The organism is Salinivibrio sp. IB868 (genome assembly GCF_001995655.1).
GTDB classification, from domain to species: domain Bacteria; phylum Pseudomonadota; class Gammaproteobacteria; order Enterobacterales; family Vibrionaceae; genus Salinivibrio; species Salinivibrio siamensis.
The window spans coordinates 1-57671 of sequence record NZ_MUEW01000009.1; the positions used below are offsets into that span (position 1 = coordinate 1).

The 57671-nt window shown below is 50.3% G+C and carries 52 protein-coding genes and 10 tRNA genes (1 of these 62 running past the window's edge); 44 read left to right on the plus strand and 18 right to left on the minus strand.

Annotated elements, in window-relative coordinates:
* Positions 1-194, plus strand: a 194-nt coding sequence (locus BZG20_RS16115; protein ID WP_206744457.1) for a hypothetical protein, incomplete at its 5' end; no start/stop codon positions are given.
* A 484-nt stretch (positions 195-678) separates the two neighbouring features.
* Here the strand turns inward: BZG20_RS16115 and BZG20_RS10530 are convergent.
* Entirely contained in the window at positions 679-4086 is a 3408-nt protein-coding gene (locus tag BZG20_RS10530) for a response regulator (RefSeq protein ID WP_077579075.1), read from the minus strand.
* Positions 4087-4375: 289 nt separating this feature from the next.
* A complete protein-coding gene (gene rne, locus BZG20_RS10535; RefSeq protein WP_077579076.1) occupies positions 4376-7327 on the minus strand; it encodes a ribonuclease E in 2952 nt (983 codons plus the stop codon).
* Between the two features lie 693 nt (positions 7328-8020).
* Between rne and rluC the strand changes: the two genes are divergently transcribed.
* Positions 8021-8983 carry a 23S rRNA pseudouridine(955/2504/2580) synthase RluC gene (rluC, locus tag BZG20_RS10540; RefSeq protein ID WP_077578964.1) on the plus strand — a complete coding sequence of 321 codons (963 nt, stop codon included), beginning with the start codon at positions 8021-8023 and terminating at the stop codon, positions 8981-8983.
* 4 nt (positions 8984-8987) lie between these two features.
* Positions 8988-9704, plus strand: coding sequence for an HAD-IA family hydrolase (locus BZG20_RS10545; RefSeq protein ID WP_077578965.1), 717 nt, complete (start codon positions 8988-8990; stop codon positions 9702-9704).
* 75 nt (positions 9705-9779) lie between these two features.
* On the opposite strand, the gene BZG20_RS10550 is transcribed toward BZG20_RS10545, so the two are convergent.
* Positions 9780-10373, minus strand: a complete 594-nt coding sequence (locus tag BZG20_RS10550) for a nucleoside triphosphate pyrophosphatase (RefSeq protein WP_077578966.1) — start codon at positions 10371-10373, stop codon at positions 9780-9782.
* A gap of 322 nt (positions 10374-10695) precedes the next feature.
* Between BZG20_RS10550 and yceD the strand changes: the two genes are divergently transcribed.
* The 14 genes from yceD (at position 10696) to ptsG (ending at position 23301) form a co-directional block, all read left to right on the plus strand.
* Positions 10696-11226 carry a 23S rRNA accumulation protein YceD gene (yceD, locus tag BZG20_RS10560; RefSeq protein ID WP_077578967.1) on the plus strand — a complete coding sequence of 177 codons (531 nt, stop codon included), beginning with the start codon at positions 10696-10698 and terminating at the stop codon, positions 11224-11226.
* 5 nt (positions 11227-11231) lie between these two features.
* Positions 11232-11402, plus strand: a complete 171-nt coding sequence (gene rpmF / locus BZG20_RS10565; protein ID WP_046075434.1) for a 50S ribosomal protein L32 — start codon at positions 11232-11234, stop codon at positions 11400-11402.
* 9 nt (positions 11403-11411) lie between these two features.
* Positions 11412-12434, plus strand: a complete 1023-nt coding sequence (gene plsX / locus BZG20_RS10570; protein ID WP_046075435.1) for a phosphate acyltransferase PlsX — start codon at positions 11412-11414, stop codon at positions 12432-12434.
* Positions 12435-12442: 8 nt separating this feature from the next.
* A complete protein-coding gene (locus BZG20_RS10575) occupies positions 12443-13402 on the plus strand; it encodes a beta-ketoacyl-ACP synthase III (protein WP_046075436.1) in 960 nt (319 codons plus the stop codon).
* Positions 13403-13421: 19 nt separating this feature from the next.
* Positions 13422-14378 carry an ACP S-malonyltransferase gene (fabD, locus tag BZG20_RS10580; protein ID WP_077578968.1) on the plus strand — a complete coding sequence of 319 codons (957 nt, stop codon included), beginning with the start codon at positions 13422-13424 and terminating at the stop codon, positions 14376-14378.
* A gap of 67 nt (positions 14379-14445) precedes the next feature.
* A complete protein-coding gene (fabG, locus tag BZG20_RS10585; RefSeq protein ID WP_046075438.1) occupies positions 14446-15180 on the plus strand; it encodes a 3-oxoacyl-ACP reductase FabG in 735 nt (244 codons plus the stop codon).
* Positions 15181-15337: 157 nt separating this feature from the next.
* Positions 15338-15574 (plus strand): acyl carrier protein, encoded by a 237-nt coding sequence (acpP, locus tag BZG20_RS10590; protein ID WP_046075439.1) that lies wholly within the window; start codon positions 15338-15340, stop codon positions 15572-15574.
* Positions 15575-15666: 92 nt separating this feature from the next.
* Positions 15667-16905, plus strand: a complete 1239-nt coding sequence (gene fabF / locus BZG20_RS10595) for a beta-ketoacyl-ACP synthase II (protein WP_046075440.1) — start codon at positions 15667-15669, stop codon at positions 16903-16905.
* A gap of 126 nt (positions 16906-17031) precedes the next feature.
* On the plus strand, positions 17032-17841 hold the full coding sequence (pabC, locus tag BZG20_RS10600; RefSeq protein ID WP_077578969.1) for an aminodeoxychorismate lyase: 810 nt from the start codon (positions 17032-17034) through the stop codon (positions 17839-17841).
* Complete coding sequence (mltG, locus tag BZG20_RS10605) at positions 17835-18851, plus strand: endolytic transglycosylase MltG (protein WP_077578970.1); 1017 nt, start codon at positions 17835-17837, stop codon at positions 18849-18851. The genes pabC and mltG overlap by 7 nt, the downstream gene beginning before the upstream one ends.
* The gene (tmk, locus tag BZG20_RS10610; protein WP_046075443.1) at positions 18848-19486 is read left to right on the plus strand and encodes a dTMP kinase; all 639 of its coding nucleotides are present in this window, start codon (positions 18848-18850) and stop codon (positions 19484-19486) included. The genes mltG and tmk overlap by 4 nt, the downstream gene beginning before the upstream one ends.
* Entirely contained in the window at positions 19483-20475 is a 993-nt protein-coding gene (gene holB, locus BZG20_RS10615; protein ID WP_077578971.1) for a DNA polymerase III subunit delta', read from the plus strand. Before tmk ends, holB begins: the two co-directional genes overlap by 4 nt.
* Position 20476: 1 nt before the next feature.
* Positions 20477-21256 (plus strand): YchF/TatD family DNA exonuclease, encoded by a 780-nt coding sequence (locus tag BZG20_RS10620; protein ID WP_077578972.1) that lies wholly within the window; start codon positions 20477-20479, stop codon positions 21254-21256.
* 614 nt (positions 21257-21870) lie between these two features.
* Positions 21871-23301, plus strand: a complete 1431-nt coding sequence (ptsG, locus tag BZG20_RS10625; RefSeq protein ID WP_046075446.1) for a PTS glucose transporter subunit IIBC — start codon at positions 21871-21873, stop codon at positions 23299-23301.
* 63 nt (positions 23302-23364) lie between these two features.
* Here the strand turns inward: ptsG and BZG20_RS10630 are convergent, their stop codons facing one another.
* The 3 genes from BZG20_RS10630 to BZG20_RS10640 all read right to left on the minus strand — a co-directional run bounded on the left by BZG20_RS10630 (position 23365) and on the right by BZG20_RS10640 (position 26024).
* Complete coding sequence (locus BZG20_RS10630; RefSeq protein ID WP_046075447.1) at positions 23365-24273, minus strand: lysine exporter LysO family protein; 909 nt, start codon at positions 24271-24273, stop codon at positions 23365-23367.
* 110 nt (positions 24274-24383) lie between these two features.
* On the minus strand, positions 24384-25307 hold the full coding sequence (locus BZG20_RS10635) for an HDOD domain-containing protein (protein ID WP_046075448.1): 924 nt from the start codon (positions 25305-25307) through the stop codon (positions 24384-24386).
* Between the two features lie 129 nt (positions 25308-25436).
* Positions 25437-26024, minus strand: coding sequence for an LON peptidase substrate-binding domain-containing protein (locus BZG20_RS10640; protein ID WP_077578973.1), 588 nt, complete (start codon positions 26022-26024; stop codon positions 25437-25439).
* Positions 26025-26325: 301 nt separating this feature from the next.
* On the opposite strand from BZG20_RS10640, the gene BZG20_RS10645 reads away from it, so the two are divergent.
* From BZG20_RS10645 to BZG20_RS16070, 6 genes are all read left to right on the plus strand, one after another.
* Positions 26326-26913, plus strand: a complete 588-nt coding sequence (locus BZG20_RS10645; RefSeq protein ID WP_046075449.1) for a TfoX/Sxy family DNA transformation protein — start codon at positions 26326-26328, stop codon at positions 26911-26913.
* Positions 26914-27153: 240 nt separating this feature from the next.
* A tRNA-Cys gene (locus tag BZG20_RS10650) sits at positions 27154-27227 on the plus strand.
* Between the two features lie 25 nt (positions 27228-27252).
* Positions 27253-27329, plus strand: a tRNA-Met gene (locus tag BZG20_RS10655).
* A gap of 2 nt (positions 27330-27331) precedes the next feature.
* A tRNA-Gly gene (locus BZG20_RS10660) sits at positions 27332-27407 on the plus strand.
* 39 nt (positions 27408-27446) lie between these two features.
* Positions 27447-27533, plus strand: a tRNA-Leu gene (locus BZG20_RS10665).
* Between the two features lie 178 nt (positions 27534-27711).
* The gene (locus BZG20_RS16070) at positions 27712-27864 is read left to right on the plus strand and encodes a hypothetical protein (RefSeq protein WP_172969963.1); all 153 of its coding nucleotides are present in this window, start codon (positions 27712-27714) and stop codon (positions 27862-27864) included.
* Here BZG20_RS16070 and BZG20_RS10670 read toward each other — a convergent pair.
* The 7 genes from BZG20_RS10670 to BZG20_RS10700 all read right to left on the minus strand — a co-directional run bounded on the left by BZG20_RS10670 (position 27847) and on the right by BZG20_RS10700 (position 36381).
* On the minus strand, positions 27847-28491 hold the full coding sequence (locus BZG20_RS10670) for a Fic family protein (protein WP_077578974.1): 645 nt from the start codon (positions 28489-28491) through the stop codon (positions 27847-27849). The two genes, BZG20_RS16070 and BZG20_RS10670, sit on opposite strands and share 18 nt — an antisense overlap.
* Positions 28492-28660: 169 nt before the next feature.
* Complete coding sequence (locus BZG20_RS10675) at positions 28661-28882, minus strand: FeoC-like transcriptional regulator (RefSeq protein ID WP_077578975.1); 222 nt, start codon at positions 28880-28882, stop codon at positions 28661-28663.
* Positions 28833-31160: a ferrous iron transport protein B gene (gene feoB, locus BZG20_RS10680; protein ID WP_077578976.1), complete on the minus strand. Its 2328-nt coding sequence runs from the start codon at positions 31158-31160 to the stop codon at positions 28833-28835. Before feoB ends, BZG20_RS10675 begins: the two co-directional genes overlap by 50 nt.
* On the minus strand, positions 31160-31387 hold the full coding sequence (locus tag BZG20_RS10685) for a FeoA family protein (protein ID WP_077578977.1): 228 nt from the start codon (positions 31385-31387) through the stop codon (positions 31160-31162). The genes feoB and BZG20_RS10685 overlap by 1 nt, the downstream gene beginning before the upstream one ends.
* Before the next feature lie 223 nt (positions 31388-31610).
* Positions 31611-33983, minus strand: coding sequence for an ATP-binding protein (locus BZG20_RS10690; protein WP_077578978.1), 2373 nt, complete (start codon positions 33981-33983; stop codon positions 31611-31613).
* 174 nt (positions 33984-34157) lie between these two features.
* Positions 34158-35168 carry a low-specificity L-threonine aldolase gene (gene ltaE / locus BZG20_RS10695; RefSeq protein WP_046075455.1) on the minus strand — a complete coding sequence of 337 codons (1011 nt, stop codon included), beginning with the start codon at positions 35166-35168 and terminating at the stop codon, positions 34158-34160.
* Positions 35169-35337: 169 nt separating this feature from the next.
* Positions 35338-36381, minus strand: coding sequence for a spermidine/putrescine ABC transporter substrate-binding protein (locus tag BZG20_RS10700; RefSeq protein ID WP_046075456.1), 1044 nt, complete (start codon positions 36379-36381; stop codon positions 35338-35340).
* Between the two features lie 298 nt (positions 36382-36679).
* Here BZG20_RS10700 and BZG20_RS10710 point away from each other — a divergent pair, with 298 nt between their 5' ends.
* The 3 genes from BZG20_RS10710 (at position 36680) to BZG20_RS10720 (ending at position 39388) form a co-directional block, all read left to right on the plus strand.
* Entirely contained in the window at positions 36680-37975 is a 1296-nt protein-coding gene (locus BZG20_RS10710; protein ID WP_077578979.1) for an FAD-binding oxidoreductase, read from the plus strand.
* Between the two features lie 121 nt (positions 37976-38096).
* Positions 38097-38705: a 2OG-Fe(II) oxygenase gene (locus BZG20_RS10715; RefSeq protein WP_077578980.1), complete on the plus strand. Its 609-nt coding sequence runs from the start codon at positions 38097-38099 to the stop codon at positions 38703-38705.
* Positions 38706-38821: 116 nt separating this feature from the next.
* Positions 38822-39388: an alpha-ketoglutarate-dependent dioxygenase AlkB gene (locus BZG20_RS10720; protein WP_046075486.1), complete on the plus strand. Its 567-nt coding sequence runs from the start codon at positions 38822-38824 to the stop codon at positions 39386-39388.
* 97 nt (positions 39389-39485) lie between these two features.
* Here the strand turns inward: BZG20_RS10720 and BZG20_RS10725 are convergent, their stop codons facing one another.
* Positions 39486-40982: a M28 family metallopeptidase gene (locus tag BZG20_RS10725; protein WP_241829530.1), complete on the minus strand. Its 1497-nt coding sequence runs from the start codon at positions 40980-40982 to the stop codon at positions 39486-39488.
* Positions 40983-41318: 336 nt separating this feature from the next.
* Here BZG20_RS10725 and BZG20_RS10730 point away from each other — a divergent pair.
* The 5 genes from BZG20_RS10730 to BZG20_RS10750 all read left to right on the plus strand — a co-directional run bounded on the left by BZG20_RS10730 (position 41319) and on the right by BZG20_RS10750 (position 41949).
* A tRNA-Cys gene (locus BZG20_RS10730) sits at positions 41319-41392 on the plus strand.
* 28 nt (positions 41393-41420) lie between these two features.
* A tRNA-Met gene (locus BZG20_RS10735) sits at positions 41421-41497 on the plus strand.
* A gap of 150 nt (positions 41498-41647) precedes the next feature.
* Positions 41648-41723 (plus strand) — tRNA-Gly (locus BZG20_RS10740).
* A gap of 37 nt (positions 41724-41760) precedes the next feature.
* A tRNA-Met gene (locus tag BZG20_RS10745) sits at positions 41761-41837 on the plus strand.
* 36 nt (positions 41838-41873) lie between these two features.
* Positions 41874-41949: transfer RNA gene (locus tag BZG20_RS10750), tRNA-Gly, on the plus strand.
* A gap of 25 nt (positions 41950-41974) precedes the next feature.
* Here BZG20_RS10750 and BZG20_RS10755 read toward each other — a convergent pair.
* Positions 41975-42946: a sensor domain-containing diguanylate cyclase gene (locus BZG20_RS10755; RefSeq protein WP_046075236.1), complete on the minus strand. Its 972-nt coding sequence runs from the start codon at positions 42944-42946 to the stop codon at positions 41975-41977.
* Positions 42947-43277: 331 nt separating this feature from the next.
* Between BZG20_RS10755 and BZG20_RS10760 the strand changes: the two genes are divergently transcribed.
* Entirely contained in the window at positions 43278-44264 is a 987-nt protein-coding gene (locus tag BZG20_RS10760) for an arginine deiminase-related protein (RefSeq protein ID WP_046075235.1), read from the plus strand.
* A 73-nt stretch (positions 44265-44337) separates the two neighbouring features.
* On the opposite strand, the gene BZG20_RS10765 is transcribed toward BZG20_RS10760, so the two are convergent.
* Positions 44338-44697 carry a HopJ type III effector protein gene (locus BZG20_RS10765; protein ID WP_046075234.1) on the minus strand — a complete coding sequence of 120 codons (360 nt, stop codon included), beginning with the start codon at positions 44695-44697 and terminating at the stop codon, positions 44338-44340.
* A 182-nt stretch (positions 44698-44879) separates the two neighbouring features.
* Between BZG20_RS10765 and BZG20_RS10770 the strand changes: the two genes are divergently transcribed.
* The 5 genes from BZG20_RS10770 to BZG20_RS10790 all read left to right on the plus strand — a co-directional run bounded on the left by BZG20_RS10770 (position 44880) and on the right by BZG20_RS10790 (position 47822).
* Positions 44880-44970 (plus strand) — tRNA-Ser (locus tag BZG20_RS10770).
* Between the two features lie 173 nt (positions 44971-45143).
* The gene (locus BZG20_RS10775; RefSeq protein WP_131825350.1) at positions 45144-45605 is read left to right on the plus strand and encodes a GNAT family N-acetyltransferase; all 462 of its coding nucleotides are present in this window, start codon (positions 45144-45146) and stop codon (positions 45603-45605) included.
* 121 nt (positions 45606-45726) lie between these two features.
* The gene (locus BZG20_RS10780) at positions 45727-46008 is read left to right on the plus strand and encodes a hypothetical protein (protein ID WP_077578983.1); all 282 of its coding nucleotides are present in this window, start codon (positions 45727-45729) and stop codon (positions 46006-46008) included.
* Positions 46009-46100: 92 nt separating this feature from the next.
* Positions 46101-46763, plus strand: a complete 663-nt coding sequence (locus tag BZG20_RS10785) for an epoxyqueuosine reductase QueH (RefSeq protein WP_077578984.1) — start codon at positions 46101-46103, stop codon at positions 46761-46763.
* A 174-nt stretch (positions 46764-46937) separates the two neighbouring features.
* Positions 46938-47822 carry a sterol desaturase family protein gene (locus BZG20_RS10790; protein ID WP_241829528.1) on the plus strand — a complete coding sequence of 295 codons (885 nt, stop codon included), beginning with the start codon at positions 46938-46940 and terminating at the stop codon, positions 47820-47822.
* 146 nt (positions 47823-47968) lie between these two features.
* On the opposite strand, the gene BZG20_RS10795 is transcribed toward BZG20_RS10790, so the two are convergent.
* Together BZG20_RS10795 and BZG20_RS10800 are read right to left on the minus strand one after the other, a co-directional pair.
* Entirely contained in the window at positions 47969-49138 is a 1170-nt protein-coding gene (locus tag BZG20_RS10795) for an MFS transporter (protein WP_077578986.1), read from the minus strand.
* 360 nt (positions 49139-49498) lie between these two features.
* Positions 49499-50086, minus strand: a complete 588-nt coding sequence (locus tag BZG20_RS10800; RefSeq protein ID WP_077578987.1) for an outer membrane beta-barrel protein — start codon at positions 50084-50086, stop codon at positions 49499-49501.
* Positions 50087-50335: 249 nt separating this feature from the next.
* Here BZG20_RS10800 and BZG20_RS10810 point away from each other — a divergent pair, with 249 nt between their 5' ends.
* The 7 genes from BZG20_RS10810 to glpC all read left to right on the plus strand — a co-directional run.
* Entirely contained in the window at positions 50336-51043 is a 708-nt protein-coding gene (locus BZG20_RS10810) for a response regulator (RefSeq protein WP_077578988.1), read from the plus strand.
* Positions 51044-51076: 33 nt separating this feature from the next.
* Positions 51077-52363 carry a HAMP domain-containing histidine kinase gene (locus BZG20_RS10815; RefSeq protein ID WP_077578989.1) on the plus strand — a complete coding sequence of 429 codons (1287 nt, stop codon included), beginning with the start codon at positions 51077-51079 and terminating at the stop codon, positions 52361-52363.
* 100 nt (positions 52364-52463) lie between these two features.
* The gene (locus BZG20_RS10820; protein WP_108743420.1) at positions 52464-53231 is read left to right on the plus strand and encodes a glucosaminidase domain-containing protein; all 768 of its coding nucleotides are present in this window, start codon (positions 52464-52466) and stop codon (positions 53229-53231) included.
* 8 nt (positions 53232-53239) lie between these two features.
* Complete coding sequence (locus tag BZG20_RS10825) at positions 53240-53923, plus strand: YoaK family protein (protein ID WP_077578990.1); 684 nt, start codon at positions 53240-53242, stop codon at positions 53921-53923.
* A gap of 291 nt (positions 53924-54214) precedes the next feature.
* On the plus strand, positions 54215-55927 hold the full coding sequence (gene glpA, locus BZG20_RS10835) for an anaerobic glycerol-3-phosphate dehydrogenase subunit A (RefSeq protein ID WP_077578992.1): 1713 nt from the start codon (positions 54215-54217) through the stop codon (positions 55925-55927).
* A complete protein-coding gene (gene glpB, locus BZG20_RS10840; RefSeq protein WP_077578993.1) occupies positions 55924-57237 on the plus strand; it encodes a glycerol-3-phosphate dehydrogenase subunit GlpB in 1314 nt (437 codons plus the stop codon). The genes glpA and glpB overlap by 4 nt, the downstream gene beginning before the upstream one ends.
* Positions 57227-57671, plus strand: the 5' portion of a protein-coding gene (gene glpC / locus BZG20_RS10845; RefSeq protein WP_077578994.1) for an anaerobic glycerol-3-phosphate dehydrogenase subunit GlpC. The gene runs 812 nt beyond the window's last position; only the first 445 of its 1257 coding nucleotides appear in the window; the start codon lies at positions 57227-57229; the stop codon falls past the right edge of the window. The genes glpB and glpC overlap by 11 nt, the downstream gene beginning before the upstream one ends.

Genomic DNA, 57671 nt, shown 5'->3' on the forward strand with positions numbered 1-57671 from the left:
ATCATAAGGTTATGTTTAATTATCTTTTGGGCGATGCATGTCACACACCAAAACACGCTTATTTTTTAAAGAGAAAAATCAGTATCTATTTTGTTGTGACAAGTCGCGCATTTCTGAGTTATATCCGACATAAAAGGGGATTTTTGCTAAGAAGCATTGCGATTGAAATGAGGTTGGTTCGCAAAGATTATTAATGAGCGATTTTAGCTCGTCAGTCAGAGGACAGGCACGTTAAGAGAACCCAAGAAATACGACTGTCCTCATAAGAGACAGTGTCTGTTCCCGCGAACTATTCATAGGACAGTCACCGAGGTTTGCTCACTTACTTCGATGCGCCTGTCCTGATAGGGCGCTAAAAGGGAGTGCTATCAGTGTCTGTCCCTATAAGAGCTGATAGTGTGTCGGACAGAGCGAGGGGCCTGCGGATAACATGTAGGTGCCTGTCCTTACAAGAAATGAGAGCGCAAGAAGTACGACTGTCCTCATAAGAGACACGACTGTCCTCATAAGAGACAGTGCCTGTCCCCGTAAGAGGGTGCCTTAAGAGGGTGCTTGTCAGGGTAAAAGTGCCTGTCCTCAGAAGAAGGGATGCTTAAGAGGGTGGAGAAACGATAGCGGGAACGCAGCAGTGCCTGTCCCGATAGGAGAGGCACTGGGAGAAGGAGCGATTTGGCTGTGTTAGTCTTCTAGCAGTAGCTGGCGAAGTTGTTGGTAATAGGACTCCAGCTGAGTACGGGTCGTACTACGTTTGTCACAATGATCGAGGATAAAGCGAATGGAGCTCAGCACTGTGCGCCATCGCGGGGTTTTTGGCAGGGTTTCGATGAGCAGGTACTTATCCAATGTGCGGGTTTGTAAGCTACTACGGTCAAGGTAGACGCGCCAAAGACCACTTTGCTCGGCAAAATCGAATTTGCTTTTGCCTGTGGCTTCTTCCCAGTAATGCAAGCTGGCTACCATGGCATCAACAATTAGCTGTCTGCGTGCGTTGGCTTTATCTTGTTGTTGGTGTTGCGCTTTTTCAGCGATAGCTTCAAATTCGCCCCCCATGGCTTTTAGCGTTTCAAGTTGGCGCGAGTCTCCGCCTAATGCGTAGCCAGATAAGGCTTCGATGGCGCTTTCTAGGCTCTGTATACGAGACTGAGACACGGGAGCGTCTGTGTTGATGACATACAGGCTGTCAATGTCAGACTCTGCGGGAAAACGCAGCACCATACCGTCGACGTCTCGGGGACGTCCTTCAATATAAATGGTCAGTGGGCCTTGATAGCGCTCCATCTGATTGGCTTGCTCGGGCGCTTTCACTAAGGCTTGGCCATGCATCCGTTTTACCTCGTCTTGCTCACGCTCAAACAAGGAGGCTGCCGCTTGGTTAACAAAGCGAACCTGGCCATCTTTTCGCATACCTAACATAGCTTCAGGAGCGAGAGAGAGCTGTGAAATCAACCAAGACTGGGTTTCGAGTAGACTGGCCTGTTGCCGAGCACTTTGTTCAAGCGCCTGCTCGAGGCGCTGATTTTCTTGGCGGCGCTGTTCCGCTTGGCTAGCGGCAAGATGTGTTGCTATCCGTGCGGCGAGCTCTCTTTTATCAAAGGGCTTACAGAGATAATCATTCGCGCCGACCTCAAAGCCATAGATGCGATCATCAGGCTGATTTAAGGCGGTTAGCATGATAATCGGAAGTGCAGCATGGTCATAGCGTGCACGCAGCTGCTCACAGACCTCGAATCCACTCATTCCGGGCATTAGCACATCGAGTAAGATGAGATCTGGCTTTGTGGTGGCGATATGATCAATCGCTGTACGTCCATCACTGGCTGTACTGACCTGATAGCCTTCAATATTAAGAAAACTGGTCAGTACTTGTTGGTTGGTTGGCTCATCATCGACCACTAAAATATGTAAGCCATTGTGATTATGCTGGCTTTGCGAAACAACGTCCGAAGAGGAGTGAGCGAGGGTCTCTCGCGTGTCATCTTGATGAATGTGTTGGGTAGAGACGGCGGAAAGCTCGGTGGTCAACACCGGAGGCTCATCGACGCTCGGAAGGGTGAAGCTAAAGGTGGTCCCCACTTGCGGCTGACTACTGACGTACAGCTGGCCGCCCATCAGCTCAACAAGTTGACGACTGATGGATAGACCGAGACCTGCGCCGTGTTGATAATGATAGTGGCTACTCACTGCTTGTGCGAGCGGTTCAAAAACGGTGCTTAGCTGTTCCGCGGGGATCCCTTTACCCGTATCAACCACTTGGATGCGAACGCGATCGTCCAAGGTGTCGGCGCTAATAACAATCTTACCCGCATCGGTGAACTTAATCGCATTTCCCAGTAAATTGTACATAACTTGCTCAAGCCGTTGGGGATCCGCGTGTACCCAGATTGGCGTGTCGCTGAGCTGATTAATGATGTCTAGCGGCTTCTCTTTTTTAAGGTGCTTGGCGAGTGACAGCACAAGCTGTGTGATGGCGTTGAGATTGACAGGACCTTGCTCCAAATCCAATTGCCCATAGCGCATTTTATGGTAGTCCAAGAGATCATCAACCAACTTGGCCAAGCGCTGGCCGCTGTTGACGATAATCGACAGTTGATACTGATGATCGCGACTAATCGGACCGTTCGCACCGTCAATCAGTGCTTCGGCAATCCCTATCATGCCGTGTAAGGGGGTACGAAGTTCGTGAGAGGTGGTGGCCAGGAATTCATCTTTCAGCTTGTTGGCGACATGCAGCTCTTCATTCTGAGCACGTATGGTGGTGATGTTAGCTTCTAAGGCCTGGTTTTGTTGGCGTATTAAGGCCAGTTTTTCGCGAATGGCATGGCGCATGCGGGCAAAGCTCACCGCCAAACGCCCGATTTCATCACGACGACGCGTGTGGTGGATTTGGGTATCAAGGTCACCTGCACTGACTTTTTCTGCCGCCCATGTAAGCTGAAGCAGCGGGCGAGTAATAAAGTTGGACATATAGTGCGAGGCAATGACCACCGCGAGAATCGCAAGTAACATGGCAACGATAAAAAGCTGTTGCAGCTGGTGGATTCGAGCGTAGGCCACTTGCGTAGGGACTTCAGCCACTAGCCCCCATTTGAGACCGTGGGCGTGAATGGGGGTGTAGGCAGCGAGCACGGTTTGGCCTGATTGGGTTTGATAGCGGGTGACGCCCGTTTCTCCGGCTAATGCTTTTTCTATGGCAGGCGTGTTATTGACAAGCTGACTGTTGCTGGTTGAATGCGCTCGAGTCTTGCCGTCATCGCCGACGAGGTGTGTTTCAATCGCATTGGTTTCTCTGGGGGCCATTAGCCTGGTAAGGGCATGATTAGGAAGCCGGAAGATCGCGTAGCTATGCAGGTACCCTTGCTGAATAATGGGGGCGCCAAGCCATGCAACGGGTGCGTCGGTATCTTCAGCAGAAAAGTCCGAGATAATCACCTTAGGCGTCGGATCTAACTTCCCTTTTGTTTGTTGCGTTTGCTGTTTTAGGGCCGCGAAAGTGTGTCCCAGTCGTGCATTGCGATGCGGGCCTGAGAGTAGGTTAGTGCCAAAATTGTCCAGCTTTTTCACCGAATAGGTGACGTTGCCTTGCTTGTCGACCAAGAGGAGGTCGTCAAAATCTGCGCGAGCGAGCAAAGCTTGATAAGCGCGGTGGTAGCGTTTGTGTAGCAGCCGATAACGCTCGGTGGCGGAATAATTGGGATCGTCCTTGTGCACAGGCGTTTTGACCCTTTCACCGGACCCAAGGTAATAGCGGCGTTGTGCGTAATCACGAGCGGCGTCGATGTTTGGTCGTAGTCGCTGAAAGGCATTGACCAAACCATAAAAATGCCCACCACTGGCGTAGGCGAGCTCTGAAGCAACAAATCCAAGGACTTCCGCCTCTTTCGCCTCAAAGTAATCGTTGATTTGCTGCTGCTTACCGTCGCGAACCGATAAAAGGTGTGCCGTGCTTTGTTCTTGTAGATCTTGGCTATGGGCGTTAAGAAAAAACAAGGCGACCAAAATCAGAGGGAGGAGGCTCAATAGCAGGAAGGCCAGCATCAAGGTGTGATGGAGGCGTTTAAATGGGTAAGCAGTAAACAAGGTTTTCATAAGCAACAGCATCTTCCCTACAGCAACGTTCCAATGTCGTGGCCAGCGTCTAAGCCTCTGATGAGCCTGTTTCTCGCGCGACGACACGACAATCATTGTCTGCCTTGACGTTACTGAGTTTTTTCGCTTTGACAAGGAAGTCGCGATGGAAGCGTGTGGATCGACGCACTTTTCCGTGTATCGCTGCAAGATTGCGTATGTTTTGCCCACGTTATTTCATGGAACAACGGTCAAATAAAAAAGGCCTCGACAGATGCCGAGGCCTTTAGCATTCCGAAAGCAAACGGAATTAGTACTGAGGTTTGGTCGCCGGTGCGTAGGCAGACGCTCGTGCCTCGGCGCTACCTGCTGCTTTCGCTTCTGGGTTAGGCGCTTTAAAGGCAGCGATTGCCACAGGGCTGTGATCAACCGTTTCGTTCGGTGCCGGAGCCTTCATCATTGGTGACGTAGCGCGGCGGTATTGAATCGTTGCCGTCGGGGCGTTGATTTCCGCTTCGCGCTCAATCACTTTCTCGGTCACCAAATCGACCTCTGAGTCTTGCTCAGGGGTTGTCGCTGGCGCGTCTGGCGTCGCGACCTTAGGCGCAGCGTCGATCACAGGTGTTGCTTGGCTTTGTGCTGGTTGCGGTGCAGGCTCAGGGGTGTTTATCGAAGCCATCGGTTGGGTCGACACTGCGTCCGTCTCCTCCGATTTAGCTTGCATGATAATGACTTTACCCATGGCCATTTCTGGACGGGCAACACCACTGACAATGGCCTTATTGTTTTGGCGCTTGTCCTGGCGGCGGCGATCTTGCTTCACTTTCACCGGTTGCTCTGCCGACCACACCTTGCCCATCGCCATTTCGGGTGATGCCATACCGGTGGTGAGTGGCATTGGGCTTTTCACCATTGGGCGACGGCGACGACGCTGTCCACTGGCGCGAAGGTGGCGCGGTGAGCGACGGTTACGGCGCTTGTCCTGCTGACCTTCTTTCTTCGCGTTATCAGGCTGCTGCTTGGCTTGTTGTGCCACTTCCGCCCCGACCTGTTGCAAGTCTTTGCTTTGATCAGATGTAGCGTCTGTGGTGGCCCGTGTCTCCGCATTGTCTTTGTTGATACGTACGCTGCGGTTCAGCTTACGACGCTGGCGACGTTGTTTAACCTGTTCGGTTTTCTCCGCCTTTTGGTCTTGCTGCTTGTTGCCTTTATCCGCATTGTCAGACTGTGGCTTGGTTACCTTGGCCTCATCTTGTTGCGTCGTAGGCTTTTTCGCTTTGTCGTTGCGGTTATCGTTACGGGTTTTCTTCCCTTTACGATTGTTATCGCGACGCTCTTCTTGCGGCTTATTCTGGCGGCGTTGTTTGTTGTTCCGTCCACGTTCGCCGTTGTTGCTATCACTTTGCTCATCGCGGTTTTGTGGCTTATGGCCACGCGACTTATTGCGTTGGTTGTGTGAGTCGTGTGATGGCTTCTGGTTTTGCTTCGTCTGAGCTGGCTCAGGTGCAGCGGCAGGCTGTGACGACGCGGTTGCGGTATCCTCCGCTGGCGCGGCAAACAGGCGAGAGAAAAACTTACCGACTGTCGCGAACAGGCCTGGCTTGGCTGTCTCGGCTTCAGTGGCAGACGTGGTGGTTTTGGTTGCGCTTGGTGCCGGCGAGCTTGGCGCTGCAAACCCTTGTAATACAGGTTCTTCACGTTTTTTCGCTGGACGCGCTTGTTGTGGCTCTTCGCGTGCTTCTACTTCTCTGAGCGCATCAATCTGGCTTGGCAGCTGATAAGACAGGTTCGCCATTTCTTCACCGCCGCGGACGCGAACCACATCAAAGTGTGGCGTCTGCATGTCGGCATTGGGTACCACGACCACTTTGACATTGTGGTATTTCTCAATGTGCTGGACCGAGCGACGTTTTTCGTTAAGTAGGTAAGAGGCGACGGGGACAGGGACGATACCCAGTACTTGCGCCGTGTTCTCTTTCATTGCCTCTTCTTCCATCAAACGAAGAATGGACAATGCTAGCGATTCGTTATCACGAATTACACCAGTGCCTTTACAGCGCGGGCAGATATGATGACTGGCTTCTGCCAGAGACGGGCTGAGGCGCTGACGTGACATTTCCAGCAAACCAAAGCGTGAAATGCGGCCAATTTGTACCCGTGCACGGTCCATGCGGACAGAGTCACGCAATTTGTTTTCCACCTCGCGCTGGTGGCGGACAGGGGTCATATCAATGAAGTCGATCACGACCAAGCCACCCAAGTCACGCAGACGCAATTGGCGTGCAATCTCTTCTGCCGCTTCGATGTTGGTTTGGCGTGCCGTCTCTTCAATATCACTGCCTTTGGTGGCTCGGGCAGAGTTAATATCGATTGAGGTTAGGGCTTCGGTAGGATCAATGACAATCGAACCACCTGAGGGTAAGCGCACTTCGCGTTGGAAGGCAGATTCGATCTGACTTTCAATCTGATAGTGGCTAAATAGCGGCACTTCGCCTTCATAAAACTTGATGCGGCTGACAAAGTCAGGACGAACCAGTTTGATGTGCTCTTGGGCGCGCTGGAAGACCTTCTCACTGTCGATCAAGATTTCACCGATATCACGGCGCAAATAGTCACGGATTGCACGGGCAATCACGTTACTTTCTTGATGGATCAGGAAAGGCGCAGGGTTGGCGCCAGCCGCTTCTTTCACCGCTTGCCAATGATTGAGCAGGACTTTCAAGTCCCATTCAAGCTCTTCGGCCGATTTACCCACACCTGCAGTGCGTACAATCAAGCCCATCCCTTGTGGCAGTTCGAGGCCAGACATGGCTTCTTTTAGCTGACTGCGTTCTTCCCCCTCGATGCGACGAGAAATCCCGCCAGCACGTGGGTTGTTTGGCATTAATACCAAATAGCTGCCCGCAAGCGAGACAAATGTAGTCAGTGCAGCCCCTTTGTTGCCGCGTTCTTCTTTGTCCACTTGGACAATCACTTCCTGGCCTTCTTTCACCACATCTTTGATGTTTGGACGGCCTTGATAGGTGTAACCGGAAGGGAAGTATTCGCGAGCAATTTCTTTTAGAGGGAGAAAACCGTGTCGTTCGGCGCCATAGTCAACAAATGCCGCTTCCAGGCTAGGTTCGATACGGGTAATGCGTCCTTTATAGATATTAGCTTTTTTCGATTCATGGCCAGGACTCTCGATATCGAGATCGTATAGCCGTTGACCGTCAACCAATGCGACGCGCAACTCTTCCTTCTGAGTTGCGTTAATCAACATTCTTTTCATCTGATTTTTCTCATTTATTTATCGTTGTTATTAGCGGTTGATGACGAGAGCAGTCGTCAATGCTGCCTGACCCCAAGTCTGATATGGTGCAGCCTCCCGGCTGGAGAAAATCAGGGGTGCGCTCGGGCAAGTTTTAATCGGCCAGCTGCAACGGTTTTTATGGCTCACCGGATTACGCAGTTGGCGTCCGCCGTTTTTACCGATGGCGGAGAGCTCTGACACTGACTAACAGTCTCGTGTCAACACACTAAACGGGTGCTTTTGGTTTACGTCTTACGCCAATTGCCGCGTAACGCCTTAAAAGCATTCGGAATTATGGTTCTTTTACGGATATAACCGTATACAGCTATCACTTGATTGACTCATCACAGACCAGGCCTTTTGTCGAAAAGTGCATGTTCTACTGATGAAATCGCTGTCACAGGCGATAAGCTGTGTTTCAGATAAGCGTTTGCTTTTCTGATTAACGCCGCAACTATAGCAGGGAGACTAAAGTCCAGCAATCGGCTTTATTCGCTTATGTTGTGTTGGTAGTAAAACCGCGCAGACGTGGTGTTTTTTTGCACGATAATGCCTTGTGCCGCTCGCGGTTACAGGGGGGAACACAACCCGCTGCTGTGCTAAGTGAGGGGTGACTTGCCGTAGCAGGTGCATGTCGCTGTGCTTAGCGGTAGAATGAAGGTTATGACAGAACAAAAAACTCAAGTGCGATTCATCGACATCGATGACGATATCGCCGGCCAACGAATTGACAATTTTCTGCGAAATCAGCTGAAAAACGTCCCAAAAAGTATGATTTATCGCGTACTTCGTAAAGGAGAAGTGCGAGTTAATAAAAAACGCATAAAACCAGAGTATAAGCTGCAAGCCGGAGATGTGGTGAGGGTGCCTCCCATCCGCCTTCCAGAGCGCGATGAGAAAGCCGCGCCCAGTACTAAATTAGACAAAGTGGCCGCGCTTGAGCATTGCATTCTTTATGAAGATGACCATCTGTTGGTGCTCAATAAACCTTCGGGGACAGCGGTGCACGGAGGAAGTGGGTTACAATTTGGGGCAATAGAAGCGATGCGCGCGCTTCGCCCTAAGGCACGTTTTTTGGAGCTCGTACACAGGATCGATCGAGATACGTCTGGGATTTTGCTGATTGCGAAGAAACGTTCCGCGTTGCGTCATTTGCAAGCGCAATTTCGCGAAAAAACAGTACGTAAAGACTATTACGCCTTGGTGATGGGCAAATGGCCCGCTAAACAGCGCAAAGTAACGGCACCTTTATTGAAAAATGAGGTGAACAGTATTGTCCGCGTTAACCCTAAAGGTAAGCCGTCAGAAACCCGTTTTAAAGTGCTTGAAAGCTTCGCTGAAGCAACCTTAGTGCAAGCAAGCCCTGTGACTGGGAGAACGCATCAAATTCGTGTGCACGCTCAGTATATGGGTCATCCGTTGGCGTGGGACGATCGTTATGGCGATCCACGTTTTGATGCGTATACCAAGTCGTTTGGGCTGGATCGTTTATTTTTACATGCGGCCACCATCCGCTTCCTACACCCAGGCAAGGATGAAAGCATGACGCTTAATGCGCCGATGGAGCCTAAGCTTGAGCGGGCGCTTGAGGGACTAAGGGCGAAAACAGCATCACTCAGAGGTTAAAGCAATGACAGTTGAATCACCGTTTACTTCCCCTTGGCAACCTGGCGTAAGCGAGATCAAGCGACCGTCGCATTCCGTGATTGCGCCATATTCACTGTTAATTTTTGACTGGGATGGCACTGTGATGGATTCGATTGGGCGCATTGTCTCAAGCCTGGACGCGGCGGCTCGGCTGACTGAGCAGTTGCCTATATTGCCACCAGAACGCTTGCAAACCATGATTGGCTTGAGCTTAGAAAAGGGCTATCAGCGGCTTTACCCTGACGCTGATCCGGCGTGGTATGCCGATTGGATTCAGCACTACCGTCAACAATTTGTCTACGATAATCCGACGCCTTGTCAGCTCTATCCTGGCGTAAAAAACACCCTTATCTCTTTGAGAGCGCAGGGTTTTACGCTCGCGGTGGCAACTGGGAAATCACGCGCTGGACTCGATCGGGCCATGGCGGAAACGGGAACTCACGATTTGTTTTCGGTGACCCGATGCGCCGATGAAACGGCCTCTAAGCCGGATCCTCAAATGTTGGATGAAGTGTTAGCGCAAACAGGTATTCCACGTGATAAAGCACTGATGATTGGTGATACCGGCCATGATATGCAATTGGCCATCAATGCGGATATGGCAAGGCTTGCCGTCACTTGGGGCGTAGAAGGCGCCGCCAGCCTCTCGACCTATGAGCCAGTTGCCGTACTAAACAGCCTAAACGAGCTGGTGAGCTAATTGGCCGCTTTGATTATCCTTAAGTGCGTGTTGATACGGTTGCAAATACGAGTGCGCTGACGATGAGTTAGCGCATTAAATAACTGAGATACCTTCCTTTTCTAACATTTCACGCAAGCGTATCAGTGGGAGGCCTACAAGGGTATTCGGATCACGCCCGTGCATAGCATTGAAAAGGGCAATACCCAAGCCTTCACATTTGAAGCTGCCGGCACAATCTAGCGGCAGTTCTTTGTCGATATAACGAACGATTTCTTGTTCGCTTAGCTCACGAAAATCGACATGAAAGGGCTCAACGTCCGATTGATGTTCTCCCGTATCACTATTAATCAACGCGATTCCTGTATAAAAGGTGACTTGCTTTCCGCTTGCCCGTTTTAGCTGCTCGATCGCTACCTCTCGCGCATGCGGCTTACCAAGTATCTCCTCGTCAATCACACAAACTTGGTCTGAACCGATAATGAGAGCATTATCGAATAGCGGCATCCCCGCCATGGCTTTTTCGAGTGCCAAGCGTTCAACCATGTCGGTGGCACGCTCGTTTTCATGCCGGCTTTCATCGATCGCCGGCGCGAATGCAGTAAACGGAAGCGCAAACTTTTTAAAGATGGCTTGACGATACGGTGAGCTTGAAGCCAGCACAATTTTGGGAGGTTGCGTCGTGTGCATGATCGTTCCTTATATTGCGCGCAGTTGAAGGTGACTAAACAATCTGCGTGGTCGATGATTGTTTATTTTCAACTCTCAGTCTAACCTGAAAAAATAGCGGGCGCGACTTTGAGTCGGGCAAAGCGGGAGAGGTATGCCTGGCTGGCTTGTTGACCGCGGTGAAAGGGTTGGTTTTCATCGTTGCCGGTCTGAGTAAACGAGGCGCCAGAGGCATCCCGATCACCAATGGCTTGTGCGCTTTTGTCTCTATCATCCTTTCGCGCCTGACACAGGTAACATTTTCTTTGACTCCAGCGCATTTGGAGGCTAATATTCGCGCCCTATGCAGAAGGTAAAGCTACCGCTGACGGTTGATCCGTTCCGTTGTGCACAAAAGCAACTTGACTATGATGGTATTGTAGACAAGCAGCGTTTAGTGCGTCTCGGTGAGGCAACCCAAAGCATCGATAGTGATGCGGAAGTGATGCTTTCGTTCGACATTGACGCCCAAGGGCTCAAAACTGTCACCGGTCGTGCGACCGTAACAGTGAGTCTTGAGTGTCAACGTTGTTGGGAACCATTTCCATATCGCTGTGAAACTGAATTCGTTTATAGCCCGGTTTTCAATGATGACCAGGTTGGCAATTTACCGGATGCTTATGAGCCGGCATTAGTCGACGAAAACGGTGAGATTGATCTGATTCAATTAGTCGAAGACGAGTTGATTGTGGCCTTGCCACAAGTCGCCATGCACGAAGACACCGACTGTAAGGTCAGTGCAGACAACATGGTGTATGGGGAAATCCCACTTGCTGATGAGCGTCCAAATCCGTTTGCCGTACTAAAAAACTTAAAGCAAAGTAACGAGGAGTAGGGTCAATGGCCGTACAAAAGAACCGTAAAACCCGTTCTAAGCGTGGTATGCGTCGTTCACACGATGCACTGGGTACTCAAGCTGTATCTGTAGACAAAACTAGCGGTGAAACTCACCTGCGTCATAACATGACGGCAGATGGTTTCTATCGCGGCCGCAAGGTTATCAACAAGTAAGGTTGACCCTTGACTAGGTTAACCATTGCACTCGATGCGATGGGCGGGGATTTCGGTCCCCAAGTCACAGTGCCTGCCTCCGTGCAGGCATTGTCGCGTTTTGCGGACCTAAATGTGATCCTGGTGGGCGATCAATCTCGCATCCAGGCGTCACTGAATCAACGCCATGCCCAGCATCATTCCCGACTATCTATCGTCCATGCCCCGGACGTTATTCCTAATGACATGCGACCGTCGACGGCGCTGCGTCGCAGCCATGGCACGTCTATGCGTGTCGCACTGGAAAAGGTGGCCAGTGGTGAAGCAGATGCGTGTGTGAGTGCGGGCAATACCGGCGCGCTTATGGCGCTATCCAAATACTTGCTCAAGCTCTTACCCGGCATCGACCGTCCCGCTCTAGTGACAGCCTTACCAGGTGCTAATTATCAACGTAAATGGTTGCTGGATTTAGGCGCCAATGTGGCCTGTGATGCCGATACCTTATTCCAATTTGCAGTGATGGGCGCGGTGTTGGCGGAGGCTGAATTGGGGTATACACCTCGAATCGGGCTGCTAAACATTGGTGAAGAAGCGATCAAAGGGAATGACTTGGTGCGCCGCTGTGCCGATCTCTTGCAGCAAAGTGAGGCAGTGCGGTATACCGGCTACGTTGAGGGCGATCAAATCTATACAGGCGAGACCGATGTGATTGTCTGTGATGGCTTTGTCGGCAACGTGGCGTTAAAAACCAGCGAAGGTGTCGCACGCTTGATCATCGACAAGGTGAAAGCCCATCTCCACCCGCATCCTATTAAGCGTTGGATCGCGAAATGGCTATTTTCTGATCTTTTAAATCAACTCCAACAGCTGAAACCCGACCAGTACAACGGCGCAAGTTTGCTAGGATTGCGCGGCATCGTTGTAAAAAGTCACGGACGCGCTGATATCGCCGCTTACGAAAACGCTATTTTTGAAGCGGTGCACGAGGTCGAACGGCAAATCCCAACTAAGATAAGTGACCGTTTAGAGGCAGTTCTTCTCGAGAGGCATTAGTAGTCTTCATGTATAGTAAGATTTTGGGCACAGGCAGCTATTTGCCTGAACAGGTTCGCACCAATGCTGACCTTGAACAGATGGTAGACACCAGTGATGAATGGATTGTGACCCGTACGGGGATCAAAGAGCGTCGCATTGCTGCACCCACAGATACCGTTGCCTCGATGGCTTATCAGGCCGCCGTGCAGGCGATAGAGATGTCTGCCATTGATAAACATGACATTGACCTGATTATTGTGGCGACCACCAGTGGTGAGCGTGCCTTTCCCGCTGCCGCTTGTGATGTGCAAGCGATGTTGGGGATTAAAGGCTGTCCCGCTTTTGATATTGCGGCGGCATGCTCTGGGTTTGTGTATGCGTTAAGTGTCGCGGATCAATATGTTAAAAACGGGTTAGCCAAAAATGCACTGGTTGTGGGCGCTGATCGCCTTTCACATACCTGTGATCCCGATGATCGCTCCACCATCATTTTGTTTGGTGATGGTGCAGGCGCCGTCGTGCTTTCCGCCGATGAAAATGATGGTATTTTGTCCACCCACTTAAAAGCCGACGGTAAATTTGGTGAGCTCTTGAAACTTAAGTATCCAGAGCGTGGTCAATCGTTAGAGGCCGATGAAGCTTGGCTTTATATGGCGGGGAATGAAGTCTTTAAAGTGGCGGTGACACAACTGGCCAATATTGTGACAGAAACGCTTCAGGCCAACCAAATTGAAAAGACAGACATTGACTGGTTGGTGCCGCATCAGGCCAATTACCGCATTATTAAAGCGACAGCGAAAAAACTGTCGATGTCGATGGATCAAGTGGTATTGACGCTTGACCGTCATGGCAATACGTCGGCAGCGTCAGTACCGACCGCACTGGATGAGGCGGTACGTGATGGGCGTATTCAACGCGGACACACCGTGTTACTCGAAGCCTTTGGTGGTGGTTTTGCGTGGGGATCCGCGCTCGTAAGATTCTAAAATTAATAGGAAAACAGCTATGTCTTCAACAGCTAGTTCTTCAACAGCGACGTCTTCAACTGCGATTGTTTTTCCCGGTCAAGGCTCCCAAACCGTGGGTATGCTCGGGGAGATCGCCGAACAATATGGTGTTGTCCAGCAGACGTTTGCAGAAGCCTCAGAAGTGCTTGGCTATGACCTTTGGGCATTGGTCCAGCAAGGGCCAGAAGCGGATTTAAATGAAACGCACCGCACACAGCCAGCTTTGTTGACGGCGTCTGTGGCTATTTGGCGCGTCTGGCAATCACAAGGTGGTGCCGCGCCCGCGATGCTTGCTGGCCATAGTTTGGGTGAATATTCTGCTTTGGTTTGTGCGGGTGTATTGGATTTTAAAGAAGCCGTTAAGCTTGTCGAGCTGCGCGGTCAATTGATGCAAGAGGCGGTCCCAGCCGGTGTGGGAGCGATGTCGGCAATTATTGGCTTGGATAACGATGCGATTGCGGCAGCCTGTGAGCAAGCGGCGCAAGGCCAGGTGGTCTCACCGGTTAACTTCAACTCGCCAGGCCAAGTGGTCATTGCGGGTAATAAAGAAGCGGTGGAGCGCGCCAATGCGTTGTGTAAAGACGCGGGTGCAAAACGTGCATTACCGCTGCCAGTGTCGGTGCCTTCTCACTGTGCGCTGATGAAACCGGCAGCAGAAAAACTGGCGCAAGCACTGGAATCTGTCACGTTTAATGCGCCACATATTCCTGTGGTCAACAACGCTGATGTGGAAACGCCGATAGAGCCGGCTGCAATTAAAGAAGCCTTAGTGCGTCAATTACATAGCCCGGTGCGCTGGACCGAAACGGTTGAGCATATGGCGGCTGAAGGGGTGGAACAGCTGTTGGAATTTGGCCCAGGTAAAGTACTGACTGGCTTGACCAAACGCATCAACAAGGCGTTGAGCAGCGCGGCCGTCAATGATAGCGCCAGCCTCGCCACTGCGAAGGCATAAACCGTATTACGAAGACACTTTGTGACTGCCGGTGCATGCCGGCAGAATCAACTAAAAGGGTAACCGAATGAAACTAGACGGAAAAGTAGCGCTGGTGACAGGCGCAAGCCGTGGGATCGGCCGAGCAACGGCAGAGCTTTTAGCGGAGCGTGGTGCCACCGTGATTGGTACGGCGACCAGCGAAAAAGGCGCCGCTGCAATTAGCGATTATCTCGGTGAAAACGGTAGAGGCCTGGCACTCAATGTGACCTCGCCAGAGTCGGTCGCAGAGGTGCTTGATACGATCAAAAAAGAATTTGGCGACGTTGATATTCTGGTTAACAACGCGGGTATCACTCGTGATAACCTATTGATGCGGATGAAAGACGATGAGTGGCAGGACATTATGGACACCAACTTAACGTCAATCTTCCGTTTATCAAAGGCAGTATTGCGTGCGATGATGAAAAAACGCTGTGGCCGAATCATTAATATTGGTTCTGTGGTCGGTGTGATGGGTAATGCGGGACAGGCAAATTATGCGGCAGCAAAAGCCGGCGTGATTGGCTTTACCAAATCCATGGCACGTGAGGTGGCTGCGCGTGGCATCACAGTGAATACAGTCGCGCCTGGTTTTATCGAAACCGATATGACCAAGGCGCTAAATGATGAACAGCGCGCTGCGACGCTGGCACAAGTGCCAGCAGGGCGTTTGGGTGATCCAAAAGAGATTGCTGCAACGGTGGCGTTTTTAGCCTCTGATGATGCTGCTTATATGACGGGCGAGACCTTGCACGTCAATGGCGGTATGTACATGATTTGATCGAGACCGTTGCAATCTCGAATGACACACGTCAAACTCCGATTGATTTGTCCCCAAATCGTGGTTTGACCAGCCGTGGAGGTCTTGCAACTTCCACATTAATGAATAAACTACAGCACATATCGCATCTGCGAATCTTGTAAGGACTAGTATTAATATGAGCAACATCGAAGAACGCGTAAAGAAAATCATCGTTGAGCAACTAGGTGTCGACGAAGCAGAAGTGAAAAACGAAGCTTCATTCGTAGACGACTTGGGCGCGGACTCTCTGGATACCGTTGAGCTGGTAATGGCTCTTGAAGAGGAATTCGATACAGAGATTCCAGATGAAGAAGCAGAGAAGATTACTACTGTACAGGCAGCTATCGACTACGTTGTCGGCGCTTCAGCGTAATCTCAGAATCCTACCAGGCGGTCTCCTCGACCGCCTGTGTTCTTTTTAAGCTATTCTAATTTCCAAACTTATATTCTCCGGAGAATATCATCGTGTCTAAGCGTCGTGTTGTTGTGACTGGCATGGGTATGTTGTCACCCGTGGGTAACTCAGTTGAGTCTTCATGGAAAGCTCTGCTAGCCGGGCAAAGCGGTATCTCAGCGATTGAGCATTTTGATGCCACTAACTTTGCTACTCAATTTGCGGGCATGGTTAAGGACTTCAATTGTGAAGACTACATGTCGAAAAAAGATGCACGAAAAATGGACTTGTTCATTCAATATGGCATTGCTGCCAGTGTGCAAGCCATTAAAGACTCCGGACTGCAAGTTGATGACAACAATGCACACCGTATTGGTGTCGCGATAGGTTCAGGCATTGGTGGTCTTGGTTTGATAGAACAAAACCATCGTGCGTATATGGAGAAGGGTCCACGTAAAATCAGCCCCTTCTTTGTCCCATCAACCATCGTTAATATGATTGCAGGGCACGTGTCGATTAATTACGGCATGCGTGGCCCAAACATCTCGATTTCCACCGCATGCACCACAGGCCTGCATAATATTGGTCATGCCGCCCGTATGATTGCATACGGTGATGCAGACGCTATGGTGGCCGGCGGCGCAGAGAAAGCCTCTACCGAGCTTGGTATTGGCGGTTTTGCCGCCGCCAAAGCATTATCAACACGTAACGATGATCCACAGTCGGCCTCTCGCCCATGGGACAAAGATCGTGATGGTTTTGTGCTGGGTGATGGTGCTGGCGTCATGGTGCTTGAAGAATATGAACACGCGAAAGCACGTGGCGCGACCATTTACTGTGAATTAGCCGGTTTTGGCATGAGCGGGGATGCTTACCATATGACGTCACCCAGTGAAGATGGCTCAGGGGCGGCACTGGCGATGGAAGCAGCGATTCGTGATGCGGGGATTAACCCAGCACAAATCGGTTACGTTAACGCGCACGGTACCTCGACACCGGCAGGCGATGTGGCGGAAAGTAAAGCGATCCGTCGTGCAATGGGCGAGGCGGCGGACAGTGTATTGGTCTCTTCAACCAAGTCGATGACCGGTCATTTGCTCGGTGCGGCAGGCTCTGCTGAGTCAATTATCACTGCCATGTCGCTGATTGATCAAGCCGTACCACCAACGATCAACCTTGATAATGTCGATGAGGGTTGCGATTTAGATTACGTACCGCACGAAGCGCGTGACGTAAAAATGGAGTACGCCTTGTGTAACTCCTTTGGTTTTGGTGGCACCAACGGCTCTTTGATCTTCAAAAAGCTGTAATACGCATAGGCGTTTATACAGCCTAAAAAGAGTCTGCTATAGTAACGGCCCGACGATTCGGGCCGTTTTTTATTGTCGGTAAGGTTTTTATTGTCGGTAAGAATAGTTGACTGTCGAGGTTGATAGATGATCTGGGTAAACGGACATCCTTGTCGCGAATTAGCGGTCGCTGACCGAGGGCTCCAATTTGGTGATGGTTGCTTTACCACTGGCCATGTGTATCAGGGGCTATTACTTGATCGCGATGCACATATACTGCGTTTACAAAGCACTTGTGAGCGATTAGCCATTCGCGAGGTTGATTGGTCGGCACTCGCGATAACGCTCGATCAAGCGTGTCAGTATTCGCAGGATGAACAGGTGTTGAAGGTGATTATCACCCGAGGCCAGGGGGGACGCGGTTACAGTCCCAAAGGCTGCTCGTCGCCAACCGTCATTGTTAGCCTACATCCGTTTCCTCGCCATTATCATCATTGGCAACAGCATGGGGTGGCGTTGGCGACGACGCAGATGCAACTTGGCGCGTCACCATTTGCGGGGCTTAAACATCTCAATCGGTTAGAGCAGGTGCGTCTAAAGCTGGCACTGGAAGACGTGGAGGCCGATGATTTCGTGGTCGCGGACATGTTTGGCAACCTGGTTGAGACCACGGCGTCCAATCTTTTCTGGTGCCAAGACCATGTCATTTATACACCTGATTTGGCATATGCCGGTGTGGCGGGACTGATGCGAGAAAAAGTGATGGCCGTGATTGAAGGTTTCACGGACTACCAATGTAAAACGGTCGCGGTCGATGAGACGGCGCTGTGGTGTGCCGATGAAGTGTTTATTTGCAATACCTTGATGAAGGTGGTGCCAGTGACATCCATCAATGAAACAAGTTATAAAACGCATACGCTGACAAGGCGATTACAACAGAGGTTAAACGCGTGCTAAAAAAGCGATTTTTGGGGCTGGTGAGCGTATTGATGGCGATAGTCTTGGCCTCAGTCGCTGGGGTGCTGTGGCAAACGAAGGCGTTTATTTCCACGCCGTTATCCTTGCAGACGCCTCAGCTATTCACTGTCCCTAGCGGTGCACATTACCATAAGGTCATTGCAAAATTTGAAAACAACGGTTGGATGGCATCAAGCATCTGGTCGAAGTTTGCGCCACGGATTTATCCAGAGCTGACTCGGGTGCAAGCGGGCACCTTTCAGATCCAACCTGGACAAACACTAGCCGAGGCGTTCGCGACTCTGCGTTCAGGGCAGCAATATCAAGATGAAATCACCTTTGTCGAAGGGAGTACGTTTGCCCAGTGGCGCAAGCAGCTTGCCTCCGCGCCGCATCTTGACAAAACATTGGATGGCATGAGTGAACAGGCAATTGCTGATGCGCTTGGGCTCAAACACGATAAATTAGAAGGATTACTGCTTCCTGAAACCTACGCTTATGATGTGGGGGATACCGATATTGCATTGCTAAAACGCGCCGCGCGTGCAATGGAAGTGGCCTTGGAGCAGGCTTGGCAGCAACGTATCGAGGACTTACCGATAGAAACCCCTTATCAGCTATTAATCCTGGCTTCCATCATTGAAAAAGAGACCGCGGTGGCGAGTGAGCGAGAAAAGGTGGCGTCGGTATTTGTTAATCGGTTGCGACGCGGTATGCGTTTACAAACCGATCCCACCGTGATTTATGGTATGGGCGATCAGTATGAGGGGAATATTCGTAAACGTGACTTACGTACACCGACGCCCTATAACACTTATGTGATTAATGGCTTGCCCCCGACGCCGATCGCGATGCCAGGTAAAGCGGCCATCTTTGCCGCTGCCCAGCCAGCAAAAACGGATTACTACTATTTTGTCGCCACGGGTAAAGGCGGCCACCAATTTTCTACCACCTTGGCCGAACACAATCGGGCCGTGCGTGATTACTTAAAAGTGTTGAAGAATCAATGAAGAACCATTTCATCGTTGTAGAAGGCCTTGAAGGCGCGGGCAAAAGTACGGCCATCAATCAGATCAAACAGGTGTTACTCGACGCCGGAATCCAGGATGTGATCACTACGCGAGAGCCCGGCGGTACGCCGCTTGCGGAACAGTTGCGTACGCTTGTCAAACAAGGTCACCCAGATGAACCGCTCACGGATAAAGCCGAGCTTCTCATGCTTTACGCCGCACGGGTACAGCTTGTCGAAAACGTGATCAAACCCGCCCTGGCGAAGGGCCAATGGGTGGTGGGTGATCGCCATGATATGTCATCACAGGCTTACCAAGGTGGGGGACGGGGTATGGACACGTCGCTGATGAAAAGCCTCAAAGAAACGGTCTTGGGGACGTTTGCCCCCTCACTGACCTTGTATATGGACATCGACCCAGAGGTAGGCCTTGCACGTGCGCGGGGTCGAGGTGAGTTGGATAGGATTGAGACCATGCAACTGGATTTTTTTGAGCGCACGCGAGCGCGTTATTTGGCATTGGCAAACGACGATCCCAGTGTGGTGGTGATTGATGCGGGCCAGTCGCTAGACACAGTGACCGCTCAGATTAAAACGGCACTAGAAAATTGGCTTAAGCAGCAACCAGGCGTATGAGTGACAAGATAACATTGGCATACCCAGCGCCTTACGTTTATCCCTGGTTTGAAGGCGTTTGGGCGCATTGGCAGCAACTCTTGACGAGTGCGCGCTTTCCGCATGCGCTCTTGTTGGCCGCTCCCCCGGGCAGCGGCCGTCGCGCGTTGATAAGCCAGCTTGCCAAGGTGCGACTGTGCGGCCATCAAAACGATAGCGCCTGTGGGCATTGTCATCATTGCCAGCTTTTCGCGGCGGGTAACCACCCCGATATTCACTGGCTAGCCCCCGAGAAGCCCGGCAAGCAGATTGGTATTGATGCAGTGCGCAAAGTGCAACGACAAGCGCTGGAAACGTCGCAATTGGGCGGGGCGCGCTTTATTGTCATAGAGTGTGTCGAGCGTTTAGGGGAAGCCGCGGCCAATGCGTTGCTTAAATCGCTAGAAGAGCCACCTTCAGGGTGTTACTTCGTGTTATTGACAGACTCGCTGGATAGTTTACTTGCGACCATTGTCAGTCGCTGCAGTGTGTGGAAGGCACCGCAGGCTGAAGCTGACACAGCCAAGGCGTGGATCGAGCAAGCATTGCAGCGCTCGGTGCCAGACCATGCGGTAAGCTTATATCGGGGCGCCCCCTTGGCTGCTCGTGACTTTGTGGCATCGGGCGGGTTAGATCATCACCATAGTGTGGTGGAAGGCTTTTCTACCTATGTGCGCGAGAGAACGGGCCTGTTTGACACTATCGAGGTGTTGGTCGCACACTATCCCGCTTCATTGAACTGGCTCAGTCATTTTCTGCTTGATGTACTTAAATGGCGTCAAGGTGTGGGGCAGACCATTGTACATCGGCATCATCATCAACGGGTTGCCGAGGTGGCCAATGTGCTGACCACCCAGCAAGTTCATTCACTACTACGTGCGCTGCATCAATTACAGCGTCAGTTACAAATTCATACAGGGCTAAATACCGAATTGGTTGTTAGCCAGTGGTTATTATCGATTGGAGAATAACGTGTTAATAGACTCTCATTGCCATCTCGACAAACTGGATTACGACTCGCTGCACCAGAATGTTGGCGATGTTTTAGATAAAGCGCAGGCAAGGGGCGTCGACTATTTCCTTTCGGTGGGGGTAACGCTAGATAGCTTTCCGGCGATGCTAGACATGATCCGACCTTACTCGCATGTTTTTGCCTCATGTGGTGTGCACCCTTTGGATATCGAAAATGGTTTCGATTACGACCGATTGAAAGCCTTAGCGGCTGATGAGCGTGTCGTGGCGGTAGGAGAGACAGGGCTTGATTACCACTATCAGCCAGAGCTTGCTGAGCAGCAGCAAGCGATTTTCCGCCAGCACGTCCGTCTCGCGGTTGAGCTTAACAAACCCTTGATTATCCATACTCGCGCGGCACGTGAAGACACGCTTGCGATTTTACGTGAGGAGGGCGCTGAGCGCGTCGGGGGTGTGCTACACTGTTTTACAGAAAGCTATGAGATGGCAGAGGCGGCGATTGAACTCGGTTTCTACATTTCAATTTCTGGGATAGTGACGTTCAACAAGGCCACAGAGCTGAAAGATGTGGTGCGTCGTATACCGCTTGAGCGCCTGCTGGTTGAAACAGACTCGCCTTACTTGGCACCTGTTCCCCATCGTGGCAAGCAAAACCAGCCAGCTTATGTGAAAGAAGTTGCTGAGTACGTCGCGATGTTAAAGGGTGAATCGGTGGAAACGGTCTGTGACATCACCAGCCGTAACTTTTTTACGCTTTTTTCTGGTGCAAACCCGCAATAATTCAAGTCGCCCGATAACCTTGTCGGGCGTTTTTCTTGCTTAGCACGTCACGCTCCTTTCGCCGCAAGAAAACACCGCTTTTTGATTATCTCGGCGTTGATAAGGCACCATCCCACTTGGTCAATTCTGCGTCATTTTTCGGTTATGTTTGCAACAAAATAACCGATTTATATCGCTAGCCTATCAAAGTTGATCTCGCGCAATTTCACATCTACCTTTTTGAAATGATTAGGAATTATCAATCTACGTCCTAGGCATTACGCGCTGTATTAATTCGTTACGTAAAATAACGTTAGGGGTGAAGGGGTTGCTATTTTTTTGTTCGTATCCTTTCCCCTGGTCAATAGATTTTTTGTCATTTTAAATCATGATCTTATGTTGTTTTTTGCTGTTTTTGTCGCCAATTCTAATTGTGATCTATATTTACTTTTTAATCAGTAAAATCGTCACTGATAGGCAAGGTGATGATTCGCCCCTTATAGTTTGGGTGAGTTCAATAATCACAAATCGTTTGTGCTCTCGGCGCCTGTGGTATCGGTTGGCCTCTTGCGGGGGAATCGGAAGGTTAGTCCGACGAGACACATTGTTAAACGTCCTTGTCAGGAGCAAGAACTATGTCAAAAAACCTCTTTGCTAACCTGCAAAAAGTCGGTAAAGCGCTGATGCTTCCAGTATCTGTGCTTCCGGTCGCAGGTATACTTTTGGGTGTTGGTGCTGCCAACTTTAGCTGGATGCCAGATATTGTCTCACACATGATGGAACAAGCTGGTGGGTCTGTATTTGGTCAAATGGCCTTGCTGTTTGCTGTGGGTGTTGCCCTTGGCTTCACCAACAATGATGGTGTCTCGGGTCTGTCTGCGATTGTCGGTTACGGCATCATGGTGGCGACACTGGACGTGATGGCACCGGTTATGGGCGCTGACGTTATCAAGACAGGGGTACTTGGCGGTATTCTTGCCGGTGGTGTCGCGGCGTGGACCTTTAATCGCTTCTACACGATTCAACTGCCTGACTACCTTGGTTTCTTTGCCGGTAAACGGTCAGTGCCAATCATTACCGGTTTCATCTCTATCGCGCTTGGTGTGATCCTCTCTGTTATCTGGCCACCAATCGGCAGTGCTATCGCATCCTTCTCTCACTGGGCGGCGACACAAGATCCTGTTACTGCATTTGGTATTTACGGTGTGGTAGAGCGTGCGCTTATCCCATTCGGTCTGCATCACATTTGGAACGTACCTTTCTTCTATGAAGCGGGTAGCTGTGTGAACAACGCAGGCGAGCAAGTAAACGGCATCATGACCTGTTTCTTGACCGCAAACGATGTCACTCGTGAAGCAGGTAACGGCTTTGGTCAGTTAGCTGGCGGCTACTTGTTCAAAATGTTCGGTCTACCTGCGGCGGCATTTGCTATCGCACATTCTGCCAAGCCAGAAAACCGTGCCAAAATCATGGGTATCATGGCATCAGGTGCACTGACGTCATTCTTGACCGGCATCACTGAACCTATCGAGTTCTCGTTCCTATTCATCGCGCCAGTGCTGTATGGTATCCACGCTATCATGGCAGGTGCGGCGTATGTTCTGACTAACGCGTTGGGCGTTGTTCACGGCCATACTTTCTCGAACGGTTTTATCGACTTCATCGTGCAAATGCCACGTGCTGAGAACGTGACCACACTGGTGCTGCTGGGCCTTGGTTATGCGGTACTCTACTACATCGTGTTCCGTGTAGTGATTCGTGCCCTTGACCTGAAAACCCCTGGTCGTGAAGACGAAGCGGTCGCTGACGTGTCAACCGCGACAGGCTCTGAGCTTGCGGGCGACTTGGTGGCTGCATTCGGTGGTAAAGACAACATCACAGGTCTTGATGCTTGTATCACTCGTCTACGTGTCTCAGTGGCTGACACTGAAATTGTTGACCAAGACAAGCTCAAGCAGCTAGGTGCAGCGGGTGTAGTTGTGGTATCGGGTGGCGTACAAGCTATCTTTGGTACCAAGTCAGACAACCTGCGTACTGAAATGGATAACTGGATGCGCAGCCAATAATTGCATGCGCTAAACCAGGAAATGTAAAAAGAGGGGGTAGCATCTTGCTACCCCTTTTTTTGTTCAACGGGCACCGAGTGAGAGAAAAAACAACATCAAAACGGGCACCAACAAGCTGAGTATGAACCCACTGACAATCGCAATCGGTACACAGCGAATCCCGCCTGTGCTTTGAATGATCGGCAAGGTGAAATCCATCGCGGTGGCACCACCATATCCAATTGCGGTGAGCGGATAGCGCCGGATTAACACTGGAATAATCATAATCGCCACAAGCTCGCGCGCGAGCTCGAGAATAAATGATGCACCGCCGTAGACAGGCCCCAGTCCGTCGCCCATTAAGATCCCTGCCAACGAGTACCAACCGAAGCCGGATGCCATCGCTAACCCGTGATGATAAGGAATATCTAACCACCATGCCGCCAGCAAGCCACCGGGCAAGGAGGTCGCGACAACGAGAGCCGCAATCATCAGCCCACTTTTATTGAGAATGATTTGCTTCAGCGTCATGCCACTGTTGCGGAGCTGAATGCCAATCAATAAGAGCAAAAGTAATAAAATCCCCTCGCTGGCCGTATCGACCCAAGAAAGATCTTGATTGAGTAATAGCCCTACGACTAAGCCAACGGCCACAGCCGCAATCAGCTTACCGGACTCTGACATCATGGCGCTGAGGGTCAGTTTATGTTGGTGGCCATGGGTCTCGGTTGGGAAGAGCTTATCGAGAACAGGCAGGGCAAGCAGATTGGCCGCGCCGATACAAATAAAGAAAGTGGCAGCGAAATACAAAATGGTGGAAATATGTTGCCCGAGGTTATCTAAGCCTGCGAGGCTTAAGCCCATCAACACTAAAATGACCATCACTAGCCGCATCGTCAGGGTATTGACGGCGTTGAGGTAGCGCGCCTGCTTAATGGGGATTAGATAGCCGATAATAAGCGGCGAGAAGATGAGTAGCATCCCTGAAAACATCTGATTTTGCTCGGTGTTAAGAAAGTAGAGCTTGAGGTTATCAACCGGTTAATAGGTTGGTCAATAAAATCAGACAAGGGTGGTCAAAGGAAAGACCACCCTGGCTTGGGTCAGATACTGCTTGCGTCCATGACTTGGTTTAGCTGACGAGAGAACTCTTTTTCATCGAGGTTGGATAGCTCATATAAAGCTTCTGCGCCAGGCGCAGTGATTTCCACTTCATGATCCTCTATTGCGTCATCTTGATTGCGAAACAATAACAAGTGATTTGCCATTCTCGCGATATCTAAATAGGTGATATCGGGGCGCGGCTTAGTGTAGAGCTTATTGTTAATGGCGACTTCGATAAAGTCACGGTCAAACTGCCACTGCTTGAGCACAAGACGGCTGCAGTCGCCCGCCAGTGAGAAGAAGACGCGCTCTGCAATGTCAAATTTTAGATAGTGTCCCTGATTCACAAAGCGCTGAAACTCGCCAATCACGCTGTATAAGCCAATATCAGCAAGCAACCCCACAATCAGTGCTTTTTCGGGCTCCACTGAAAGCGGTTCATCACAATAGTTTCTGACTTTTTGCGTCACCAGTGCCATCGCAGCGGCGAGTTCACGAGATTTTTGCGCACTTTTTTTCAATAGTGCGTTGCAGGCCTTGGAAAACGTGGCATCACTCTTGAGCTGATAGACGGCGGCGGCTGTGATGATCCCTAAAACGCGATCAACGCCAAGCCGAGAGACGGCGGTTTGAACATCTTTGCATTGACCTGTGGCGCGGGGAGCAAATAAAGCGGAGTTTGCAGCTTTAAGCACGGCCCCACATAAGCTTGGATCGTCCAACAAGAGGTTGGCAATATCCCGCATGGTAGTATCCGACCGCTTGCTAGCGCGTTGTATTGACAGAACAGCATCCGGTAAAGGAGGTAGGGACAGGCGATTGACACGGATGGTTTCGACGGCACGCTTGTAAAACTCGGTTTCTAGGGAGCGTAAGTACTTATCACGATCCGGTGAGACCCAAAAAAATGAAAGATGATCCATAAGTCCTGATAGTAATTGTCAGCAGACTGCATAGTAATGCGGTGAAGAATAAAAGAGAACCGCCTTTCTCTGAATCAGTGAGCCTGCTGGCGTCTTTGATGATAATTTACACAGTCACTCATCTGTCGCTTAGTCGTCGTCAATAAGTGGATACCGCAATAGTTTATCAATAAACTCGGCCACCAATAAGGCCGTAGGCTGGGAGAGTAGAAGCTGTTTTTGTTTCACTTCGATGGGGAGTAACTCCAACCAGCGCAGGCAAACCCAGCCAATTTCATCGTACTGTGTTAACTGGAAGTGTTCGTGGCGTGTCGGATTCGATCGATAATACTGCTGCAGCTTCTCACTCAGATAGAGGTAGTGCTTGGGAACAGCATGGCGTTGCCATTTTGGCAACGGTGTATAACGCGCCATATTGACGTCACCTTCACCCGCGTCAATCGCATTCACTTTGACACTTTCAATCCCTTGTAACGTCAACGCGATTTCATGCGCACCATGACGATTGAAGTCTGCAATCTCGCAAAGCGTAACGATAGGAGAAATGGCGTGCGGGCGCTGCTGATCTTCATCCTCATTTTTCATCGCGACCAAAAGGCGAGGTGGTTCGCCTGCCTGTTGGAGCATTTGTAAGTAACACGACTCAGACAGCACATAGCTGTGCAATCCCCCAGGCAATAAATGACTTACTTCTATTAACAGCGGGTGTCTCGACATGTCGGCTCCCTGACTATTAGCTTACCACTATTAATTTAGCGCACTCATCGCCCTGCGTTAAGCATAGATGCATCGAAGACTTTATTTAACGACGAAAAAATGTTTGTAATAAATGTGACAAAAACCGCACTAAATGGAGGGGGTATTTGGCGATAAGTGATCAGATGCATAGTATTCGGTTGCCATTTGATGCAACCTCTTTTCGTTAAAATAATCATGCACGCTGACTAACTTATCAGTCACTTTTGTGAGCCAGTTTACGGCTCGATATGAACATCTATTCGCTGAAGGAGAGTTTTCGATGGCGAAGCAATTTGAAGCCCAATTAATGCGTTTTCTGGATAGTTATGGAGAGATGGAGCAACGCTCTATGTTTGGTGGTATTGGTTTTTTCTCTCAAGAGGCGATGTTTGCATTGCTTACCGGAAAGCATGTTTATCTACGAGGAGGAGGCCTGCTCACCGACAAGTTAATCGCCAAAGGCTGCAATAAATTTGTTCATGTAAAGAAAAGTACCTCCGCGGTGGTTAACTATTATGATGTGACCGCGCTCTACTTAGGCCATGATCCCGACTTGCCTACCATGATTGAACAGTCTTTACAGCGTGCGCTCAAAGATAAAGCGCAGAAAACATCGACATCCAGTCTTCGGCTGCGAGATTTACCCAACTTACGATTAACGATTGAAAGAATGCTGAAAAAGTCGGGTGTGAAAGACGTGTCGACGTTCTATAGCATGGCGCCGCAGGAAATGTTCCGTCGAGTGCAAATGACACACGGTAAAGATATCGATATCAATCTACTGTGGAAGCTCGCTGGAGCACAGCAGGGGCGTCATTGGGAATTGATTGAAAAAGATGAACGTGAACGGCTGCTCGCTGACGTCTAGGTGAATGGATAGAGTGTTGGTCGGTGCCAGCCTGGATTAATCGGGCTGGCATTTTTGTAAATGCTGCATGAGTCGCCACGCTAATCGGCCTTTTTAGGGCTCGCTTAGCGCCGAGAGAGTAGTGAAATGTCACGTTTGGGTAAATAATCGTCGGTTAGACGCTAAAATGATAATTTTTGCGTGACAGGCGSAAAAACTTATGTAGAATTCAAACCACTTAGCCGAGAGGTGAAGCGCGAGGGCGCGTTGGCAGAGTGGCTATGCAGCGGATTGCAAATCCGTGGACCTCGGTTCGACTCCGGGACGCGCCTCCATGAACTCTGGCTAAAATAATACGGACGCGGGATGGAGCAGTTTGGTAGCTCGTCGGGCTCATAACCCGAAGGTCGGTGGTTCAAATCCGCCTCCCGCAACCAAAGCGACATTAGCTCAGCTGGTAGAGCGCGACCTTGCCAAGGTCGAGGTCACGAGTTCGAACCTCGTATGTCGCTCCAAACATAAAACAGTGGCGTAAGCGGCTGAAAAGATTGTGTGCCCTGGTGGTGGAATTGGTAGACACAAGGGATTTAAAATCCCTCGGCGTTCGCGCTGTGCCGGTTCAAGTCCGGCCCGGGGCACCATTAATAAGCAAGACGGCGACCTTAAGGGTCGCCGTTTTTGTATGTCTTTTCCTTGTTCAGTGCGTACGTTGTGCTTCACAATTTTGAAGAAAACAGACAGGTATCTGCGTTGAATTAACGCTATTTTTTGACTAAAATTTAATCAGTGATGACAAGAGTGACTGTGAAAAGGCGATTAATGCAGAAAAAAACAAAAAAGGTGACGACGGCGATGATAACGCGTGCGGTAGCAAGCTCGACCGCGATTGAGACGCAAGCATCAACCGAAGAAGTGGAGGCAAGGCTTAAAGCGAGCAGGCAGAAATATCAAAACTTAGCGCTCGCTGATTGAGAAAGATGAAAATGTGAGGGGTAAAATGTCGTTAATCAGCCGCTCCATGTGCTGGTAGTCATGCCCGACACCAGCTTGAATTGCCGCAATGTAAAAGTCTTTGTTTTCTTCCCAAAGTCGATAGTCCAACAATCCTAAGCCCGCCTGTTGGCACAGCACATCAATGAGTAAACGCGATATTCGTCCATTTCCTTCTCGAAATGGGTGAATAAGAATGAACTCAACGTGACTTTGTGCAAGGTAACGAATGAGCGTCGCGCGCGGCATTACCGATACCCCCGCGTACTGGTTGAGAAAGACGCTTTCAAAATGCTGCAAACAGGCCCCTATCTGCTTGGGGGAAGTAAAACGAAACCCACCTTTACTCAGCTCAACATTCCTCACCTGACCGGCCCATGGGTAAACATTGCCCAGCCATTGTCGATGCCAGCTGGCGAGGGTGCTAACCCTTAATTGGCGTGGGAAATGGCCGCCGGTGAATACACGTTCGTAAAGCTTCGCAAGTAAGACAGCTTCAATGTCTTCCATTTTGGTGGGATCAGTCACCCCCATGTGGTTTTTGAGGACGCGTTCGTTAGAGCCAGGTTGGTATTGTGCCTCACTGGATTGTGTTTGATAGCGGCTCATGGCTTATCCCTCTACATCGACTCCTTTGATTTTAGTTCAGAGACGTGTGTAAGGGCGCAAGACGATAAATGCGATGTGTGATCGTCGAATGGATAAGGTGAGTCACTGAGTCTGTTGATCAACAAGGCAACGCTAAGGCTGCCTTGTGATCATCACGCGGTTAGGAGGGCTAAATCATGCTAAAGCATTGTATTTCATTCTGGTGTGCCAAACGGTAGTGGATATCTTGCGGATCCTTATGCCCCGATTGTCGAATAATCACCCCGCGTTTTACCCAGGTCGCCATCATCGCTTCAATACCGTCTGGGCTTATCCCATACTGGTTGGCGAGGTCTGTGCGACTAATGACACCCGCCTGACTGACACTGGCTTTGAGCTTTTGCAGGATCATAATAGGTCTCCTTAAACCAATGGGGATGTTTGCCGACGTAGCGCATGAGTGCCACCACGACAATCAGTAAGGCACAAAGGCCAGTGATGTAGAGTGTGGCTGGCGTGGTGGTGACATTCAACTGACTGAATTGGTAGCATAACGTGGCACCGCTTATCGCGAGCAGCATTGACCAGCTCGCCACAAACAGGGCAAATCGGCGACCAAACTCGCGTGTGTAGGCGCCCAGAGCGGCAACACATGGGGTGTATAGTAGGATAACAATGAGATAGGCCATCACGCTGGCGGTGCTAGTGAATTGACGATGCAGATTATCAAACGTTGTCATACTGACTTCTTGCGCTTGTGCGGCGGCCTCGGTGTTTTCAATCTCACCGACGTCGATAGCCAATGGGTCGGTATAATCAATGCCAAATAAGTTTTCAGGAATGCTCTGAACCGCTTCGACCAGCGCTTCTCCGAGTGTGGTTTCTTCTTCGGCTTCTTCGCTGGGCGCATAAAGGTTATTTAAGGTGCCGACGACGGCCTCTTTGGCAAATAGCCCGGTCACCAACCCGACGGTAGCAGGCCAATTATCCTCTTCAATCCCGATAGGTGATAGGGCCGGCGTGATCACTTGTGCTGTTTTCGAAAGGACGGAGGACTCGCTGTCTTCGTGTCCGAACGATCCATCGGTGCCTAACGAGTTGAAGAAGGTCAGAATCGTCACCACGATAACAATGGTTTTACCTGCACCAAGGACAAACCGACGCAGTTTTTGCCACGTGTTGTTCATCACATGGCGCACACGCGGCAGCTCGTAGTCAGGGAGTGTCATCAGCAGGCTTTCACTATGCCCTGGATAAAGGGTGTGACGCAGTATCAGGCCGGTGATTATCGCCGCGACAATGCCAAGTAAGTAGAGGCCGAAAACAAGGTTTTGTCCGTTTTGTGGGAAAAACGCCGCGGCGAAGAGGGCGTATACAGGCAGGCGAGCGCCACAGGACATAAACGTTGCCATCGCAGCCGCGGTTTTGCGCTCGTGAATCTGTTCTAATGTGCGCGTTGCCATCACGGCGGGGACGGTGCACCCAAAGCCGAGGATTAAGGGAACAAAGGCTTTGCCCGGCAACCCCATTTTTTGCATTAAACCGTCTAATAAAAAGGCGGCACGTGCCATGTAGCCTGTGCTTTCTAATACCGTTAAAAACAGGTACAAGCCTGCAATAACAGGAATAAAGGTCGCAACGGTTTGAATGCCTCCTCCGAGGCCATCGGCGAGAATAGTGACAATCGCCGTCGGCAGTACGCCGTCAAGAAGCTGGTGGGTGCCATCTACCAGTATCGCGCCGGCGGCAATATCGAAAAAGTCGATAAAGGCGCCGCCAATGTTGATGGCAAACACAAACATCGCATAGAGGACGGCGAGCAAAATGGGCAGTGATAAGAAGGGGTTGAGAATGACTTTGTCTAGCTTCTCGGTATTATTGCGACTGAGATGACGAAGCTCGCGGCGAGCCTGGTGAACCATGTCACGAATCGCACTGTAGCGTGTATCAGCAATGACGATGTCAGTGTCTAAGTCTGAAAGGGCTTGGTTTGCTATCGTAAACTGCTGCTGGTCAGCATCGGTACTACCATCAGGCAAGCGTCCCCGCTCTAAGCATTCGAGCAAGTGCGCACGTTGATTCACTTGTGCCGCGGCGGAATGAAGAAAACGGGCGCCAAGCTGGTTTTGAATCCAGTTTTCTAATGGCGCACCGTAGTTCAGGTACATCGCCTCACAAACGGGTAAGTGGGTGGTCAGGTGGGCGAGCTGGTGGCACAGGGTGTCGACGGTCGCCGGTTGACATGCGGTGACGGTCAATACGGGACAGCCCAGCATCGTTTGTAATTTGGCGGTGTCGAGTTGTTGACCATTACGATCAAGCAAATCCATTTTATTGATCACCACCACCATAGGGACACCGCGTTCACGCAGTTGAAGGGTGAGGTATAGACCGCGCTCTAGGCAATTGGCATCTAAGACATTAATAATAAAATCATTCTCACCGCTATCGATGGCGTAAGTGGCAATTTGCTCATCAATACTGGCGTCAAAGCCTGCGTTTAGCGCATAAAGGCCGGGTAAATCTGTGATTTGACAGTCGTTATGCGCCAGAGAGAGCGTACCGACTTTTTTGTCGACAGTGACGCCAGCCCAATTTCCGACTTTCTGTTGTGAGCCGGTGAGCGCATTAAATAAGGTGGTTTTCCCGCAGTTTGGGTTGCCTGCGAGTACAATGCGGCGTGAGCTCATCAGAGTACCTCCACGTCAATCAGTTTCGCGACGTCACGACGTACGATCAGTTGTTCGCTATCGAGACGAATTTGAAGTGGATCACCCAGTGGGGCGCGTCTGACAAGCTCAACGCCTGTGCCTGGAATCACGCCCATGACCGCGAGGCGGTGGCGGATAGAGGCAGGCACATGATGGACACTGGTGATACGCGCGGATTGGCCGCGACTAAGCGTGGACAGTTTCATAGTGCGAGATCCAAATAAGAATGGTTTTCATTGGATATTACGCTTAAATTTCACGTTGTTTTTTGCGTCGGATCAAGTTAAGCGGCGAGTGGAAAGTGTGAGAAGTGTCACAACAAGGTAAAGGGTTGATATGGCGAATGATTTGTAAGTGCCACGAAAAAGCCGGAATAAAAAAGCGGCCGATTGGCCGCATTCAGTACTGAGATAGGTTGATGGTTGTCGATTATTTTTGGGACTGATGTGCCGCTCGCTGGTGATTCAGTTTGTCGATCGCGATGGCTAACAGTCCAGACCCATTATCACTGTCAGGGCCAAAGCCTGCGGCCTGTCCCGCTAATAAAGCAAGGGCGTCACTGACATGTGAAACGGCGTACACGTGAAACTCGCCTTTTTCGACTGCGAGTACCACATCTTTGCGGAGCATCAGGTTTTGGATATTGGCTTCTGGGATGATCACCCCTTGAGTGCTGCTCGGCCCTTTAAGCGTACACACATCAAAAAAGCCTTCGATTTTTTCATTGACACCACCTATGGGTTGCGCTTCACCGAACTGATTCATCGAGCCAGTAATGGCAATATCTTGACGAAGGGGGGCCTCGGTGATGGCAGAGAAAATCGCACAAAATTCCGCCATTGAGGCGCTATCGCCATCCACACCGCCGTATGATTGCTCAAAAGTGAGATGGGTTTTGAGTGGAATGGTGTCCGTTTTGCCCAATAAACTTGCCAGGTATGCTGACAAGATCATCACACCTTTGGAGTGAATACGGCCGCCGAGTTTCACACTTCGCTCGATATCCAGCACTTCTCCTTCCCCAAACGCCGTGGTCGCGGTGATACGGTTGGGTAAGCCAAAGCTGTAATCCGATGTGCTCAGCACCGAAAGGCCATTGATTTGACCCAGTGCCGTGCCATGCGTGTTGATCAGTGTGACGCCGTTTTCCACATTCTGCATCATGCTGTCACGCAATCGACTGACGCGCATATTGCGGCTGGCGAGGGCTTTTTCTACATGCAGGGCACCAATACTGTTTGCTTTGGCGTGGTGGGCCCAATAATTAGATTCACGCAATAGGTTGGCAATATCAGCGGAGTGTAGTGATAAGCGATTTTGATCGTCAGCTTGGCGAGCACTGTGCTCAATAATACGCGCAATGGCACTGCGACTGCAGTGAAGAAGATGACTGTCATGAATAATGCTTGAAATGAACTTGGCGTATTGTTGCTCGGTGCTCTCAGTGCGCGGCATGTCATCTTCAAAGTCGGCGGTGACCCGAAACAGCTCAATAAACTCCGCATCGTAACGTTGGAGTAGCTGATAGGTTTGATAGTCGCCAAACAAAATGATCTTAACATCCAGAGGAATCGGCGCCGGATCGAGAGACACAGTCCCGCTTAGGGTCACTTCTCGCTCTAGGGCGCTAACACTTAACTGGCGGCTACTGAGGGCCCGCTTGATGCCATCCCACACATAAGGCTTCTCAAGGACTTTAATCGCATCCATCAGCAACACGCCGCCATTGGCGCGGTGAAGGCTCCCTGAACGAATCAATGAAAAGTCGGTAAACACCGTGCCTTTAAACGTGGCATTCTCAACATAACCGAACAGGTTGTGATAACTAGGGCTATCCTCAACCACGATCGGCGCTTGTGCGTCATTCTGACTGACTAACACATTGACTTGGTAACGGCGAGGGAGTTTTTTATCCAGCGCCGCATACGCGAGTGCGGCTTGCTCCTCACTGTCTTCAAGGAAAATATCGAGGTGCTCAAGCATGTCAGCTTGCATGGCGTCTAAAAAGGTTAAAATGTCAGGCAAGTCAGCAAAGTTTTTCTTAAGCGGTGCCATTTGCGTGGCGATGACTTCTTGGGCGATATCCTCATCCAAGGCTTTTTGTTTTTCCGCGTACTCAGACTCCCATTCGCCAAGTTGGCGAACAATACCGCGCAGTTCCGTCTCTAGCTTATCGATGACTTTGCCAAAGGCCATCTGCTCGTCGTGTGAGAGGGCGTCAAAGGTCTCCTCGGTATGAGGCTCCTCGCCGTTTAGTGCCACAAATTGGTAATCACCTTGAGGGGTGATGGTTAAACTCACATTGTTTTTTTCTGCTGTTTCACTTAATCCCTGAAGGACGTTTTGTTGGCGCTCAGTAAGCTGGTTTTTCAGTGTTTCAGCACGCTGGTAATACATTTCGTTGTCAAATGCCATGGGCAGGGCGTTGGCCAGTTTGCCCATCAGTTGCTCAATATGCTTTTTGAGTTCATTGCCTTTACCCGCAGGCAGCTTCAATACTTCTGGGGAGCGCGCTTCATGAAAATTAGCGACGTAACACCAGTCATAAACCGGTGACTCACTTTGCCAGTGTTGGTTGAGGTAGCGCATCATCATGGTGCGTTTTCCAAGTCCATTTTGGCCAATGGCATAGATGTTATAGCCTTTCTCTTTGATGGACATGGCGAACTCAACCGCGTGACGGGCACGATCTTGACCCACAATCTCGTCGAGTGGCGCAAGGTGTTTGGTTGAAGTGATGTCACTGTGCTTTAAACTGGACTCACGGTATAAACGATCGCTTGTTAGCGGAGTGATAGCCATAGAGCTTCCCATATTGGCATTTTGTCGGTGATGACTTTCAGTGTAGCGGCTGTAAGTGATTGTTTTAGTGACCTTGGTGGAGAAAGCTGGGATGGGGTCACAATTTTGCTTTGCCTGGTGGTTTTATGTACAAAACGGGCCGTTGGGCCCGGTACGATTGTGCGTTGGAACGGCTTAGTGAGATGCCTTTATCGCGGCGATCAGGGTATCGATATCTGCGCGGCAGATGTCTTTATGTGTCACCAAACGGGCTGGATTGCCGGACAGAGAGACGCGGATCTCCTTTTCCATCAGTCGCATTTGCAGGCGTGTACGATTGATTGTTTCGGCCACATCGACATAAACAATGTTGGTTTGCACAGGATAGCCGCTGGTGGAAAAGCCGTTCAGTTTTTCCAACTCACTGGCGAGGTAATGCGCATTAGCGTGATCCTCTGCCAAGCGTTCCACGTTTTCGGTGAGTGCTTTATAGCCGGCAACGGCCAATATGCCCGCTTGACGCATGCCGCCACCTAACATTTTACGAAGACGACGGGCTTTGTGAATCAGGGCTTTCGAACCGAGTAGCAGTGAGCCGACAGGAGCGCCTAACCCTTTGGATAGACAAATCGTCATCGAGTCAAAGTGACAACTGATCGCCTTGATGTCCACCTCCAGTGCGACAGCCGCGTTGTAAACCCTGGCGCCATCAAGATGTAGCTGCAGTTGATGTTGGTCGCAAAATGTTCGCGCCTTGGCTAAATAAGACAAAGGTAACACTTTGCCACCTATGGTGTTTTCCAAGCTGAGCAGCTTAGTACGGGCAAAATGAAAGTCATCGGGCTTGATAGCTGCGGCGATTTTATCGAAAGACAAGGTCCCATCTGACTCATTCTCAATGGGTTGTGGCTGAATCGAGCCCAACACAGCAGCACCGCCTGCTTCGTATTTGTAATTGTGCGCTTGCTGACCACACAAATACTCATCACCGCGCTCGCAATGCGCCATCAGGGCCAATAAATTGGCTTGGGTACCCGAGGCGGTAAAGAGTGCGGCTTCAAAACCATGTCGTTCAGCCGCCCATGTTTCCAGCGCGTTAATGCTCGGGTCGTCGCCATACACATCATCGCCCACAGGGGCGTTAGCCATGGCGTCTCGCATGGCAGCATCGGGCTGGGTCACGGTGTCAGAGCGAAAGTCAATCATGGGGTAACGTCCTTGTCGTCAGTTATTTAAGTGGGTGATGCGCGTTTACGTCTGAGCATAGCAAAAACCCATTGACTAAAAATAGTGACAAATGTGGGTTATTGACTTGGAAAACAAAAAAGGCCTCCGATGAGGCCTTGGTACAGATTGTTATCACAGATGCGCGCGATTAGCTTTTCAACATCTGCCAGTACTTTTGATAGATTTTCACCGCTTCACCGACATCATTGGTGAATTCACCTTTATTAACTGCTTCATCGGATGGGAAGATGGTGCTGTTCTCTTTTAGCTCGGCCTCTAAGTACTCAGCCGCGTTGGTGTTCGGGGCTGGATAGCCAAATTCTTCCACCAATTTCGCCTGATTCTCAGGACGATACATAAAATCGATAAACTGGTGTGCCAAGGTCTTGTGTTCTGCGTTTTTTGGGATGATAAAATTATCCATCCATAAGATCGCCCCTTCCTGTGGGTAGACGAACTCAATGCCTTCGATTTCTTGTTGCGCCATGTAAGCATTGCCGTTCCATTGTTGGCCAATGCTCACTTCACCGGTGACAAACGGCACATGCGGCGCATCAGAGTTGTACACGACCACGTTATCGCGTAATTCACGTAGGTATTCATAGGCTTGTTTAATTTCAGCCTCTTCGGTGCTGTTAATGCTATGACCTTGCGCTTTCAACGCCATGCCAAACACATCACGCACATCATTCAATAGCATAACTTGGCCGTTGAAGTCGTCACGCCATAAGTCAGCCCACTTGGCCACTTTACTGCCATCGACGTAATCACTGTTGTAGCTAATGCCAGTCACACCAAACACATACGGCAGCGAATAGTCATTGTTTTTGTCAAAAGGCTGACCCAGTAGGCCTGGGCGCAATTGATTAAAATGGCTAATTTGGCTCTTATCAATTTTGGCGAGCATCTCTTCATTGACCATTCGCTCAATGAAATAGGTTGAGGCAAACGCCAGATCGTAGCCTTCGCTATTTAGGAGTTTAAGCTTGGCATACATGGCTTCATTACTCTCAAAGGTGGAGTAATTCACGTCGACTTGATACTCCTCTTCGAACGCTTCAATCACGTCCATTGGCATGTATTCTGCCCAGTTGTAGAGGTTGAGTACCTTATCGTCTGCATGAACGCCGCTTGCAAAGATGGCTGAAAGCGCAAGTGTCGTGGCGGTGATTCCGTGAGAAATTTTTTTCATTGTCATGATCCTTCAATGGCTTACTGGCCGAGTACACGTCGAGCGCATCATATTGTACTTGACCTTAGTGTCAACGAGTTTTTTACCAACCTGGATAAAGTGCAATACCTTGCTAACGTTAGCATAACCGTCGCCATCTCCCCCAAATGGTCGGGTAAAGTGATGAGAATAAGGGCTTGCCAGAAAGGGAGGACGGTGCCAGTATTTGCGGCCTTTGAGAGTGTGTTGGCGCTAAGCCATAGTGCTTGTCTTTTTTTACTACCTTTTCTTTTTAATACTAAGAGTAACCATTGAGAGCATGGTCAAAACGGTTCGACCTGATAAAAACTTCAACGCGGTGACAAATTACTATGTCGCCAGCCAAAACCAAACGCTGTCATTTCCTGCTTTGGCAGGCACACAAGAGGCAGATGTGTGTATCATTGGAGCGGGTTTAACGGGCCTGAATGCCGCCATTGAATTGCGACAGCGTGGCTACAGTGTCACCGTTATAGATGCGCGAACGGTGGCGTGGGGAGGGTCTGGCCGGAATGGTGGCCAATGCCTCGTGGGATATTGCCTTGGGCTGAGAGAAGTTGACGAAACCTATGGGCAAGCTTGGGGCAAACAGTTATGGGACTTGTCGGTTGAAGCCGTTGATATTGTGCGTGAGCGTATCCAGCATCACCAGATTGACTGTGACTTTCAACCCGGCTATATCGAGCTTGCCTTAAATTGCGCGCAGCAAAAAGAGCTGCAAAGCTGGCATGCATTAAAGCAAGGACGTTATCAGTATCCTGATGCCCAGTGGTGGGATAAAGCGCGAGTGGCAGATGTTGCAAATACTGACCGCTATCTAGGCGGATTATACGATCCTAATAGTGCGCACATTCACACGTTAAACTACACGCTAGGCCTCGCTCGTGCCGCGGCGCAAATGGGTGTGAAAATTTATGAGCACACCCCTGCTACACGTTTGGTTAAGGGGCAACCTCATGCGGTGATCACACCTCAAGGTCGAGTGAATACACCTCGAGTTTTACTTGCCTGTAACGCGTATCTAGAGGGGTTACACCGCCAAGCGCAAGCCAAGGTTCTGCCCGTTGCCTCGTTTATTGCGGTTACCGAACCGCTCGGGGAGCGCATGCCAATTACTAATCGCATGGCGATGTCGGATCTCAACAACTGTTTAGATTATTTCCGCCCGACGGCAGAGGGGCGCTTGTTGTTTGGGGGTGTCAATCATCCCTTTAATCGAGAATATAAGGATTCGACCCAGCGGCTCCACCGGCGGATGACTAAGGTTTTCCCTCAACTGGCCCAGGTAAAAATGGACTATCATTGGGGCGGGATGTTTGCCGTGACCCGCAGTTACATGCCGCACATTGCGCATCTTGGCAATGATATATATACCGCACATGGTTATACGGGGCATGGCGTTGGATTAACCAATATTGCGGGGCGAGTGGTTGCAGAGGCCATCGATGGCCAAGCCAGTCGCTTTGATGTGTTTGCTCGTCTAAAGCATGGCTGGATCCCTACGCCAAAAATGCTACGTAGCCCAGCGCTCGCACTCGCGATTTGGAAAGCAAAACTCGATGATTTACTCCGTTGATATCTTGAAAGGAAATAACGTTATCGATTAGGTTTGCTTATGGTTACGATAAATAACACATGTTGTCCTGCCCGTTAAACGCAGTAAGGTAGCGTCTCTATTCCTAGGCGGAGACAAGTGTTTGAGCAACCTGGCTATCATCGATGATATTGCGACGCATGGACTCAGTGTGTGTGACGGATTTTTGTCAGCGCAAGAGGTGCATGACTTGCACACATGCCTACCGGCCCAATGGTCGCAAGCCACCATTGGGCGCGAACAAAAACAGCACACCAATACGCAAATTCGCCGGGATAAAATTCACTGGTTAGAGCGCGGGCGCCAGCCTGCCGTGGATGCATTATTAGCAAAAATGGCTGATCTTCAGCAGGCATTTAATCGTCATCTTTTTTTGGGGCTGTTTGAATATGAAGCGCATTTTGCCAAGTACAACCCCGGCGACTTTTATGCCAAGCATTATGATGCCTTCGAAGGACGGTCAAACCGTAAGGTGACCACCGTGTTGTATCTCAATGAAGACTGGTCTGAACAAGACGGGGGCGAAATCGTCATTTACAACCCTGACGGTAGCCATCGGCAAACCCTATGGCCGAAAGCGGGACGATTGGTGACGTTTTTATCCGAAGCTTTCCCTCATGAAGTGCTTCCAGCCAAAAGGCAGCGTTTTAGTATTGCAGGTTGGTATCGACTGAATGGTATGAACGGTCAGCGAGTTGATCCAATCCGCTAACGGCAGCCATACTCACTGTCTAACAGTATTGAACAAGGCAGTGTTATATGGCTCGCCCTCCCGAGCAGCAAAGTTTCTTTTCTGATGCGGCATTTGATAGCCACCCGATCACTGATATGCCTGATGCTCAGGTAGACTGGTGGCCGAAGTGGTTATCAGTGGGCTGTGCTGACACATTGTTTTCAACCTTACTTGCACAAACGCCTTGGCAACAATTGCCGATTTCGTTGTTTGGCCGCACCGTGATGCAGCCACGTCTATTGGCATGGTATGGTGATCATCCTTATACCTACAGTGGGCTAACGCTTCAGCCGCTGCCTTGGACTCACCCTTTGCGCCAACTCAAAGGCTGGGTAGAGGCGCAGTGCCAGACCCCCTTTAACACTGTCCTGTTAAATCGTTATCGTAGCGGCAGCGATTACATGGGATGGCACCGAGATGATGAGTCCGAGCTGGGAGAGCAACCTACGATTGCCTCTGTCAGCTTGGGCGCGAGCCGCCGTTTTCTCTTTCGTCATCCTAAGCGGCAAGAAAAGCGAGAGGTTTTATTGAATCACGGATCCTTGTTGGTGATGAGAGGTACAACCCAAACTCATTGGCAGCACAGTTTGCCGAAAACACAAAAGCCGACGAGCGAGCGAATCAACTTAACATTTCGCTTCCTTACCCCCTCTGACAAATAGGGCGCCACGCGGACGCCTTTCAATCACGGTGGCTCAAAAAGTTGATAAGAAGGCGAGCCGATGGGTCGCTCGCCGTTACCTATTTGAGCGATTGTGGTTATTCAACAATCAAGCTGACGTCTTGGTAATCCCTATAGCCCCGAAGCAAGACTGAAAACTCACCTGGCGATGCGCCATCAAACCGGCAGATTTCGTTATTTCCGCCTTGATAGGGGCGACAATCCCAGTTATCAGCGCTAACTTGACCACCTTGTTTGACATAAAGGTCCACATCGCCTGTACCGCCGTAGGTGCGGATGACAACATCACTGGTGGTCTCTAACTGGTAGCGATAGGTGCGCTCGCTGCCACGATCCCCTGATATGTTGTTGATAGGCTGCCCAAGTTTGAGGTTATTACCCGGATTAGGCTGCGAGTCTGCGTTGGCTAGCTCTACCGTATAAGCAAGGCCTAGCTTAGTGAATTTGGTTGCATGACGTCCCTCGCTATCACTGTTGGCGAGTGTGTCGCGAGGGGTATGAATATTGGGATTGTAGTCATTGAATTTTGCTTCGAACGGCATGGCTGCAGGATAGCCTGCTTGATGCCAAGACGCGTGGTCGGAGCACGCATATCCGCATGTATCAAAGCCATAGCTAAGTGTAGGCAAATAGGTATCGAGTAATTGAGTGAGATACTGGGTGAGCCCGCTATCGGTATAATCGGTAATAAAGACAATATCTTCTGCTGAACCTTGGTAGTTGGTCATATCAAGCTGCAACACGCCACGTACATCTTTGCCTTGTTGTTTAAATTGGTTAGCAATAGCTTGCGAGCCACGGAGTCCAACTTCTTCGGCGGCATAAGCGACAAAGGCGATACTGCGTTTGGGTTGAAAGTCATTCTGCGATAAAACACGGATGATCTCTGTCACTGCCGCAATCCCGGAGGCATCGTCATCGGCGCCAGGAGCGATACTTTGCTCGTCTGTGCGTGCACCAATGGTGGAATCGAGATGCCCACCAATCACAACCCACTCATCAGGGCTTTCTGCGCCTTCGATAGTCATCATCACCGACGCTTGGTTATAACCACTGTGCGACACTTGAGAGATTGTCACACCGTTTAATCCCTGAGCGAGTGATTGCCAGCGTGCCTTTATCCAATCGGATGCTTGTGCGCCCGATGTCGTGGTGTAGAAGCGGTTGGGAAAGTCGGTCAGGCGATCGATGGTATTCACGATTAAACTTGATTGAATTTGGTCCAGCCAAGGTGTCACGAGCGCCTGCTGCTTGATAGCTGGTGGTGTAAAGCTAGCGCGGGACACCGGCATATTGCTGGCTGCCATGGCACTTTGTGCTGAGGTGTGCACGATGTAGCCACCACAGCGGTGGTGATTTTCATGCATCTCATGAGACAGCGCGGCCAGTTGCGATTCACTGACTTCACCTACCCATGCTTTGCCATTGCTTGCAACAGCGTGTGACAACATCGGTCTGGCGCCAGCGTGACGTGCCGTTTGTTGCGCATCAGCGCCAATGGAAATCCAGACTTTATCGTCGCCTTGACCCGCGTGGGCAAAGTTGGTGGCCAGCACGAAAGCGAGCATTGTCATTTTGTATTTCATGTTTCCTCCTTGATTTGAATAGTGTCGCATTACTCCTTGCAACCCATTCACTGTAGAGGAAAAAGACACGTTGTTTAAAAATTAAGACAGACACATTGCGGACACAAAACTTGTCACAAAAATGTTAATAAGAAATAAAATGAAGATAAAACAGGGAGTGAAGAATAAAAAGGCAAACCATGCTGAAAAGATCCGCAAACTGGGTGGATTTTGATGTTTTCGTTTGCAAAACAGGCAGCTGACACTTTTTTTAAATAATAAGTGTTGACTCGATCACGTTAATCCGTAGAATGCCTCCCCGTACTCAAGAGGCAGCAGCGTTAAGGCGCGTTGGCAGAGTGGCTATGCAGCGGATTGCAAATCCGTGGACCTCGGTTCGACTCCGGGACGCGCCTCCATGTTTCTCTTGGTGCAGTAAAATTCGGACGCGGGATGGAGCAGTTTGGTAGCTCGTCGGGCTCATAACCCGAAGGTCGGTGGTTCAAATCCGCCTCCCGCAACCAATTTTAGGTTGCTAAAGAAGCACTTAACGATTGATAATAAGTCAATACGACCTTCGGTCGGTGCCGTTGCACGGCGCGAATTGCATTCCGCGTTAAATCAGCTCCTCGCAACCAATTTACACAGCGTCATGCAACGCTTAATTGCATAAGGCGACATTAGCTCAGCTGGTAGAGCGCGACCTTGCCAAGGTCGAGGTCACGAGTTCGAACCTCGTATGTCGCTCCAAGTTTTGCCCACATCAAGCAACAATTGATGTTACGGACGCGGGATGGAGCAGTTTGGTAGCTCGTCGGGCTCATAACCCGAAGGTCGGCGGTTCAAATCCGYCTCCCGCAACCAATTTTACACAGCGTCATGCAACGCTYAATTGCATAAGCGACATTAGCTCAGCTGGTAGAGCGCGACCTTGCCAAGGTCGAGGTCACGAGTTCGAACCTCGTATGTCGCTCCAATCTCCATGCTTTCCCTCATCACCTTTACCCAATATGACGTGTCTCTTCAGGCACAGCGTAGCGCCTTGTATCACTTGTCGCGTCTAGAAGCATTGTTTCTAGCGTGACGGTTTCGTCAATCTGCGAAAAGTGGGCAAGGCCGACTGAGTAAATAAACGGATAGCGTTCTAAAGATAATCGGCGGCAAAGCCTGAGATAGAAGCGATCCAATTGTGCTTCGACTGCATCGACATCCTGTTGAATCAATAATACCGCAAACTCACAGCCCTCTAGGCGCCCAATCCAGCCTAAGTCACCGAACACATCCGTTAGACAGCCAGCAAATTCTTTCAGCACTTTATCGCCAGCATGCTTGCCATAGCGCTGATTCACGCCTTGTAACTGGCGAACATCAAAGTGTAATAACGTATGTTGATCTTCAATGACAACATCGTCTGTTAGATAACTGTTTACTTCTCGGTAAAAGCCACGTCGATTGAATACGCCTGTTAGCGGATCAATGACATTTTGTTGCGTCATTATCAATTCATGCTCGACGATACGCGCGAGGTCTGACAGCGCGCGCTGACAGGCATCCGTAAGCTCGCGAGGATGATGATCGATGACACAGAGCGTTCCAAGCAGGTGTTCGCTATCTAGGCTAAAAGGAAAGCCTGCATAAAAACGGATATAGGGAGGACCGGTTACCAAAGGGTTGTCAGCAAAGCGACGATCATTGTGAGTATCCTCAACAATTAATGGCTCTAACTGCTGAATAGCATGACCACAAATCGATTCGCTTCGACTTGTTTGGTTGACGGCTAAACCACGCTTGGCTTTAAACCACTGCCTCTGTTCATCGACCAAGCTAATGGCGACAACGGGGCAATCCGAGACATATGCAGCGACTCTGACAATCCGCTCAAATCTGTCTTCGTGTCCAGTGTCTAATATACCCAGATCGTGTAATGCGTGTAGTCTTTGCTGCTCATTATGAGTGGGGCGTGCCGGTTCCATGCCTTTTCCTCCTTGTCGCTACTCCTATTGTAGCCAACCACACACAAGGTAGGGGCAATAATTGTTAGTGGCGGTAAATATCGTTAGAAATGCGAATGCTTTTGGTGAAAAATTCAATTAATTCAATCTGATATATAATTTTTTGTCGTTGATATTTTTAAGGGGGCGAGAGGCCGAAAAACTCAGTTTGTAAAAAACTTGTTTCAATGATATTTTCCATCGCTTATTCAGTATTCACACTGTTGGAAGAGGCGGTGACGCACCCGGATTGATCGCGTGCGTGACAGCGACTCTATACTCTTAGTACTTGTTGTTTTTAGAAGGTTTGCTTATGGCGTTTTTAGCGAGCTGTGATACCCAATATCCGCTGACTCATCCGCATGCGGCGTCTGCTGTGGTGATGGTGCCCCCGCTTCATTTTAAGTTTAATGCACAAACGAGTGAGGATAATGGTTTTCAGCATGCGCCGTCACTGCCGGATGAAGAAGTGAAAACGCGCGCGATGGCCGAATTCAATAACATGGTGATGATCCTCCGCCGCCACGGTATCGATGTGGTGGTCATGGAGTACCCAGAATCTGATCCTGCGACGCCTGATGCGGTGTTTCCCAATAACTGGTTTAGTACGCTCCCCAGTGGCGAGCTTTACCTTTATCCCATGGCATGCCCAAACCGCCAGCTAGAGGTGAAACCCGAGCGCTTAATGGCTGCATTGGACCGTGCAGGCTATGCCGTCAATCATGTACACAAAGTGAAGTGTCATGACAAAGACGATGCGTTTCTTGAAAGTACCGGCGCGATGGTTATCGACCATCTCAACCAGCGTGTTTACGCGGCGCTTTCACACCGTTGTGACAGTATTTTGCTAACTGAGTGGGCGGCAAAGGTGGGCATGCGACAAGTCGTGAGTTTCAACACGGAGATGAGCGATGGCAATCCCGTTTACCATAGCAATGTGATGATGGCAGTGGGTGAAGAGTTTGCCGTTGTGTGCGATGAGGTGATCGAAGCTGGGCAGCGCGACCTCGTGTGTAACACACTGAGCCAAGATAAAACCTTGGTATCCATTAGTGAGTCACAAATGAACCAGCTTTGTGGCAATATTCTACAATTGCGCAATCGCCACGGTGAATCGCTCATCGTCATGTCACTGTCTGCTTACAGTGCTTTTACCGAAGAGCAAAAACGCACGCTGCGCCAATTTGGTAAACTGGTACCTATCGATGTCAACACAATTGAAACCGTGGGTGGGGGAAGCGTGCGTTGTATGATGGGAGAAGTCTTTCTACCTCGTCACCAAGCCGCGATGTCGGGTTAAAGGCCTTGGTTAAAACGTCGGTTTGATAGGCAAAACGGCGACGAATAGTCGCCGTTTTACGTTGCTATTCAGGCTATGAGTGCGCGCGTGTTTTAGCCTTGAGTGGCATTTTGTCAAACGAGACCCCCTTCCATCCGGTGACCATAAAGTTACGAATGTTTTTGTGATCCGTCCCCGAAGGATTGCTCAGCACGTCTTCGCGATAATACCCCCCAAAGCAGGCGAGCGTCTGCGCTTCCGTGAGCTCATGAAGTTGGCAGAATGCGAGTACTTTGCAAGAGCCTGTGTTCTGGCCTGCTTTATTGGCGAGATCACCGTTAGTGAATCGAGTAGGGGCGTAGTCGTAATGTGCATCTATCACCGCCATTGTCTCGTCAAACATTACCATATCTGGGGTTTGCGTGACTTTGGCGAGAAAGCTGTCTAAGGTCATGTCGGTTCCTGAGTTAATAACATGCGAGCTCTCGTCGAGAGTATATGCACGTTGTACCAACTTGTTTAACCAATGTGAAGCCAAGCGACGCGAGTAATGGATAAATATCCATCACTTAAACCAAAATTTTTGTTGCAGTGCTTTACATTAACTCGGGCCAACATTAGTATACCACCCTGTTCGGAGGGATGGCTGAGCGGTTGAAAGCACCGGTCTTGAAAACCGGCAAGGGTTAATAGCCCTTCCAGGGTTCGAATCCCTGTCCCTCCGCCACATATCGAAAAGCCGCTGAGAAATCAGCGGCTTTTTTGATCGTGTAAAGACAGATCCCATCAACATATTCAGCACCTTGCTCTGATCCAGCCTCTTCTGTTTGATACTGTAAACTTAGTCTGGCGACTCTTGCCGTCGCTCGCCTCCTACAGTCGCCCCAATACTGGAGTGTGATGATGATTAATTACTTACCACTCGATGCCATCACGCCAAACGACTTTATCCCTATCTTCAATAAACCCAGTATTCGGCAGCATCTTATCGAACATGCCCCTTTTGATGCACAGAGCATCAAAACATGGGTGAGAGAGAAGAGACACATTGATACTCAAGACGGATGTTTGGTTAGGGCGGTGAGTGTCAACAACTGCCTCGTAGGATGGTGTGGTATTCAGCGTGCTGAATGTGGTTTTGAATTGGCGATCGTGTTGGATACCTCGCACTGGGGACTTGGGCGGTATGTATTTAAGTTTCTACTCTCGCGCGCTGAACAACTTGGTCATCAAGTCGTTTATCTTCATTTGCTGCACACCCGTCGAGAATCCACGTTTTTAACGCAACGTGCTCTACGAGTATTTAAAACACATATGTTGGGTGAATGCTTTACCACTTACGAGATAAAAGTAGGGGACTAGCGGCGTGTGACGCGAGCGTCTGGTTGACGCCATAACAAAGAGTCAGCATTTCACTGGCAACTATTTCCCCCTTGTTCTTTACTTTGTTTTCTGCGGATTGCGAATACAAAGAGGAACGTCCATGAAAATATTACTCTGCCTTTTAGGTTTTTTCTCTAGCTTTGGTGTGTTGGCCGATGCGCAACCCAGCGTTGTAAATGGGCAAGTAACGGACATCGCAGAAGACCACATGATGGTTGAGACGGGCAATGATATTTATAAGATTATGGCTGACCCTGACATGCTTGATGAGCTTGAACCTGGCATGAACGTTGAGGTCACTGGCGAACATCATATGCAGGCCAGAGAGGTACGTATTGATCATAAAAACCGTAAAAACCCATTGGGGAATAACCATGCCTGAAAAATTGGACGGTGGCGTGCTAGAATTCACCTTAATACGCAAATATATGAATATTCGCGTTTTTGTTTGAGCATTATGAACATGGAACTGTGATGTCTGAATTTACACGTATGCCGTTGCCTTTGCCGTCTGACTTTGATCGCGACAACGACCAGTTACTACTTCACTCTTGTTGTGCCCCTTGTTCGGGAGAGGTGATGGAAGCCATTGAAGCGAGTGGGATCCGTTACAGCATCTTTTTTTATAATCCCAACATACATCCAGCTAAAGAATACGAAATTCGTAAGCAGGAGAATATTCGTTTTGCAGAAGATCATGACGTGCCATTTATCGATATGGATTACGACACCGATAACTGGTACGCCAGAGCAAAGGGGATGGAGTTTGAGCCCGAGCGCGGAATACGATGTACCATGTGCTTTGATATGCGGTTCGAGCGTACAGCGCTATATGCCGCCGAACATGGTTTCCGGTTTATCAGTAGTTCACTGGGTATCTCGCGCTGGAAGAATATGCAGCAAATTAATGATTGTGGCCATCGCGCAGCGGCTCCCTATCCAGATGTCCAATACTGGGATTACAACTGGCGCAAACAAGGAGGTAGCCAGCGCATGATAGAAATCAGTAAGCGCGAGCGTTTTTACCAGCAAGAATACTGCGGGTGTATTTATTCGCTGCGGGATACGAATAAACATCGCCTAGCGCAAGGACGCGAGCGAATTAAGCTCGGCGTGCAATACTACGGCGACGATTAAAACTAAACTGCTGACAATAGCGAAAGGCGCCGTTTGGGCGCTTTTCACCATTGATGAAGAACATCCACTGCATTGCAATATGTGCGCAAACTAACAGCTTGGTGATACTTTTCCTTACAGGTTGGGCAGAACCCCCTAATATGTTAATAGATTGTACTATGCGATAAAGGCCCCGTGACCGAACTGATTTCCCATCCCGAATGGCTGCTGCTTGTGCTCGCTCCCGTGTTCTTCTTATGCATGTTGGGGGAGTACTGGATAGCGCTGCGCCGCGGAAAATTGGGCGATAATGCCCGTTATTACGTGCCGGAAGTGCTTTGTAACTTTACCTTGGCGGGGCTGCATCAAGCTGCAGATTTACTGACAGGCTTGCTGATTGCCAAGGTCTATTTGTGGTGGTTTGGCTGGCGGCTGTTCGACATTGAGATGTCGGTGAGCCTGTTTTTATTACTGATGATCGCGCAGGATTTTTGTTATTACTGGTTTCATCGCGCCAGCCACCGTATTCGTTGGATGTGGGCGGCGCATGTGGTGCATCATAGCTCTGAGCGGATGAACTTTAGCACCGCGTTTCGCCAAAGCTTAATGTACCCGCTGGCAGGGATGTGGCTGTTTTGGCTGCCGCTGGTGGTGATCGGATTTCCGCCACAATGGGTGGTGTTTGTTGTACTGCTGAATTTAGGGTTACAGTTTTTTGTTCATACTCAATGGATAAAGACACTCGGGCCTGTGGAGTGGATTTTTAATACCCCGTCTCATCATCGCGTTCACCATGGCGTGAATCCTCAGTATATCGACAAAAACTACGCGGGCATTTTAATCATTTGGGACAAGTTATTTGGCACCTTCGAGCCGGAATCTGAACCGGTTCGCTATGGGATCCCTAAGCCAGTGAACAGTTTCAATCCTCTGGTGGTGACCTTTGCCGAATGGCAACAAATGTGGCGTGATGCCACGCAGCCCGGTCTGAGTTTTCGGCAACGATGGCAGTGCTTGTTTGCACCGCCAGAACAAGCACAAAATCACACGACACACGAGCCAGTATCACGTAAGACGTAGCGGTTTGCTTCCTTGCTGCAAGCGAACATATTTTGAGGATATAACTCCTTATGATCAGATGCTAACAACACCATCTGTAGCACTCCTTCTTATCGAGACAAGTATGCGTAACGTTTAAGAGATGAGCCGAGTTGACTCTTGTCTGGCTAAGCGCTTTTGCACTCTTTTATCACGGAGTGAGTGTTATGGCGTAGAATCCCGATTTGAATAGCGATTGCTACGCCACCAACTGCCGCGGCGGCATAGACAAGCTGAGTCACCGAGAGGCCGTGGCCGAGCCACAGCCCTCCCAAAAGGGTACCCACCGCACCACCTAGGTAGTTTGATGAACTATTGAGCGCAACAACTGCGGCACTTTGCTCCGGTTGGAGGCTTATCAGTGTGTGTTGCTGTGGCGCGAGCGACGACCAACCGGCCGCACCCCATAAAAAGAATGGCACAAAGGCAATGATTGAGGACAGCGCCAAGCTACTCGGAATGCTCAAGATGGCCACGGACATGAGCGTTAGTATCCCGAGCAAGATGGCTCGTGGGTGTTTTACCCAGTCAATTAAATGGCCGATGGTGAAGCTGCCCACCATGCCGCCTAGGCCCCAAACCCATAAATATGGCGTGAGGTTGGTTTGTTGTGTGATGCCCGTAATGACCGGTGCGAGGTAAGAATAGAGCCCCAAGCTAGCGACAGCCGTCAAGAAGGTGACCGTAATGGTGATAGACACCGAGCGACTGGCGAGTAACGCGACGCGTGCTTTTAGTGATGGCGGCGGGGCGACACAGATCTGAGGAACACCCAGCACCACGCCAATAAGCCCAATGATCGCGATACCGATCACGACGGCGAAAACGCCTTGCCACCCAAGCCAAGTCGCCAGAGCAAGACCAGCGGGAACCCCGACAACGGTACCCGCACTCATGCCACCCAACAACAGCCCTAATGCACGCCCCTTCTTATCTGCAGGCACCAAAGAGGCGGCACTTGCCGCAGCTAAAGGCGAGAAAATGCCTGCCCCTATGCCGGCAAGCGCGCGGCTTGCTAGTAACATGGTTAAGTGCGTGCTGAAAATGGTGACAAGATTAGCGGCGATAAACATCAGCATCGATAACACGAGTGCCTTTTTGGTCGGAAAGCTTGCCAACAATGTCGCCAGTATTGGTGCGGAAAGGGCATAGCACAACGTAAAGGCTGTGACCATTTGCGCTGTCTCGGCTTCAGTGATCTGAAAACTGGTCGAAATGTCCGGAATAATGCCCGCCACGACATAGGCATCCATACCGAACGCAAACATCGCAATGGGTAAAAATAAAATGTTTTTCATGGTCATCCTAGCGCGTGAGTCTTTATGATGCCTAGGAAATGTAACAAAGTGTTACTTAAGCGAAAACGCTAACCAGCAAATATAGGTAGAGGAGCAGGCAAGTATTTTTTACAAGGCAAACAATTAACTATGATAGGGGGCTATGAATCGGCCGTCATGTTAACGGCTGGTCGAGTTGACACTTAGAACTGAGATTTAACCAGCCATCGCTTGTCACGAATCGTTATCACCGCTATTGAAAGAAAAATAGGCACCCACTGAGTGGATGCCTATTTGGATAAGGGGGCGAGATAGTGTCTTTGTCTTACCTTAAACGGTCTGTCCGAATAAGTTTAGCCAACTGTCGTCTATGATCGTTTGTTAGAATTTATAGTTAACGTCGAGGTAAAACACACTTGGGTTCTTGAAGGAAATACCCTCCGAATACTTTTGTTTCGTTAAGCCGTATTTATGGCCGCCTTCCAAAGCGATACCGGAGTCAAAACGATAGCCAAGTCCGAGATTGACGTCGCTCGCTAGGCCAGAGTCTCTGAGGTTATAGGTGTTAGTCCCCTGAGCATCTTTGTCCTTAATTTCTAGCTTACTGCGTTGGTAGCCTAGCGTACCACCAGCAATACCGTACAAATTGTCAGTGAACTCGTGGACATAGTCTAAGCCCATACCGAATTGATAGTCAGTATTTTCCAATGAAAGCTCTTCATCTGCAGCTTTGATCGTTGACTTGCTCGACGCGCCCGATTGCCAGTAGCCGTAGGTGCGTACTGAGTCAGTGATATACTTACCGCCATACAGCTTGACTGTTCCTCGGTCCTCAAGATCACTTTTGAACTCACTGCTATCTAAGCCACTCACATCAGCGCTACCAGCTCCAAATTCCATTCCCATATAAGAAGAGGCATAAGCCGCCGGTGCGAGAATCAGTAAAGCTAAAGGTGCTAATTTTTTCATTGTAAAGAACCTATTATTCGTCGTAGGTGTTTTTTAAGAACGTATGACTTATAGTCATTGCTTTTTGGAACGTTCGCTTAAAGGGGGAACGTTTGAGTGGTACTTTACGGCTGAAGAGCGCGGTAATGTATCTGCAGAGTGTCATGATTTGTCGTATAACTGTCGTGGTATCTACGCCTGTAGACGCACAGAGTTTTTAATGATTTATACCAAGGCTTTTCGTTTGTTTATTTTTCTAGGTCAAGATTAATGGAAGAGAAACTGCACTTAGTGGTTGTCGAAGATGACCCCAAAATGCGAGAAATGCTGACAGAGTATTTTGAAGCACAAGATTATCGCGTAACGGCACTTGCTGAAGGAGCAGGGGCGGCTGACTATATTATTTCCGCACAACCTGACTTAGTTTTACTCGATTTAATGTTACCCGGTGACGATGGACTGACAATTTGTAGACAAATCCGTGATGGATTTAGAGGCAGAATTGTGATGCTAACCGCTAGTGATGATGATTTTGATCATGTGGCAGCACTAGAGGTTGGCGCGGACGACTTTATCAGTAAACCGATTAAACCTCGGGTATTGATGGCTCGTGTAAGAGTGCAACTGCGACAGCTGAGAGACGACACTGCAGCCGCCTCGTCCAAACCCAGTGTTCTTAATTATGGTGTGTTGGCACTCAATGAGGCGAGACGTTACTGCTCGTTAGATGATAAACCCATTGCGTTGACAGACAGTGAATTTGCATTGCTTTGGCACCTGGCAAGTCAGCCTGACGAGGTACATACAAGAGATACGTTAACGCGTGCATTACGTGGTATTGAGTATGACGGTGTTGACCGAACGGTGGATAATAAAATTGTGACCTTGAGAAAAAAACTGGGTGATACGTCCCCCAATCCCCAAAAAATTATCACAGTACGTGGAAAAGGTTACTTGTTTGTGCCTGATGCATGGTAAATGCATAACAGAAATATGTATGAGTGGTGAGTAATGCGTCGGATATATTTAGAGTTCTTCTTTGGGTTGATCGTCATTTTTATGGTGAGCTCATTGACCTACGAATACCTTGTGTATGAACTGACGGAAAATTATGAGGCGACCTTGGCGAAGCGACAGGCTGAAAGTGTCGTTGATATGTTAGCGTTGATTGAGTCACAGGCGGGAACACAAGAGGCTTTAGGCGCGCTAAAGGATTATGCCGATAACGTCGAATATTCATTATCCGTACACAAGCTTGGCAACATTCCCTCTCATTTGAATGAGGCATTTTCCCACCAACTCGATCCCTCCGCGGTGTTTGATGATAAAAACGAAACCTTATGGTTCCGCCTGGCCGATAAGGAGCGAATCTATAGCTTACGAACCGCGGTGGGTTCCGAGCTACATGGGGCAATAGAGTTTAATGAAGATCTGCTGTTTGTTTTTCTCTTTTTGGGGTTCGCCCTCTACAGTTTTTTCATGGTGCGGTTTCTCAGCCGCCGAGTACGGTCACTCGAGCAAGCGGCTCTCCAATTTGCCAACGGAAATTTACAAGCGCGGGCGTCAACAAAGAGTCAGTATACCGTGGGTAGTTTAAACGCGACCTTTAATCATATGGCAGACAGAATTGCGAGTTTGGTCAGTAGTCGTCGAGCGCTAACCAACGCGGTTGCGCACGAATTGCGCTCTCCTTTGTTTCGGATCCAATGGCAATCTGAATTGTTGAGTGAGAGTCAACTGGGCCCCAAGCAGCAACAAAAAATCGTCAGTATCGTTGAAGATACCGACGAAATGGTAGGGTTGATTGATGAACTTCTTTATTTGGCACGTGTTGATCACCCTAATACACCTTTTAGCCCGGAGAGATTGAATACTTCGGTGTGGCTACACGATGAATGGCCGCGTTGGCAAACGCTGAGCAATAAGTCTGTGATTTTGGATGCACCGCAAGACTTGCCTTGCATTGAGGCCGACCCTCATCTGCTTAAACGCGTGCTTACCAACTTAATCGGTAATGCGGAGAAGTATGCGACTAGTCAAATAGCCGTGCGTGTATATTGTGAAGACACGCAGCTGGTGATTGCGGTACACGACGATGGTGAGGGCGTTGATCCGTCACATTGGCCGTTTATCTTTGATGCCTTTTACAGTGCGGATCGTTCCCGCGACAAAAAGCGTTCCGGCTATGGTTTGGGACTGGCGATCGTCAAACAAATTGTCACCCGCCACGGTGGCCATGTTGAAATCGACCATAGTGATTTAGGCGGCGCATGCTTTCGGGTCATCTTACCTTGTTAACATGATGTGACTCAGCCAGTGCTAAGTTGAAAGGGCGGCATTCGTCGCCATCAGGTATTTCGCGTATAATACCGCCCACATCGACAACACTAGGGGCACTATGAAACATCGTACCTTCGTCTTTATTGGCATGGCTATTTTTGCTGTGACCATCACCATTTTGATCTCGTGTCAGCGGCCCCAAGCTCCTCTTGTGCCTGATTTCCAATCCTTTGCCGCGGGGGCTGAGCGCAAGCAGGCGTTTTTTGATTACTTCACGCCTGTTGTTAATGCCATTAACAGCCAGGTACTGGCGGATCGCACCGCATTAATGGCATGGCATGCGCGTAAAAGTGAGCTAAGTAGCCGAGAAATAAAACGCGTCCAAGCGCTCGCCGAACAGTATGAGCTGGAGGGTTTTGATGTCGACCAAGAAGCCGACTGGATGGCACTGATCCAACGGGTGGATATGATTCCTCCATCGTTGGTGTTAGCGCAGGCGGCGAACGAGAGTGCGTGGGGCACGTCGCGGTTTGCACGGGAAGGGAATAACTACTTCGGCCAGTGGTGCTTTAGTAAAGGATGTGGACTGGTCCCTAATCAACGAGCGGAAGGGAAAGTGCACGAAGTCGCAGCGTTTGATAACCCGCAAGCCTCGGTACAAAGCTACATCAATAACTTGAATACCCATGCCGCGTACCAAGGGCTACGCGAGATCCGCGCCAGCTTGCGTGAGCAGAATAAACCGCTGTCTGGTGCAGCGCTTGCTAATGGGCTAGGGCGCTATTCGGAGCGTGGCCAGGCGTATGTGAAGGAGTTACAAGCGATGATCCGCCACAACCAACTGGATAGGCTTGACCAGCCATCATCCTCATCCAATAACGACTAGGAAAGCCAATGATTACCCGTTTGCCTCGGTGGGTTGAAGCCGGGGCGTTTGTGTTAGCGCTGATCGCCGGTACCATCAATGCGATCGGTCTGTTGGGCTTTGAACATCAAGCCGTCTCACACGTGTCAGGCACCGCGACGCAATTTGGCTCGGGGTTGTTTGCCGGCCAATGGACACAAGTTATCCAACTGGGTGGCTTATTGTTGGCTTTTTTCCTCGGTGCCGCGGTTTCCGGATGCTTATTGCATGGCAGCACGCTTAAATTGGGCCGCCATTATGACTCGGCACTGTTTGTCGAAGCTGGGCTGATTATGGTGGCGTTTTATTTTCTGTCTCGCGGGTTTGCCATCGGTCAGTTAGCAGCCTCGGCAGCGTGCGGCTTGCAGAATGCGATGGCGACCACCTACAGCGRCGCGATCGTGCGCTCAACCCATTTAACCGGCATCTTTACCGATTTAGGATTAATGCTAGGGGGCAAGCTACGCGGCAATCCAGTCGATAAGCGCAAGCTGATGCTCTTTTTACTGATCGCGTCTGGCTTTATCGTCGGCGGGGTAGTGGGTGCGGCGCTTTTTGCGCACTTCCATTTTGCTGCCCTGCTGTTTCCCGCAGGGTTATGTTTTGTAGTGGCACTGTGTTACCGCGGGTACATGACACGTCAGCGTTTAGTGGCTGGCACCAGTAGCAAGTAACTATACAAATCATCAACAATGCGCGTTTTCGCGCATTTTCTTAATGTGTTTGTTGTGCATCGCATTGAATTTGCCAACTTGACGGAGCCTTCGGTGCGATCGTCGGGCCTTTCCCTTGTAGCAGTGGCTTCCCGTGTCACCATTCGCGCGTCTTTTGGCGGCCAAAAGTTTGTCTTAAATCAAACAAGTGTGAGTTTGTGTTTCGAATTCGCGCATTGTGTGATGATCTCGCCGTCTTTGTGACACGGAAAATGCCACACTCCCGTTACGATACAGTAACAAGGAGGCCCCATGCCAAATAGCCAGTATATTGAAACGGATGTGGTCATCATCGGTGGGGGTGCAACCGGCACCGGCATCATGCGAGATTGCGCACTGCGTGGCATCTCATGCATTTTGCTCGAACGTGACGATATTGCGGCAGGCACATCGGGGCGCAATCATGGACTGCTGCATTCTGGGGCTCGTTACGCGGTCACAGATACCGAATCGGCCCGTGAATGCATTCAAGAAAACACCATCCTTAAAGCCGTTGCTCGCCACTGCGTGGAAGACACCAGCGGACTTTTTATCACCTTGCCGGAAGATGATTTAGCGTACCAAGACACCTTTATTGCCAGTTGCGATAAAGCCGGTATTCCGACCCGAAAACTGACGCCACGTGAAGCGTTAGCGTTCGAACCCAACGCGAATCCAGCGATGATTGGCGCGGTACAGGTGCCGGATGGCATTATCGATCCCTTTCGTTTGTGTGCCGCGAACGTACTGGACGGCAAAGAGCACGGTGGCAAGGTGTTTAACCATACCCGAGTGACGGGATTAATTCGTCAAGGGGCGACGGTGCAAGGCGTCCAGTGTTTGCATACCCTCACCGGCGAGCGTTTTGCCATTATGGCGAAGCAAGTGATCAATGCCGCAGGGATTTGGGGGCAGACAATCTGCGAGTATGCCGATCTGAATATTAAAATGTTCCCCGCCAAGGGCTCATTGCTGATCCTCGATTATCGAATTAATAACCGTGTGATCAACCGCTGTCGTAAGCCGGCGGACGCTGACATCTTGGTGCCCGGTGACACCATTTCCTTAATCGGCACCACCTCTGAGCACATCGAGTACGATCAGATTGATAAGCTAGCGGTGACGCCACAAGAAGTGGATGTGCTGATGCGCGAAGGGGCTAAGCTCGCCCCCATCATGGCCAATACACGCGTGTTGCGCGCCTATGCGGGCGTGCGGCCTTTGATCTCGGTAGATGACGACGGCAGTGGCCGTAATATCAGTCGCGGCATTGTGTTACTCGACCACCAAGCACGCGATGGGCTAGAAGGCTTGGTCACCATCACCGGTGGCAAGCTCATGACCTATCGTTTGATGGCCGAGCAAGCCACAGACTTGGTGGCTGAAAAGTTGGGTAACCGCAACCGTTGCCAAACTGCGACCCGTCCGCTGCCGGGCTCTGAGCCTTCTAAAGGGATCCGTAAAGCCAGTGCCAGCTTGGTGAAACCTGTCTACCAATCCGCCTATTACCGCCACGGTGAGCGCGTTAGCCATTTTTTAGATGAAAGTGACGACAGCCAAGCGGTGATTTGCGAATGCGAAATGGTGACCAAGGGCGAGGTGAACTATGCGATTCAATCTCTGGATGTGAAAAATCTCACCGATCTGCGTCGGCGCACTCGTCTGGGTATGGGGCCTTGTCAGGGCGAGCTGTGCAGCTATCGTGCCGCTAGCTTATTCAGTGACCTGGCAGGGATAGATGGCCAAGCCAGTGCAGGGCTGCTGGTGGACTTTCTCGAAGAGCGCTGGAAAGGCGTGAAACCGATTTTTTGGGGCGATGCGCTACGCGAAGCCGAATTTAGCTATTGGATTTATCAAGGATTGTTTGGCGCCGGTGAGGTGCCAACGCCGCCGAAGGCAGAGAGTACTGGCGCAGCAGCCATGTGTGACGCTGAGGTGAAACGCCCAGCACCGACGTCAGCGGCTGATCAGGAGGTATCACAATGATCCACTACGATATCGCAGTGATTGGTGGCGGCATTGCCGGGTTTACTGCCGCATTGCGGTCACTGGAAGCGGGCAAGAAAACCGTAATGATTAGCGCCGGACAAAGCGCGCTACATTTCTCGTCAGGCTCGATTGATGTATTGGGCCATTTTCCCAATGGTGAGCCGGTCAGTCAGCCTTTTGAAGCGATTACGAAACTGGTGCGCCAGCATCCTGAGCATCCCTATGCCAAAGTCAGTTTAGAGGAAATCACCCAGTCACTCGCTTGGTTCCAACATCAATTGAGTGCGCAAAAGGTGTGTCTGTATCATCAAGAAGATAACGCCAACCACGGCCGTATTACGCCATTGGGCACCGTGCGCCCGACTTGGCTATCGCAAGGGCATGTGTATCAGCATCGCGGCCCGCGTCGTTTCTCTGGTTTGTGTTTTGTGGCCATTGAAGGCTATCGCGATGCGCAACCGACGTTAGCGAAAGACACCATTACCGCCCAGCGTGATTTTGCATCCTGCCCAAGTCGCACCATTACGCTGTCGATTCCGGGAGCCGAGCGATTACGCCGTAACCGCAATGAGCTGCGCTCAGTGGATCTTTCTCGTTTATTGGCTGAGCCTGATGCCTTTGACAGTCTGTGCGAGCAACTAATCGCGCAGTCCGGCCCAGATGAGCTGGTGATTTTACCCGCCATCATTGCCGATGTGGCCGGCGAGCGGGGGATGGATGCGCTTAAACAGCGCACCGATCGCTGTTTTCACGAAGTGCCGACCATGCCGCCTTCTCTGCTGGGGATCCGCATTGAGCGTGCGTTACAGCGGGCCTTTGCTAGCGCGGGTGGGGTATTGCTGCGCGGCGATCAAGTCACTGGCGGTGAGTTTGACGACAACGGTCGCCTTACCGCCTTGCATACGCGTCAGCTCGAAGATATTCCGTTAACCGCAGAGGCAGTGATCTTAGCCACGGGCAGCTATTTTAGTCGCGGTCTCAATGCCGACCGCACTCAGGTGAGCGAACCGACGTTGGGATTAGACATGGTGCAAAGCCCTGATCGGAGTGAGTGGCGCAACGACGACTTTTTCAGTCAGCAAAGCCACCCCTTTATGGCCTTTGGCATTAACACCGACAACCAACTACGTCCCACCGCACGCGGCAAGCGCTGCCAAAACCTGTTTGTGTGTGGTGCGGTACTCAGTGGTTACGATCCCGTCTATGAGGGCTGTGGCGGTGGCGTTGCGATCGCAACCGGCTACGCCGCCGCGCAACGTGCGCTCGCGGTGATGGCGAGCGCTAAGGAGGCGTCCCATGCTAACTGAATGGCTGAAACAGCGTGACTATAGCGACCATGCGCCGCAACCCACCAGTTTTGACCAATGCATTAAATGCACGGTCTGTACTGTGTATTGTCCGGTATCAAAGGCGAACCCTGCGTATCCTGGCCCCAAAGAGTGTGGCCCGGATGGTGAGCGCCTGCGGATCAAAAACCCTGAGTATTATGATGACCTGCTCAAGCTATGCACCAACTGCAAACGCTGTGAGACCGCCTGTCCTTCCGGGGTAAAAATTGGCGACATCATTGCGGTGGCACGCGGCAAACACGGCAAGAAAAACATCAATCCTAAGTTGATGCGTGATTACGTGCTGAGCCATACCGATTTGTTTGGCACGCTCGCTAATCCAGTGGCACCGTTGGTGAACGTGATGACGGATCTGAAACCGGTGAAAGCGGTGATGCATGCCACGATTGGGG

Coding starts and splice junctions, on each gene's coding strand:
- BZG20_RS10800 (WP_077578987.1), bottom strand. CDS start 50,086: ATGAAAAAATTAGCACCTTTAGCTTTACTGATTCTCGCACCGGCGGCT.
- BZG20_RS10685 (WP_077578977.1), bottom strand. CDS start 31,387: ATGAAACTGTCCACGCTTAGTCGCGGCCAATCCGCGCGTATCACCAGT.
- tmk (WP_046075443.1), top strand. CDS start 18,848: ATGAAGAACCATTTCATCGTTGTAGAAGGCCTTGAAGGCGCGGGCAAA.
- glpB (WP_077578993.1), top strand. CDS start 55,924: ATGATCCACTACGATATCGCAGTGATTGGTGGCGGCATTGCCGGGTTT.
- glpA (WP_077578992.1), top strand. CDS start 54,215: ATGCCAAATAGCCAGTATATTGAAACGGATGTGGTCATCATCGGTGGG.
- BZG20_RS10575 (WP_046075436.1), top strand. CDS start 12,443: ATGTATAGTAAGATTTTGGGCACAGGCAGCTATTTGCCTGAACAGGTT.
- pabC (WP_077578969.1), top strand. CDS start 17,032: ATGATCTGGGTAAACGGACATCCTTGTCGCGAATTAGCGGTCGCTGAC.
- BZG20_RS10670 (WP_077578974.1), bottom strand. CDS start 28,491: ATGAGCCGCTATCAAACACAATCCAGTGAGGCACAATACCAACCTGGC.
- holB (WP_077578971.1), top strand. CDS start 19,483: ATGAGTGACAAGATAACATTGGCATACCCAGCGCCTTACGTTTATCCC.
- BZG20_RS10760 (WP_046075235.1), top strand. CDS start 43,278: ATGGCGTTTTTAGCGAGCTGTGATACCCAATATCCGCTGACTCATCCG.
- BZG20_RS10635 (WP_046075448.1), bottom strand. CDS start 25,307: ATGGATCATCTTTCATTTTTTTGGGTCTCACCGGATCGTGATAAGTAC.
- fabD (WP_077578968.1), top strand. CDS start 13,422: ATGTCTTCAACAGCTAGTTCTTCAACAGCGACGTCTTCAACTGCGATT.
- BZG20_RS10550 (WP_077578966.1), bottom strand. CDS start 10,373: ATGCACACGACGCAACCTCCCAAAATTGTGCTGGCTTCAAGCTCACCG.
- BZG20_RS10765 (WP_046075234.1), bottom strand. CDS start 44,697: ATGACCTTAGACAGCTTTCTCGCCAAAGTCACGCAAACCCCAGATATG.
- BZG20_RS10720 (WP_046075486.1), top strand. CDS start 38,822: ATGCCTGATGCTCAGGTAGACTGGTGGCCGAAGTGGTTATCAGTGGGC.
- BZG20_RS10795 (WP_077578986.1), bottom strand. CDS start 49,138: ATGAAAAACATTTTATTTTTACCCATTGCGATGTTTGCGTTCGGTATG.
- BZG20_RS10700 (WP_046075456.1), bottom strand. CDS start 36,381: ATGAAAAAAATTTCTCACGGAATCACCGCCACGACACTTGCGCTTTCA.
- BZG20_RS10710 (WP_077578979.1), top strand. CDS start 36,680: ATGGTCAAAACGGTTCGACCTGATAAAAACTTCAACGCGGTGACAAAT.
- BZG20_RS16070 (WP_172969963.1), top strand. CDS start 27,712: ATGCAGAAAAAAACAAAAAAGGTGACGACGGCGATGATAACGCGTGCG.
- BZG20_RS10530 (WP_077579075.1), bottom strand. CDS start 4,086: ATGAAAACCTTGTTTACTGCTTACCCATTTAAACGCCTCCATCACACC.
- BZG20_RS10820 (WP_108743420.1), top strand. CDS start 52,464: ATGAAACATCGTACCTTCGTCTTTATTGGCATGGCTATTTTTGCTGTG.
- rne (WP_077579076.1), bottom strand. CDS start 7,327: ATGTTGATTAACGCAACTCAGAAGGAAGAGTTGCGCGTCGCATTGGTT.
- BZG20_RS10690 (WP_077578978.1), bottom strand. CDS start 33,983: ATGGCTATCACTCCGCTAACAAGCGATCGTTTATACCGTGAGTCCAGT.
- acpP (WP_046075439.1), top strand. CDS start 15,338: ATGAGCAACATCGAAGAACGCGTAAAGAAAATCATCGTTGAGCAACTA.
- BZG20_RS10545 (WP_077578965.1), top strand. CDS start 8,988: ATGACAGTTGAATCACCGTTTACTTCCCCTTGGCAACCTGGCGTAAGC.
- rpmF (WP_046075434.1), top strand. CDS start 11,232: ATGGCCGTACAAAAGAACCGTAAAACCCGTTCTAAGCGTGGTATGCGT.
- BZG20_RS10675 (WP_077578975.1), bottom strand. CDS start 28,882: ATGATCCTGCAAAAGCTCAAAGCCAGTGTCAGTCAGGCGGGTGTCATT.
- BZG20_RS10775 (WP_131825350.1), top strand. CDS start 45,144: ATGATGATTAATTACTTACCACTCGATGCCATCACGCCAAACGACTTT.
- fabG (WP_046075438.1), top strand. CDS start 14,446: ATGAAACTAGACGGAAAAGTAGCGCTGGTGACAGGCGCAAGCCGTGGG.
- feoB (WP_077578976.1), bottom strand. CDS start 31,160: ATGAGCTCACGCCGCATTGTACTCGCAGGCAACCCAAACTGCGGGAAA.
- ptsG (WP_046075446.1), top strand. CDS start 21,871: ATGTCAAAAAACCTCTTTGCTAACCTGCAAAAAGTCGGTAAAGCGCTG.
- BZG20_RS10755 (WP_046075236.1), bottom strand. CDS start 42,946: ATGGAACCGGCACGCCCCACTCATAATGAGCAGCAAAGACTACACGCA.
- BZG20_RS10645 (WP_046075449.1), top strand. CDS start 26,326: ATGGCGAAGCAATTTGAAGCCCAATTAATGCGTTTTCTGGATAGTTAT.
- ltaE (WP_046075455.1), bottom strand. CDS start 35,168: ATGATTGACTTTCGCTCTGACACCGTGACCCAGCCCGATGCTGCCATG.
- yceD (WP_077578967.1), top strand. CDS start 10,696: ATGCAGAAGGTAAAGCTACCGCTGACGGTTGATCCGTTCCGTTGTGCA.
- BZG20_RS10810 (WP_077578988.1), top strand. CDS start 50,336: ATGGAAGAGAAACTGCACTTAGTGGTTGTCGAAGATGACCCCAAAATG.
- BZG20_RS10640 (WP_077578973.1), bottom strand. CDS start 26,024: ATGTCGAGACACCCGCTGTTAATAGAAGTAAGTCATTTATTGCCTGGG.
- BZG20_RS10780 (WP_077578983.1), top strand. CDS start 45,727: ATGAAAATATTACTCTGCCTTTTAGGTTTTTTCTCTAGCTTTGGTGTG.
- BZG20_RS10815 (WP_077578989.1), top strand. CDS start 51,077: ATGCGTCGGATATATTTAGAGTTCTTCTTTGGGTTGATCGTCATTTTT.
- BZG20_RS10630 (WP_046075447.1), bottom strand. CDS start 24,273: ATGTTTTCAGGGATGCTACTCATCTTCTCGCCGCTTATTATCGGCTAT.
- BZG20_RS10785 (WP_077578984.1), top strand. CDS start 46,101: ATGTCTGAATTTACACGTATGCCGTTGCCTTTGCCGTCTGACTTTGAT.
- rluC (WP_077578964.1), top strand. CDS start 8,021: ATGACAGAACAAAAAACTCAAGTGCGATTCATCGACATCGATGACGAT.
- BZG20_RS10725 (WP_241829530.1), bottom strand. CDS start 40,982: ATGACAATGCTCGCTTTCGTGCTGGCCACCAACTTTGCCCACGCGGGT.